This window comes from Adlercreutzia sp. DFI.6.23 (genome assembly GCF_024462535.1).
In the GTDB taxonomy this organism is placed as follows: domain Bacteria; phylum Actinomycetota; class Coriobacteriia; order Coriobacteriales; family Eggerthellaceae; genus Adlercreutzia; species Adlercreutzia rubneri.
Map to the genome: position 1 here is coordinate 1 of NZ_JANGBP010000005.1, position 57068 is coordinate 57068.

Sequence of the window (57068 nt, forward strand, 5' to 3'; positions counted from 1 at the left end):
TGTCTTCTGGCGTATTGGCGTACACCAGTGTAGGGCCAGCAGCGTCGCAATGGCTGTTTTTGCTTGACTGGAATTTGGCTGAACTAGTTTGACTTTAGGTGGCTATTCTCGCCCGACGCTAACACTGGAACCGCGTTTTGACAAATGGTGGCGCCTCCATGGATACAGCGAGTGGAACGTTTCCTAATCTCAGCAAGGAGTATGTAACCGTTGCGTGTCAACATTGCGAGAATCCTGCATGTGTGAAGGTCTGCCCTGTCGGTGCAACGTTTAAAGATCCGGATACCGGTGCGGTAAGGCAAGATTATGATAAATGCATTGGATGTCGTATGTGCATAGCTGCTTGTCCTTATACGGGGGTTCGTTCTTTCAATTGGGATGAGCCGACTCATTCAATAGGATTTGCCGTTGGAGACACAGATGCGCCTGAACACCAGAAGCATACGGTGGAAAAATGCACAATGTGCTGGCATAGGCTTGCCCGTGGAGAAGAGCCGACTTGCGTAGAGGCATGCTTGGCAAAGGCTAGGCATTGGGGCGATTTGGACGATCCGAATTCGGAAATTTCCAAGCTTATAGCTTCGCGCGAGTACAAGCAGCTGCTTCCTGAAGAGGGAACGAAGCCGTCGGTGTATTACCTGGTGTAGGGCGCTTTCCCTCGTCATGCGATATCGCGGGCGGGGCGTGGTTGCGCCGCCCGCCTACTTCTAGGAGATTCTCATGTCTGATTTCTCTACTGGGGCCATCGTCGATGATGACCTCGACCTTAGTGCGGCCAAGGGCCGCTCAAAAAGCCATGAGGCGGTCGCTGCTAAGACGGCCGCATGGGGCGGCAAGGGGCTGAACGCCGCCATCGGCGTCTCGGCCGTCATCATGGTTGCCGGCATCGTGCTGTGGGGTGTGCAGCTCTCGGGCGGCATGGTGCAGACCGGCATGCGCAATCTGAGCTCGTGGGGCCTCTACATCACGTCGTTCATGTTCTTCGTGGGCCTGTCGGCCGGCGGCCTCATCATCTCGTCGGTGCCCAAGGCCTTTGGCATCGCGGGCTTCGGCGGCATCTCCAAGGTGGCCGTCATGAGCTCCATCGCCTGCACCGTGGCCGCCATCGGCATGGTGGTGGTAGACCTCGGCCAGCCGGCGCGCCTGTGGGAGCTGTTCGCCTACTCCAACCTAGGCAGCCCGCTCATGTGGGACATCGTGGTGCTCGGAACCTACCTCATCCTGTCCTGCGTGTACCTGTGGGCCCAGGTGCGGGCCGACGCGGGCAAGGTGTCCCACACCGCCCTGCGCGTGATCTCGATCGTGGCGCTCGTCACCGCCGTGCTCGTGCACTCGGTGACCGCCTGGATCTTCGGGCTTCAGCAAGGCCGCGAGATGTGGCACACGGCCCTGCTCGCCCCCTGGTTCGTGTCCTCGGCGCTTGTGTGCGGCACGGCGCTCGTGATGGTGGTCGCCATCGCGCTGCGCCGCGCGGGATACCTCTCGCTCGACCAGGCCTACCTGGTGAAGCTCGCCAAGCTGCTCGGCGCCTTCGTCGTGGTGGACCTGTACTTCTTCGGCTGCGACCTGCTCACCGAGGCGTTCCCCGGCGGCTCGGGCGCGGAGGTGGTCGCCATGCTGACGGCCGGCCCGCTCGTCCCTTACTTCTGGACGGAGGTCGTCGGCTGCGCCCTCTGCGCCGTCATTTGCTTCACGCCGGCGCTGCGCACCAACGCCCTGCTGGTCGCCGGCTCGCTGCTCGCGATCCTCGGCATCTTCTGCAAGCGCGTGCAGCTGCTCGTCGGCGGCTTCCAGATCGCCAACCTGGACTACGCCGGCCCGCTAACCCCCATGCAGCACACGGCGTGGGATTCCGGCCTCTCCGGCATCTACGGCGGCATGGTCTACTGGCCGACGCCGCTGGAGCTCGGCGTGACCCTCGGCGTCGTGGCCCTGGGCGTGCTGGTGTTCCTGCTGGGCATTAAGCTCCTGCCCCTTCGCCCGAAAGACGACGAGGCGCCTTCCGAGTAACCGTCCCTCTTATGTGCAGGCCCGCGCCGCCCCTTCCCGGCGCGGGTCCCTTTGGTGAGATAGACGTGGCGCATTCGCGAGTGTGGTTTCGGAGGGGATGCTCCACAAAGGAAGTCTCAGAAAATAAAAGTGAAGCGTGGGAGCGAAATTTTCGAGTTGTTAGGTGTCGTTGCGCGCGCCATTGGCCGTATCGGTTGGGAGAAAACTCTACGACCTGGGGTTTTGCTTCCGCGCTTTCCCTGTGGGCTCTCCGAGCGCGCAAGCAAACCCCTAACAACTCGAAAATCTTGGTCCAATAATGGCTTGAAAATTGTCTGGCTCAGCGAAAGGGAGGAGATTCGCAATGCTGAAGAAGTTGGTCGCCACCGCTGTCTTGGCGGCGCTCGTGGGCGCGGTGGCGATGGTCGGCTTTGCGGCTGCGCCCTCGACGGCTATCCAGCCCATCGCCGCTGATTCGCCGTGTCCGGCCGCGGGGTGCGCGTCGGACGCGTGCCATGGGTTCGAGGCGGTGCCCGAGCCCGACGGGGCTCACGAGATGGTGTGCCCCGAGGCCGGTTGCGCGTCGACGGAGTGCCATGGGTGGGGCTCGCTGATCGAGCGCTACCATCAGGCCTCCGACATGTCGTTGAACGTGTGGATACTTATGCCGGTGGCCCTCGTGCTGGGGCTGTGGCTGCTCGTGCGCCGCATGGGCCGCGGCGCTCGTAGGACTGCCGGCGAAGAGGAGGCCTGCTATGAAGCGTAGCCATGCGCTGTTCGACATCGCCGTGCTCGCCGTGTACCTGCTGGCGGCCAACCCGGCCCTCACGGGCATCCCGCTGCACGAGTTCCTTGGGCTCGGCGCCTTCATCATGGTCGCGGCCCATGTGGTCGAGAGCGGGGAAGGTCTGGGCGGCCGCGGGCGCGTGGGCCAGCTCGTTCTGAACGCCGTGCTGCTCCTGGCGCTTGCTGTGTGCGTCGTGTCCGGCGTCATGGTGTCGGGGACGGTGCTGCCCTCCCTGGGGCTGTACGCCTCGGGCTACCACTTTTGGGATCCGCTTCACGCGGTGGCGGCCAAGGTGCTCTTGGCGGCCCTGCTCGTGCATCTGGTCGTGCGCGCTCCCGCCGCGCTGGCGGTTCTACGGCAACGCAGGGGTCTTCGCGCTGCGGAAAGCGATTGCCTGATGGGCCGCTGATCCAAGTTAGTCTTCCACCCCGCTTTTCTTCGCTATACTGTGCCGCAGAGAAATCGACGGCGTGTTTGCGATAGGCGATGCCGGACGGCGGAAAGGAGCGGGACTGTGGCTTTTGGAAAAGAAGAGGTGTGCGCGTATCTGGACAGTCGCGGGGTTGTCTACGATCGAGTCGATCACGAGGCGGTCTTCACCATGGAGGCGATGGACGCGCTCTCATTGCCCTTCGCCAATGTGGTGGTGAAGAACCTCTTTTTGCGCGACGACAAGAAGCGCAACTACTATCTGGTCGTCATGCCCGAGGATAAGCCGGCGAATCTGAAGGCTTTGCGGGCGGCTCTCGGAGCGCGGCCCTTGCGTTTTGCCTCGGAAGAGGACTTGCAGGGAATTCTCGGTCTGCGCGGTGGGGCGGTCTCTCCTTTCGGCGTGCTGAACGATACGGAAGGGAAAGTGCAGGTGGTGTTGGATGCGGCTTTGCGCGATTGGCCGGCCGTGGGCGTGCATCCCAACGACAACACGGCCACGCTGCGCGTTCCTCTGTCCGACTTGCTGGCGCTGTTCGAAGATCGCGCCGTGCCCTATCGGTTCGTCGCCACAAGCGAGGCTTCTGCGCAGTAGGGCGCTCGGCGTCAGCCATGGAGTTGCGACGCTGGTCGCGAAGCTACGCCGACAACGGGGCCGCACAATGCTATGCTTCTCGTTGATAAAACCCATCCGCAAAGGAGGAACTTCCATGACCGTATCCGCAAACATTTGGCAGGCGCGCGCGGCGATGTGCGAGCTGTTGGCGCTGTCGTTCCGCTACCCGGAGGACAAGGTGCTCGCCGAGGCCATCGCCTCGGGGGAGTGGGGCGAGGCCGCCGACGAGATCGCCGGCGCGCTCGGGATCGACTGGACGGCCGCCGCGGCCCCCGGTGCCGCTGAGGCCGCTGCGCTGCCCGATCCGGACGACATCCAGAAGGAGCTGCGCCCCGAGGCTACGCGCCTGTTCGTGGGCGCTCCCGAGGCGGCGTGCAGCCCGTACGAGGGCGTGTGGCGTGCGAAGGCCGAGGGCGTGCAGCCGCTGCTGTTCGTGAACCCGCACTCCATGGCTGTGGAGCGCTTCTGCAAGGCCTGCGGATTGGGCCGTCCCGAGGGCACCAACGAGCCCTTGGACGCCGTGTGGACCGAGCTGGAGCTTCTGGAGTACCTGGCCCTGCGCGCGGCGGCCGACGCCATGGACGCAGCGGCCGAGGCCGATGTGGAAGCTGGCGGCGACGGCGCGCCTACCGAAGAGCAGGCCGCGCAGTACAAGGAGGTCGGCGACGAGATTGACGAATTCGACGCGGAGGACGACGGTCCCGAGCCCGGCGACGTGGTGGCCTCGGCCGATTTGCCCGGCGGCTCTCCGGAGGCGGCCTGGGACGAGTTCATGGCCGAGCACGCGAAGGTGTGGATGCCCCAGTTCGCCGAGGCCTGCGAGAAGGATTCCCGCGTGCCGTTCTACAAGCAGGCCGCCAGCCTGCTTGGCGCCTTCATCAAGTAGCGTCAGCGCGGTTGCGCGCGTCGGTCAGTTTCGAGGGGGTTCGCTCTGCGGGCTCCCTTCATTTTGCGCGAGGGCGTCTTGGGGCGGATAGGCTTTGTTGAACTGGGCCCAGACGCCGGAATACAGAATGGCGTCCATGAGATGCGCGTCTTGCACCAGCGGCAAACGCTCGTAGGGCGCGGCCGCGTCGGCGGCAGCGAGGGACAGCGTGGCGCGCATGGCCTCGGCATCGGAGCCGAGCGTCACGAAGGGATTGTAGCTGCCCGAAGCGGCGTCGTCGTTGAAATCGACAGCGGCATCCATCAGGTAGATGAAGCGCCCGAGGCCGCGCCCCAGCTCTTCCATTGCTTCGGTCCAGAATCCCTGGTTGTGGGCGAACAGCCGCCCGAGCATGCGCCCGAACTCGCGGGCTGCGGCATCGGGGTCGAACGCGAGGGCGGTATCGGTTGCGTCTGCGCTAAGAGGAGAGACGCAAGCGGTTTCAGTGCTGTCCGAAAGTGCCGGTGTGTTGTTGCGTTCAGCGCCTTCGATAGCCCGAATCGCCGCCATGGCTCGCTCAATCTCGGCGCACTGCTCGGGGATGCGCGCCCGGGCCCGCTCGTAGGCGCCGGCGAGCAGGCGCTCGGCCGCCCGTGCCGCAAGATCGCCGTCGTCGGCCACGTCGTCGAGCACCTTGTGGTAGGCGAGTGCCACGGAGAGGTCGGCGGCATAGTCGGTCCACGCCGAGCGCGCCCATGCCCGCGGGGCGGCCGGTGCCGGGTGCATCACGCAATGGCTCGTGCCCTGCGTCTCGGCAGGCTCATGCAGGGAGTTGCACAGCAGCACGAAGAAGGTGAGGTCGTAGGTCAGGCACGCCCGCGACAGCTGCCCGTACCGGTCTCGCAGCGCGAGGCACAGCCCGCAGTACACCGCCCGGTAGCGCTCTTTCTCCTCCTCGGAAAGTGCTCCCGCATCCGCCACCACGAACCCGAACATGGGCTGCCCGTTTACTCCGGCTTCTTCGCGACATGCACGGCCGCGATGCCGCCGGTGTAGTTCTTCCAGGTGACGTCGGTAAAGCCGGCCTCGCGCATCATCTCCGCCAGGCCTTCCTGGTCGGGGAAGGCGCGGATCGATTTCGCCAAGTACACGAAGCCGTCCTTGTCGCCGGTGACCAGGCCGCCCCAAAACGGGATGAGGTGGCGCAGGTAGAAGTGGTACAGCGCCCGCCACGCGCCGTTGGGCGGCGTGGAGAACTCCAGGCACACGAGCGAGCCGCCCGGCTTCAATACGCGGAACATCTCGGAAAGCGCCCGGGGCCGGTCGGGCATGTTGCGGATGCCGTAGGCCATGGTGATGACGTCGTAGGAGGCGTCCGCGTAGGGGATGTCCTGGGCGTCCACCACGTCAAAGTCGATGGGCACGCCGGCGCCGTCCCCCTCATCGATGTGCATGCGCGCCACGTCCAGCATCTCGGGTACCAAATCGGTGCACTGGATATGGCTCGGGTGCTTGGTGCGGGCCACGGTGAAGGTGACGTCTCCGGTGCCCCCCGCGATGTCCAGCACGTCGTGGCTCTCATCGATGGGGGCCTGGCGCATCATGCCCGCGAGCCACAGCTTGTAGGCGCCGAAGCTGGAGAGGGCGTTGAACCGCTCGTATTTCCGGGCGATATGCGAGAAGATGTCGCGCACGCGCTCGCTGGAAAGCTCGGCCGGGGCCTCGAGCCCGGTGGCGGTGTCGATGGTCATAGGCGTAAAACTCCCTCGTGCGGCGCGCCGATCCCGCAAGATCGCGCCCTTCGTATCGTCGTTTGGCCCCAGTATAGGGCACTCGCCCGCAAATCGAGGGCGCATATCCCTAGGCGGCGCGGCGCCGTGCTATCATGGGTGGCTAATTGAACACGCCCCTCATGAATTGGGAGGTACCATGCTTCTGTGTGCCCAGTATATCCTGCCGGTTTCTTCCGAGCCCATCATCGATGGCGCGGTCCTCGTGCGCGACGGCGTCATTCGCGACATCGGGAAGGCCGAGCAATTGCGCCTGCGCTACCCCGAGGAAGAGGTCGTCGACCAGGGTCTGGCCGCCGTCATGCCCGGCCTGGTTGACCTGCATACGCGCCTCGAGCAATCGGTGCTGCGCGGCGTGGTGAACGACGCGCCCTATGTGCAGTGGCTCGCGGAAGTGGCCCAGAAAAGCGGACGCATGGAAGCTTCAGATTGGTTCGACTCCGCTATTCTGGGCGGCCTGGACGCTCTCTCCAGCGGCATCACCACGGTGGCCGACATCACGCTGACCGGCGCCTCCTGCACGGCCGTGAACAAGCTCGGCCTGCGCTCGGTGATCTACCGCCAGGTGGGCGCCATGGACAAGAACCGCATCGACGCGGCCATGCAGTTCGCCCAGAAGGACATCCTGCACTGGCGCGAGGAGGTCGACTCCGACCGCGTCGCCATCGGCATTGCCGCGGCGCCCCTGTTCACCAACCACCCGGCCATGCTTTCCGCTATCTCGAAATTCGCCCAGAAGGAGGATCTGCCCGTGGCCCTGTGGCTCGCTGGCAGCCGCGAGGAGTCCGACTTCGTGCGCTACGGCTCGTCGCCCTTCCAAGTGCACGGCGGCGATGTGAAGCGCGGTTACGTGGAGATTCCGCCCTGGCTGCCCACGGGTGTGAGCCCGGTGCGCTACGCGCTGAACTGGAACGCCTTCGACGCCGACAACGTCATGATCGTCGGCGCGGTCTACGTGGACGACGAGGATTTGAAGAAGCTGCGCTCCCACAACGTGGCCGTTTGCGTGTGCCCGCGCGCCTCGGCCCAGCTGGGCATGGGCGTCGCGCCCCTGGACGAGTACATCCGTGCCGGCCTGCGCGTGGGCCTCGGCACCGACTCGCCGGCGGCGACGGAATCCACCGACATGCTCTCGGAGATGCGTTTGGGCATGCTGCTGCAGCGCGCCGTGAACCCCGGGCGCTTCCTCGACTCCCATACGATGCTCGAGGTGGCCACGCTCGGCGGCGCGCGGGCACTCGGCATTGCTGATAAGGTGGGGTCGCTGGAGATCGGCAAATGTGCCGACATGATCGCCGTGGATCTGTCCAGCTCGCATCAGTCCTTCACGACCGATCCGGTGGCCGCCGTGGTGAACACCTGCACCACGGCCGACGTGCTCATGACCATGGTCGACGGCAACGTTCTGTACGAGAAGAACCGCTGGCACGTGAAGGTGGAAGTGGCGAAGAGCATCGCGCGGGTCATCGAGATCCGCTCCAAGCTGCGCCCCGAGGCCTAGCGGGCGCAATCGCTGAGCGGGGTGCTCGGCGCAGTTGTGAATTCGTGGAGGGCGCGCCGCGGCAGGCATTTTCGCTGGCGCGGCGCGCCCGCTTCTGCGATAATGCCATATTTGCGTATACTTGAAGTTGGGAACCTGAGGAGTACCCGCGATGTCGAGCAAGAAGAACAAGACCGGCGCGAAGAATCCCACGCGCAAGCAGCAGGCCGAGCGCATCAAGCAGGCCGAGGAGCGCGAGCGTCGCGCCAAGGAGGCCGCCGAGGCCAAGGCGCGCACCAAGAAGATCTTCACCGTGGTCGTGTGCGTCATCCTCGTGCTCGCCTTGGGCATTCCCACTATGGCGTTGACCGTGCTCTCGCTGTAGAGCTGTTGAAAGGAAACCAGTCGTGTTTGGAATCGGCGGATTCGAGCTTTTCCTCATTCTGCTGTTCGGGTTCCTCATCTTCGGACCCGACAAGCTGCCTGCCATGGCGAAGACCCTCGGCAAGGCCATCGCGAAGTTCCGCAACGCCCAGGAGGAAATGAGCGGCGTGCTGAAGGGGGAGATGGTGTTCGACAAGGACGCCGAGGATCCCTTCAAGAACCCGCTCGACGCCTTGGACGAGGCGGCGGCCAAGGCCAAGAAGGGCGCCGACAGTGCCAAGAAGGCCGCGAGCGCTGTGTCGAAGAAGGCGAGCGCAACCACCAAGAAGAGCACTTCCACTGCTGCCGCCGGCGCCGCCGCGGCTGCTGCGGCCAAGGCCGAGCAGGACGGCGAGGGCACAGCCGATAAGGCCGATGCCGCCCCGGCGAAGCCCGAGAGCTTCGCCGAGCGCAAGGCTCGCTACGACAAGGAGCGCGCCGAGCGCAAGGCCGCTGAAGCCGAGGAGCTGAAGAAGAAGGAAGAAGAGGAGCGCAAGGCCGCAGCCGAGAAGCGCAAGGCCGAGGCGGCTAAGAAGCGCGAGGAGGCCGCCGCCAAGCGGAAGGCCGAGGCGGAGGCCAAGAAGGCCGCCGAGGAGGCCAAGGCTGTGACCGAGGCCGCCGATGATGTTCCGGTTGCTGGCGTTGCCAAAGCCGCCGACGAGAAGAAGGAGGCATAAAGATGCCAATCGGACCGGCACGCATGCCGCTATTCGACCACCTCGGCGAGCTGCGCATGCGCCTCGTGCGCATCGTCGCCTGCCTCGCCGTGGCCGTGGTCGTGTTCTACATGGCCACCCCCACCATCGGCCAGTTCCTGCTGATGCCCATTGCGGAGTTTCTTCCCACGGATGCCAATGGCTTCGTCCAGACGATCGCCATCGATCCCTTCGAGGCTTTCTCGACGCGATTCAAGATATCTATCTGGGTGTCCATCGTTGCCACTGCCCCCGTTATCCTGTGGCAGATACTTGCGTTCTTCCTGCCGGCGCTTAAACCCAATGAGCGGAAGTGGTTCATGCCCACGTTCGCCGCGGCGGTGGTCTTGTTCATTTTCGGAACGGTGTTCTGCTATCTGATTATCCTGAACCCCGCCTTCCAGTGGCTGACCGATCAGGCCATGGGCCTCGGCGATGCGCTTCCCCGCATGTCCTCCTACATTGACACCATTATCAAGTTCGAATTGGCTTTCGGCTTTGCCTTCGAGCTGCCGTTGGTCATTTTCTACCTCGTTATTTTCGATGTGGTCCCCTATAAGAAATTGCGGGGGAGTTGGCGGGTCGTCTACGTCGTGCTCATGGTGGTTAGCGCCATGGCGACCCCGGATGCCTCGCCGGTCACTATGCTGCTCATGTTCGCCGCCATGATCGCGCTTTACGAGGGCAGCCTGCTTATCGCGCGCGTGGTGCTGGGCCGTCGCATCAAGCGCCAGAACGAGCGCTTGGCGGCGGAAGAGGACGAGTAAGTGCACGAGCTGGGACTGATGACCGGCGTCATGGACGCCGCCGTGGAGGCGGCCCGCGAGGCCGGCGCGACGCGGCTTCTGGGTGTGAGGGTCTCCATCGGCGAGGCCACGGAGGCGGTGGAGGATGCCCTCGTGTTCGCCTTCAAGGCCCTGGCCGAGGCCGACCCGTTCACCCAGGGCGCCACGCTGGATCTGACGATGATCCGCCCGCGCAGCGTCTGCTTGGAATGCGGCCACGAGTTCGAGCACGACCTCTACAACCGCTTTTGCCCCGTCTGCGACTCGTTCGCGACGGAGCTTCTGGCCGGGCGCGAGCTGCAGATCGACTCCATCGAGGTGGATCTTCCCGAGGAGTAACGGCCGCGCACGTCGCCAGAAGGACGCATGCCGGCAATCGGCCCGAAACAAAGCGCTGCCATACTCGTGGCAGCGCTTTTGCTATGCTGTCACCGTTCCAACCTGAGCGCAGCGAAGGGTCGCCCCTTGCGCCAACCCGAGAGGACGCCTATGAACCCCCATCAGATGTACGAGGCCTGCACTGACGCTTTGGGCGCCTTCGTGCGCGGCGCCGGCTTTACCGATGTGGTCATCGGGCTGTCCGGCGGCATGGATTCCACACTCGTGGCCGTCATGGCCGCCGACGCGTTGGGGGCCGACCATGTGCACGGGGTCATGCTGCCCGGCCCCTATTCCAGCGAGTCGTCCATCGACGACGCCGAGGCGCTGGCCTTAGCCCTCGGCATCTCCAACATCACGGTGCCCATCTGCGAGCCCTTCGAGGCCTTCGAGGCGGTGCTCGCCCGCGCTTGCGGCGGGGCGCTCACCGGGCTTGCCGCGGAGAACACCCAGGCTCGCTGTCGCATGGTGTGCCTCATGGCGCTTTCGAACGCCCACGGCTGGCTCATGCTGAACACGGGCAACAAGTCCGAGGCGGCCATGGGCTACTCCACGCTCTACGGCGACACGGCCGGGGCCTTCGCGCCCTTGGGCGGCGTGTACAAGACCGACGTCTTCGCCATGGCGCGCTGGCGCAACCGCCGGGCCGTGGAAGAGGGCGGTACTGGCCCCATTCCCGTGAACGTGTTCGTGAAGCCGCCGAGCGCGGAACTCGCGCCCGATCAGGAGGACGAGAAGTCCCTCGGCGTCGATTACGCCACGCTGGATCGAATTCTCGTCGCCTATGTGGAAGAGGGGAAGGATGCGGCGGCTATCGTCGCCGAGAGCGGCCTGAGCCGCGATTTGGTGGATTACGTCATCGCCCGTACCGACGCCAACGCCTTCAAGCGTGCGTTGGAGCCTCCGTACCCTGACGCGCCGTTCTACGGCGATCCCGCGTCTCGTTAGTGAAGCTGCGTCCCGCTGGCGATCCCGCGTCCTGCTGGCGAACGAGCCCCGTCTGGGGTCGGCGTTGTTCAACAGGCTCGTTTCATACACCCCGCGGTGTATGGCGCGTGGGCGTCCGGTCGTTTACCATAGCGGTCATGGATAAGATCTTTCGAAATACCCCGAAGTTTACGGCCACCGACTGGCTCATCGACGCCGTCATCGCGGCGGGGGCCTTCGGGTTCTGCTGCCTGCAGCTCACCGTGGCCGTTAACCTGCTCATCCCCGACGAGTTCATGCGCCGGCTCATGGGCATCCAGGCTATGGTGCCCTCGGGCCTCTCGCTTCTGGCCATCGCGCTCACCACGCTGCCGCTCGTGCTGCGGCGCAAGTTCCCCTGGGCCGTGTTCGTGTGGTGCCTGGTCAGCTGGGGTCTGCTTCAAGCGGAGCTGAACGGCATCGCCCTGTCCGTGGCGGGCCCCCTCATTGCGCTGTTCACGCTGGCGTCTGCGCGCTCGCGGGCCGAGGCGGCCATCGCGTGCGCGGTCATGTGCCTGGTGCTGCTGTTCGCACCGGCGCCCCCGGAGCAGTCGCGCATCTTGACGCAGCTCACCGTGTTCCAGAACATGGCGCTGGCCCTGGCGGCCGCGTTCGCTGGCTACGCTCTGCACGAGCACCAGGAGCGCACCCGCGCCATCGAGGAGCGGGCGGTTGCCGCCGAGCGCAGCCGCGACGCCGAGGCGCGCCGTCGGGTGGAGGCCGAGCGCGTCTCCATCGCCCGGGAGGTGCACGACATCACGGCCCATTCGCTGTCGGCTGTGAGTATCCAGGCCGCGGCCGCCGAGCGCCTGGTCGATCGCGATCCCGCCGCCGCCAAGGAGGCCATCGCCGAGGTGCGTCGCACCGCCAAGGGCGCTCTGGAGGAAATCCGCGCCATGATCGGCGTGCTGCGCGCGGGGGAGGGGCCGGCCGAGACGACGCCCACCCAGGGCACCGATCGCATGGGCGATTTGGTGTCCTATTTGGAAGGTGCCGATATCGAGGTCACGCTGGACGAGACCGCCTACGACCGCGCCTGCGTGCCGGCGTTCATCGACGTGGCCCTCTTCGGCATCGCGCGTGAGGCGGCCACGAATATCGTGCGCCACGCCGGGGCGCGCCGTGCGACGCTGGCACTGTCCACGAAACGGGAGGGCTTCGCCGAGCTTATCGTCGACGACGACGGGAAGGGGCTCGCTGCCCCGGCCGCCGCGGCCGGTCACCACGGCCTGCTCGGCATGCGCGAGCGCGCGCGGCTTCTACAGGGCACGTTCTCCGCGTCCCCAAGTCCGCTCGGCGGCGTGCGCATTGCCGTGAGCGTTCCCCTCAGCCAGAAGGAGGAGACCCATGAGTGAGGCCGATCCCATCCGCGTGCTCGTCGTGGACGACCAGGATCTCGTGCGCGGCGGCTTCAAGGCCATTCTCGGCACCTACGAGGGCATCGAGATCGTCGGCGAGGCCCGAAACGGGGCCGATGCGGTACAGGAGGCGCAGCGCCTTCGGCCCGACGTGGTGCTCATGGACATCCGCATGCCCGAAATGAACGGCATCGAGGCCACCCGCGCCATCACATCGAACCCGCTGCTCGCAAAAACCCGGGTGCTCGTGCTCACCACCTTCGACGTGGACGAGTACGTTTACGATGCTCTGGGCGCCGGGGCGAGCGGCTTTTTGCTGAAGGATGCCGACCCCGACGAGATCGTGGCGGCCATCCGCGTCGTGGCCCGAGGCGACGCGCTCATCCAGCCCTCGGTGATGCGCCGGCTGGTGGAGACCTTCGTGGCCGCGCGCCCGCGGGGCGGCTGGGGCGCCGCCGATGTGGCCGAGACTCGCCGCGCCGCGCTGACGAGCCTCACCGACCGTGAGCGCGAGATTCTCGTGCTGGTGGCCCGGGGCCTTTCCAACGACGAGATCGCCGAAGAGCTGTTCATCTCGCCGGCCACGGTGAAGACGCATCTGGCCCGCGTCATGGCTAAGACTGATGCTCACGACCGCGCCCAGCTCGTCGTCTTTGCCTACGAGACGGGTTTGGTGACGCCTGCCCCCTAGGGAGACTGTTCACCTGCACAAATTCCAACTTGAAAAGTAATCCCTGATCAAGATTATAATCACAGGAAACTTGAGTGAAAAAAACTCAAGTTTTTCTCCGTCCCCTCTTGCATTCCTTCCCGTAGCTGTTATGATGCGTAACTGTTTAGCACTCGTTGCTACCGAGTGCTAGCACTTAACCTAACCGAGTGGTTAAATTGGAAGTTGCGCGAAGGCGCTACAACAACCATTGAAAGGACGGCAAGCTATGAATTTGAAGCCTCTGGGCGACCGCGTCATCCTGAAGCAGGACGAGGCCGAGGTTACCACCGCGTCCGGCCTGTTCCTGGCCTCCGATGCCAAGGAGAAGCCCCAGACCGGTACCATCATCGCCGTGGGCGAGGGCAAGATGGACAAGGACGGCAAGCTGCTTCCTATGCCTATTAAGGTCGGCGACAAGGTCATCTACGGCAAGTTCGGCGGCACTGAGGTGACGCTGGACGGCGAGAACGTGCTGATTCTGCGCGCCGACGACATTTACGCCGTAGTTGAATAACTGAGAAGATAAACCGAGAAGATAGATCCACTGAAAGGAACGCGAACTTATGGCTAAGGAAATCAAGTTCGATACCGATGCCCGCTCCGGCTTGGCCGCGGGCGTCTCCAAGCTGGCCGATGCCGTCAAGGTGACGCTCGGCCCCAAGGGCCGCTACGTGGCTCTGGAGAAGTCCTACGGCGCCCCGCTCATCACCAACGATGGCGTGACCGTCGCCAAGGAAGTCGAGCTGGAGAACCCGGTCGAGAACATGGGCGCCCAGCTGGTGCGCGAGGTGGCCGTGAAGACCAACGACGTGGCCGGCGACGGCACCACCACCGCCACCCTCCTCGCCGACGTCATCGTCTCCGAGGGCCTGAAGAACGTGACCGCTGGCGCCGACGCGCTGGGCATTCGCCGCGGCATCGAGAAGGCCACCGACGCCATCGTGGCCGCCATCAAGGCCGACGCCACCCCGGTGTCCACCAAGGAGCAGATCGCCAACGTCGGCCGCATCTCCGCCGGCGACGCCGCCATCGGCGACAAGATCGCCGAGGCCATGGACGCCGTGGGCAACGACGGCGCCATCTCCGTGGAGGAGTCCCAGACCATCTTCGGCATCGACATGGACATCGTCGAGGGCATGCAGTACGAGCGCGGCTACATCTCCCCCTATATGGCCACCGATATGGAGAAGATGGAAGCGGTGCTGAAGGACCCCTTCATCCTGCTGACCGACATGAAGATCAACTCCATCCAGGACATGGTTCCGCTGCTGGAGGAAGTCATGCGCGCCCAGCGCCCGCTGTTCATCGTGGCTGAGGACGTCGAGGGCGAGGCCCTGTCCACCATCCTGCTGAACCGTCTGCGCGGCACCCTGAACGTCGTGGCCATCAAGGCTCCCGGCTTCGGCGACCGCCGCAAGCGCATCCTCGAGGACATCGCCGTGGTCACCGGCGCCCAGGTCATCGACAAGGACTTTGGCATGACCATGGCCGACGCCACGATGGAGATGCTCGGTACCGCCAAGACCGTGAAGGTCACCAAGGACACCGCCCTTATCGTGGACGGCGCGGGCAAGAAGGAAGACATTGAGAACCGCATCCAGATCATCCGTGCCGAGCTCGAGCGCGTCGATTCCGACTTCGACCGCGAGAAGGCCCAAGAGCGTCTGGCGAAGCTCTCCGGCGGCGTTGCCGTGCTGAAGGTGGGTGCTGCCACCGAGTCCGAGCTGAAGGAGAAGAAGTCCCGCATCGAGGACGCCCTGCAGGCGACTCGCGCGGCCGTGGAAGAGGGCATCGTCGCCGGCGGCGGCGTGGCGCTCGTGGACGCCATCGGCGCCCTGGACGCCGTCAAGGCCGACGACAAGGACGAGGAAGTCGGCATCGACATCATCCGCAAGGCCATCGAGGCTCCGATGCGCGCCATCGCCCAGAACGCCGGTTTCGAGGGCTCCGTCGTGGTGGAGAAGGTCAAGAGCCTGCCGAAGGGCGAGGGCTTGAACTGCGCCAACGGCGAGTACGGCAACATGATCGAGATGGGTGTGAACGACCCGGTGAAGGTGACTCGCACGGCGCTGCAGTCCGCGGCCTCCGTGGCGGCTCTCATCCTCATCACCGAGGCCACCATCAACGAGATCCCCAAGGAGGGTCCCGATCTGAGCGCTCTGGCTGCCGGCATGCAGGGCGGCGGCGGAATGTACTAGGCCCAAGCAGGAAAAACTTGCGTGCGGCCTAACCGCGTAACCTACTAACTCGCAGAAGGGCGCCCTCCGGGGCGCCCTTCCTGTTGCGCGCGAACATTTTCGCCCATTACTTGGAAATTGTGCTTTTTTGGAACACTTGACTTGGAAAATGTGCTTATTTGTTTTCGGAAAACCCCCATTTTGACCTGATAAAACTCAAGAAATACCAGGTCAAACCCCTATTCAAAAAAGCACATTTTCCAAGTTCTCAACCGCCAATTTCCCGTCCGCTCTATTTCATGGGCGTTTTCGGCAGTCGTTCCCAAGAGGGGCGCGATCTCCTAAGATAGTGCGATACGCGAAAATGGCCCCGAAGCCCAAGGAGGTTTCCGTGGAATTGTTGGAAGAGCGCATTCGCCGCGATGGCGTGGTGAAGGCGGGCGGTGTGCTGAAGGTGGACGCCTTCTTGAACCACCAGATGGACATCGAGCTGTTCTCCCAGATGGCCGAGGAATGGAAGCGCCTGTTTGCGGGCAAGCCCATTAACAAGATCCTCACCATCGAGGCCTCGGGCATCGGCATCGCCGCCGTGGTGGCGCATCATTTCGGCGTGCCCGTGGTGTTCGCGAAGAAGACCCAGTCCATCAACCTGGATGGCACGATGTATTCCACGCGCATCCAGTCCTTCACCCACAACCGCATCTACGACGTCATCGTCTCCACCCGTTTTCTCGGGCCCGACGACCATGTGCTCATCATCGACGACTTCCTCGCCAACGGCTGCGCTCTGCGCGGTCTGCTCGAGATCTGCGAGAGCGCCGGGGCCACCGTGGAGGGCATCGGCATCGCCATCGAGAAGGGCTTCCAGCCCGGAGGCGATGAGCTACGCGAGGCGGGCTACGATTTGCGCTCGCTCGCCATCGTCGAGGCGATGGATCCCGACAGCGGCGCTATCGAGTTCCGCCGATGATCGGGCCGCAGAAACAGGGCGCCCCTCGCGATGCCGCCCCTCGCGACGCCCGCGCGGTCGTCTGCACGTCTGCTGCTTCAGGCGCGTCCGGAAAGGGCGCCGAGGCGATGGAGAGCGCCGGCGGCGTGGTCTTCCGCGACAAGAAGGCCGAGGCCTTGGCCGACCTCGACGGACGCATCGGGCTTCTGGAGGCGTTTCCCTTCGGGCTTCAACACGTGCTCGCCATGTTCGTGGCGAATCTGGCCCCCATCGCCATTATCGTGGCGGCTGCGGGGCTATCCGAGGATATGCGGGCGGTGCTCATTCAAAACGCCATGCTCATCGCCGGCATCGGCACGTTCATCCAGCTGTATCCGCTCTGGCGCGTGGGCAGCGGCCTGTCCATCGTCATGGGCATCAGCTTCACCTTCGTCACGGTTGCTTGCACGGTGGCGGCCACCCAAGGATACGGGGCGCTCATAGGCGCCGTCATCGTAGGCGGCGTGCTGGAGGGGGTTCTCGGCCTGTTCGCGCAGTATTGGCGGCGCATCATCACGCCTATCGTGGCGGCTGTGGTGGTGACGGCCATCGGCTTCTCGCTTTTGGGCGTGGGCGCGGCCTCCTTCGGCGGGGGCACGGACGCACCCGATTTCGGGTCGCCGGTCAACTTGGCGCTGGGAACCATCTCGCTTGTGGCCTGCCTTGTCTTCCAAGGGCTCGCCAAGGGCTCGACCAAGCAGCTGTCGGTGCTGTTTGGCCTTGTCGTGGGCTATGTGGTGGCCATTCCGCTCGGCAAGGTCGATTTCTCCGGGTTCGCGGGCATGCAGCTCGTGTCGCTGCCGGCCCTTATGCCGGTGATGCCGGAGTTCAACCCTTCGGCCATCCTGTCCATCACACTTCTGTTCCTCGTGTCGGCCACCGAGACGGTGGGCGACTGCTCGGCGCTGACGGCGGTGGCCCTGCGCCGGAGTCCTACCGACAAAGAGCTCTCGGGCGCCGTGGCGGCCGACGGGCTCGTGTCCACGTTGTCGGGCTGTTTCGGTTGCTCGCCGGTCACCTCCTTCTCGCAGAACGTGGGGCTTGTGGCCATGACCGGCGTGGTGAATCGTCGCGCCATCGCCACGGGGGCGGCAGTGCTGGTGCTCGCGGGGTTCGTACCCGCGGTGAGCCTCGTGTTCGCCTCGCTGCCCGAGGCGGTGCTCGGCGGTTGCACGGTCATGATGTTCGGCAACATCATCGTGAGCGGCTTCCAGATGATCGCCAATGCGGGCTTCTCGCAGCGCAACATCACGATTGCGGCGCTGTCGCTGGCCGTCGGCATCGGGTTCACGCAAATGGGGGACATCTTCACGGTGCTCCCCGAGCTTTTGCAATCGGTGTTTGCCGACAACTGCGTGGCCGTGACGTTTGTGGTGGCCATTGCCGCGAGCTTGCTGCTTCCCAAAGACGCGCAGGTGGAAGGGCCGCTCGTGACGCACAATGAAGGGGTCGGCTCGCCGGCCGGCGAGACGCTTTACGATGTGCCCGGCGAGATGCCCGGCGAGATGCCCGAGGCGGTCGCGTGCGATTCGGCGGCGGATCTGGCCCGCGAGGCGGCGTTCGGGGGCACGGGCGACGGCGCGGAAGCGGAGCGCGTTGAGAAGACGGAGCGGACGGCCGCAGAGTAACCGCTCGACAAATGTATGCTTGAAACGGCGGCCTTGGGGGCCGCCGTTCCCGTAGAATGAGTCTATGGAAGAATTTGCGCACATAGCCGAGCACGTGATGGAACATTCCGTCGCGGACACGCTCTATCTCATACCATTTCTGTTCGTCACCTACCTGGCCATGGAGTGGCTCGAGCACAAGACCGGCGGCAAGACCCAGGAGGCCATCCGCCACGCCGGTGCGGCCGGGCCCATCGTCGGCGCGTTTCTGGGCGTGGTGCCCCAGTGCGGCTTCTCGGCCGTGGCGGCCACGCTGTACGCGGGGCGCGTGATCACGCTGGGGACGCTCTTTGCCGTGTTTCTCTCCACCTCCGACGAGATGCTGCCCATCTTCCTGGCCGAGGCGGTGCCCGGCAATACCATCTTGTCCATCATGGGGGCGAAGGTAGTCATCGGCATGGTCATGGGCTTCATCGTGGATGCCGTGCTGCGCCTGGCGCGCCGCGACAAGGAGCGCCTGCGCATCCATGAGCTGTGCGAGCAGGACCAGTGCGGCTGCAACCACGACTGCCATACCTGCGAGCAGGCTCCCGAACGCGCCTACGAGCACCACGACGACGTGGAGCACACCCACGAGCACGGGCACGGTTGGAAGGGCATCCTGAAGAGCGCCACGAAGCACACGGTGCAGGTGACGTTGTTCATCTTCCTCATCACCATTGCGCTGAACGTCGTCCTGGAAACGGTGGGGGAGGACGCGCTCGCCCAGTTCCTCGGCGACAACCCGAATTTCTCGGTGTTCGCGACCGCGCTTGTGGGCCTCATTCCGAATTGCGCCGCCAGCGTGGTCATCGCCCAGCTGTACGTGGAGGGCGTGCTGGGGGCCGGCGCCATGCTGGCCGGGCTTCTGGTGAGCGCCGGCGTGGGACTGCTCGTGCTCGCCCGGGCCAACCGCCCCTGGAAGCAGAATGTCGCCATCATTGTCGTGCTGTATGCCACGGGCGTGTTCTGGGGCCTCATTTGCAACGGGCTGGGCGTCGTGTTCTAGCGATCCCGTTGACGTCCGCTCGGCGGGGCCGTGCTGCGCCGGGGATCGCGAAGTGGTTTTCGGCCTCGTTGCCGTTTTGTTAAATCTGACGGCCCGTCAAAATTGTCCTTGCGCCGCCTTCTCGTTAGTACTACGCTCGCAACGTTAACTTTTCTGGTCATCAATGGGAAGAAGGCGATGGGGTTGGCAGGCCGCGGCGAAGTCATCGAGCGACTTCTTGCCGCCCATGAGGCATGGTTCGACATCGATCGCGACCACCGTTTTGCCGGACGCACCTTCCCAGGTTACGCCGAGTTCCATTCCTGCGCCTCCCAGTACGTGCTCGTCAAGCGCGCGAAGCTGTGGGAGGCTGCCAGTCACGAGCACCTGTTCTTCTGGGACACGCCTCGTCTCACGGCTGCCGAGCTGGACGACCTGGTCGGCTGCATCACCGGCGAGGGGCTCTCCCTCGTGCAGCCCGCACCCGATCATATGACGACCTATCTGTCGCTCGCCATCGTCGCCGACGCCGTGGACGATCTCGCGTGGGAGCGCGTGCGCCGCACCCGCTTCCGCAAGAACTTCTCGCTCGGCTGGCGGGGATGGGCCGATTTGCGCCTGGCGGTGGCCGACCTGTCGCGTGGGCGCGTGACGACCAATTCACAGGGAAAACCGCTGGGAAAAACGCTCCAGGCCAATGCGTTCATCGACGACGGCGCTGCTGTTTGCGCTGCTGGTTGCGGCGGCGCGCGCGATGCTGCGCGTAACACCGCGCGCGGCGCTGTCCGCGATGGGCATCGGCTTGACGCGTCCGCCCCAGCGTTTCCGGAAGGAAGGGAGGGCCGAGCCTGCGATGGCGCGCGCCCTCTCTTTGAGGCCCAGGGCGAGAAGAGAGGAAGTAAGCTATGAATGCCCTGATCATCCTTTTGGTAGCCATCGCGGTTCTCGTGTGCGGCTACGTCTTCTACGGCGGCTGGCTCGCCAAGCAGTGGGGCATCGACCCCAACCGCCCCACGCCGGCCCACGAGTTCGAGGACGGCAAGGACTACGTGCCCGCCGCGCCCTACGTGGTGCTCGGCCACCATTTCTCGTCCATCGCCGGCGCCGGCCCCATCAACGGCCCCATCCAGGCGGCCATCTTCGGCTGGGTGCCGGTGCTTCTGTGGGTGCTCATCGGCGGCATCTTCTTCGGCGCCATGCACGATTTCGGCGCGCTGTTCGCCTCCATTCGCCACAAGGGGCAGACGCTCGCGACGGTCATTGCCGAGAACATCGACGACACGGCCAAGAAGCTGTTCTGCATCTTCTCGTACCTGACGCTCATTTTGGTGGTGGCCGCCTTCGCCTCCATCGTGGCGAGCACCTTTGCTGTGGCACCGGTGCCCACTGACGACGCCGCCAAGGCCGTGGCAGTCGAGACGGGGAATTTGGCCAACATGCGCACGGCCATGATCTCGGTGCTGTTCATCGTGGTAGCCGTCATCTACGGCGTTATCACCCGTGGTCGCAAGATCCCCGCGGCCGCGAACATCGTCTCAGCTCTGGCCATCATCGTGGTCGTCGTGGCCCTCGGCTACAATCTGCCGGTGATCGCGCTGGACAACACCACCTGGATGATCCTTGTGGGCCTGTATATCCTCGTGGCCTCCGTGGCCCCGGTGTGGATCCTTCTGCAGCCGCGCGACTACCTGTCGAGCTATCTGCTCTACGGCATGATCGCCCTGGCGCTTGTCGGTATCATCGGCGCCGGCGTCATGGGCAACGCCGCCTCGCTGGACATTCCCGCATTCACCGGCTTTTCCGCTGCGGCTGGCACATCCAAGGTGGCTGCCTCGGGCTTTCTGTTCCCGGCGCTGTTCATCACCATCGCCTGCGGCGCCATCTCCGGCTTCCACAGCCTCGTGGCCTCGGGCACTACCTCCAAGCAGCTCGACCGCGAGGCCGAGGCGCAGCCCATCGCCTACGGCGGCATGCTGCTCGAGTGCTTGGTGGCGGTCATCTCGCTGTGCGCGGTGGCCTTCGTGTTCTCGGGCTACATGGACGGCACCTACGCCTCGCCGACCCAGGTCTTCGCCGCGGGCCTCTCCCAGATGCTCGCCTGCGTGCCCGGGCTCGCCGGCGCGGAGTCGGTCGCCTACGCTCTGCTTGTCTTGGCGGTGTCGGTGTTCTGCCTGACCTCGCTCGACACCGCGACGCGCCTGGGCCGCTACATGTTCCAGGAGCTTTTCACGCCCCACGGCATGGAGGCAAGCGACCTTACCGGTTGGCGCGCGGTGCTCGTGAACCCCTGGGTCGCCACCATCATCACGGTGGTGCTCGGCGTGGGGCTGGGCATGACCGGCTACCAGCTCGTGTGGCCGCTGTTCGGCGCCGCCAACCAGCTGCTGGCCGCGCTCGGGTTGCTCGCTGTGTGCGCGTGGCTGGGTAACGCCGGCCGCAACAACAAGATGTTCTACTTCCCCATGGCGTTCATGATGGTGGTGACGCTGACCTCGCTGGCGCTGACGGTGTGGGCCAAGATCGGCCTTCTGGCGGCCGGCACGATGGATGCCGCCACGGTGCTGCAGCTGGTCATCGGCGTGCTGCTCATGGTGTTCGCCGTCATCTTGGCCGTCAAGGGCTGCAAGACCATCTTCGGAAAGAAGCGGGTCGCGTAGAATCGGGTCGCGTAGAATCGGGTCGCGTAGAATCGGGTCGCGTAGCTGCAAGCATCCTGCTGCTGGTCTCTTCGCATTGCTGCCCCAGAACGGGCACCCGGGAATCCTGGGGGCTCGTTTCGGGGCATAATTTCGAGTTGTTAGACATAAGGGAGCGCGCTAACAGGTCTGTCGATCGCTTTGGCGACTGCGCATCTCGAGGCAACTGGGCAAAAGGCCAGGTCGCAACCTTGTCACTGCTCTGCAGCAGGATCATGCTACGGCGGAACGATCATTTTGCTCGACAGTGAGAGTCTAACAACTCGAAATTCTTGCCCGAAACAAGGACGTGGATTGTTCGAGCACTAAAGTGGGCATAGGGAATTTTGTTTCGCACCCCATAGCGCAAGGGGGTGCATCCCCGTTATAGTGTCAGGAAGCGACAAACAAGACGAGAGGAGACGCCCATGACCGCACTTTCCGCCGGCATGACCCGCGAGCAAGCGGCTGAACTGCTCGCTGCCCACAACAAGGATCCGTTCCATATCGAGCACGGCGAGACCGTCGAGCAGACCATGCGCTACTTCGCCCGCGAGTACGATCCGGAAAACGAGGAGTTCTGGGGCATCGTGGGCCTTCTGCACGACTTGGATTGGGAAGAGCACGACGACGAGCCGGAGAAGCACACGCTGTACGCCGCGCCGCTCATCGAGGAGGCGGGTGGTACGCCGGAGCTCATCCGCGCTATTCAGTCGCACACCTCCGACTACAACACCGATCTGCCCAAGCCGGAGCTTCAGATGGAGAAGATCCTGTTCGCCACCGAGGAGCTGACGGGCCTCATCGGGGCGGCCATCGTCATGCGGCCGAGCAAGTCGGTCATGGACTTCAACGTGAAGTCGCTCAAGAAGAAGTACAAGGACAAGCGCTTCGCCGCCGGCGTGAGCCGCGAGGTCATCGCCTCGGGCGCCGATATGCTCGGTTGGGAGCTGGACGAGCTGTTCGCCCGCACCATCGAGGCCATGCAGTCCTTCGCCCCCGACCGCGACACGTTCGTCGAGCCGGAGTAGGGGCCTTCTGAGGAAGGTCGTTGGCTTTCGCCGGACGCCTTCTATGGTAAAGAACAGGCGAGCCGCCGCGGCTACGGCGGGCCGCCTCGCAATGCTTTCGAATAATTGTGTTGTGGGGCCGCTTCCGCTGTCAGACGGGGGCGGCTTTTTCTATTGCAACAACTTTGCAAAGAATCGGTGGCGGCAGGCTGGCGGGTCTACAATGGAAAGCGGACTTGATTCGGTTACCTGTTGCCCGACGGGGTGCCGGGGCCGATGCGCGAAGCAGAAAGGATGCCCATGTGGTGCAAGAAGATCCTCGTCGCCTATGACGGCAGTGCCCCCTCCCATCGAGCGCTGGAGGTGATGCGCGAGATTGCCGCCCAGAACCCGGCGGTAGAAGTGGTGCTCGTGCACGTCATGCGCCTGTTCTCGTCGGGCTCGGCCGCCGCCGGCATGGACACCGTCATGGTGGACGACGCCATGGCCATTCGCGAGGAGCTGGAGGCCATCGCCGCCGATATGGTGAACCCGACTGAGGTGCGCGTGCTCAAGGGCACGTCCCCGGCCGACCTCATCGTGAACTGCGCGAAGGAGGAGGGCTGCGACCTCATCATCATGGGCAGTCGCGGCCAAGGCGGCGTGAAGGGCTTTTTGGGTTCCGTGAGCTATGCCGTCACCAAGGAGTCGCCCATGACGGTGCTCATCGCGAAAGAAGGCGACTGCCGCTAATGGCCTCATCTGCTGCCAAGGTTGCTATTCCTTCGCGTTGCGAAAGGCCCGCGCCTGCGCCCGCACCGCTCTGGACGCGCAACTTCATCGCTGGCACCTTCCTGAACTTCTTCATCGCCGGCAACTACTTCATGCTCATGGTGGTCATGACCGCCTATGCGCTTACCGTGTACCAGGCGCCGGCCGCCGTGGCTGCCTTCTGCGCCAGCGCCTTCATCGTGGGCACGCTGTTCTCGCGTTTCGCCGCCGCGCCGATGATGGAGCGCTTCGGACGGCTGCCGCTGCTTATCGTCGGGTGCATCGCCGAGGTGGCGCTTTCGGCGTTGTACCTGCTGAACGAGCCGGTGGGCGCGCTCATCGGCGTGCGTCTGGCCCACGGGTTCTCCTACGGCGTGTGCTCCACCACCATCGCTACGGTCATTACCAGCGTGGTGCCGCCCGAGCGCAAGGGCGAGGGCATCGGGTACTTTATGCTGTCCATCACCCTTGGCAGCGCCATCGGGCCCTTTGCGGGCATTTTCCTGGCGAACAACTTCGGCTATCCGGTGGTGTTCGTTGTGGCGAGCGTGCTCGTGGCTCTTTCCATTCCGGCGGCGCTGCTTCTGCGCCCCGCATCTTCCACGAAGGTGAAGGGGAGCGAAGCGGCCGCCGAGGCCGAGGTGGAAGCGGCCGCCGATGCCGTGGCCGGTGCGGTGGCGGAGGCCCCGGACGAGGAGGCGCGCGAAGATGCCGCCGCCAACCGCGACGAGGCGCTGGCGGCCTCTACCCGCGTGCCCTCCACTCATTTGGAAGAGAAGGTCGCCGCCAAGGTGGAGCATTCGCCGCTCGCCCGTTTCGTGGAAGCCGGCGTACTGCCCATCTCGGTGGTGTGCGGCCTTCTGTTCTTCGGCTATTCCAGCCTGCTCACGTTCCTCACGCCCTACGCCACTGAGATCGGCCTGGCCCGGGCCGCCAGCGTGTTCTTCGTCGTGTACGCGCTGGCCATGTTCGTCACGCGCCCCTTCACCGGCCGCGCCTTCGACCGCGTGGGGCCTCATCCCGTCATGGTGCCGGCGTTCGTGTCCTTCGCGCTCGGCATGGTGGTGCTCGCCTTCGCGGCCAACGACTGGATGATCCTGGGGGCTGCGGCCCTGCTCGGCTTCGGCGTGGGCACCGTGCAGTCGTGCGGGTTGGCTATGGCCGTGCGCGTGACGAGCGATGCGCGCCTGTCGGTCGCCAACGCCACCTTCTACATGCTGCTCGACGTGGGCGTGGGTGTGGGCCCTATCTTGCTCGGCATCGTGGCGCCGCTCATAGGGTACGCGAATCTGTACCTCTGCATGGCCGTCGTAGGCGCGCTCGCCCTGGCCCTGTTCCTCGTTGTCGCCAAAACAGAGAAGGGCGCGCGGTAGGGGAGGGTTCTCGCGGTTGCGTCTCCGTCTCTCAGCAGGCAATGAAAAAGCCGCTCCGGAGAGCGGCTTGCTTGTGCGGAAAATGGCTGGGGTACTAGGATTCGAACCTAGGTAGCTGGTACCAAAAACCAGAGTCCTGCCGTTGGACGATACCCCAGTGCCGTATCGAACGAAAAGTGGTGGGCCCTGCGGGGATCGAACCCGCGACCTTGGGATTAAAAGTCCCCTGCTCTACCGACTGAGCTAAAGGCCCACTTCTTTACGCAATCGCATAGTCTAACGCTCCGTGCGATTTCGGTCAATGAGCAATTGGCCCACGGGGCATCCCCGTTTTTGTGCAAAACACGGCAGATCTCGTAATTGGAGGTGTTGGATGAGGGGTTTGTGAAAAGTATGACCTGGGAAAACGTGTCTTCATTCTTGAAGAACGTGCGTTCCGCACTACGAGAACTACTGTGTTTTGCACAATTGGAGGCATCGGAGGCCCAGAGCGTCGACGTGCCGGTGTGCCGCGGTGTCGGCGCGTCGGTGCGACAAAGCGCCGGGATGCAGGGTTGCAGAATAGTAGCGATGCGATGGTGTTTCGCGAGAGAGAAGTCGCAACTGGTAAACTTAACCGTGAACATCAGGGATAGCGGGGCCGCATGGCCGCCGCTTCAGGGCGTCGCGTCGACGCCCGACGCATTTCGGGAGGCAACCATGCTGCACGCCCACGATGAATCAGTTCGCGCCCACTTGCTGGAGGGCGGCTTCGGCCTGGAGAAAGAGTCGCTGCGCATCGACGGCGGCGGCTTTCTCGCCCATACGCCGGCCGACTTCGCCGACGACGTGCACATCGTGCGCGATTTCTCCGAGAACCAGGTGGAAGTGAACACGCCGGTGTGCGCCACGCCGGCCGAGGCGATCCAATCGCTGGAGCACTACAACGGCCTCGTGCAGCGGGCCATCGCGAATTTGCCCGAGCGCGAGCTTTTGTGGCCCTTCTCGAACCCGCCCTATATCCTGAACGAGAAGGACATCCCCATCGCCCAGTACTTCGGCGACGATGCCGGCAAGACGGAATACCGCGAGTACCTCTCCGACCGCTACGGCCGCTACAAGATGGCCTTTTCCGGCATTCACCTGAACTACTCTTTCGGCGAGGCGCTGCTGCGTGCCGACTACGAGCTCGCCCGCGCGGAGAGTCCCGACGCCCCCGCCATTTTCGAGGCCTACCGCGACCAGTTCTACGTGCGCCTGGCCGAGAACTGCGTGGCCTACAGTTGGATTCTCACCGCGGTCATGGCCGCGAGCCCGGTGTGCGACTCCTCCTTCGTGGAGAAGGGCCGCATCGGCGGCGACCTCTTCCAGGGCCTGGCCACCGTACGCTGTTCGGAGCTCGGTTACTGGAACTTCTTCGCGCCCATTCTCGATTATACGAGTGCGGCGGCCTACGCCGATTCCATCCAGTCCTACATCGACAGCGGCATGATTCGCTACCCCTCCGAGCTCTATTACCCCATCCGGCTGAAAAACTTCGGCCCCTACAGCCTGGAGGGCTTAAAAGAGGGCATCAGCCACATCGAGCTGCGCATGGTGGACTTGAACCCGCTCGTCCGTTCCGGTATCGACGAGCGCGACGTGCTGTTCAGCCAGCTGTTTTTGGTATGGGCCGCCGCCCAAGCGCCGGCGAACCTCACGGTGAAGGACCAGGTGCAGGCCGTGCAAAACTTCAAGAACGCCGCCCACTACGATTTGAAGACCGTGAAGATCGTCATGCCCGACGGCACCGCCTGCTCGGTGGTGAAGGCTGCCAAGCGTATCATCGATGCCATGGAAGCGTTCTTCGATGACTTCGGCACCTCGGTCCACGAATGCCTGGCCTTCCAGCGCCTGAAGTTCGAGGACCCTCACACTCGCTACGCCTGGAAGATCCGCGAGGAATACGGCCAGGGCTTCGTAGCCCGCGGCCTGCAACTGGCCCGCAAGCTCCAGAAAGGGTACGTGGAGTAGGGAAGGACCCTATCCGAAGATGGCTTTCAAGGCCATGTCACGGGTGGCTTTCATGTTGATCTTGCAGCCGCGGAGCATGATGTCGCCGATGCCGTAGATGAAGATGCCCAAGTACTGCTTGGCCGCATCGATGTCCATATCGGCCGAAACGGCACCGATTGCCTTTCCATGCTCCAGCGCAGTTGCGAATATGGCGCAGGTCTCGTCGTACTGGGCCTGGGCGCTCTCGGTGATGGCCGGAATCTGCCCCGACGTCGATTCGACGGTGGCAACGAACCGGGCCCGCTGCTCATCGTTGCGCAAATTGCTGGTGATGCTCGCAATGAGGGCCGCGAAGGCCTGCTTGAACTCGGCGGGCTCCGTGCAGCCGAGCGCTTCGTCGGCGCTCACGTTGATGAGCGGGTCGATCATCTCGTAGGTGGCCAGCAGCAGGTCCTCTTTGGAAGAGAAGTGGTAGTAGAGGGCCGGCCTCGTGATGCCGAGCTCTTCGGCGATGGCTCCCATGGAGGTGTGGTTGTAGCCCTTCTCCGCGAAGGCCCGATAGGCGATTTCCAGTATTTGATCTCGTGTTGACATGGGGTTTTCCTCGCTCTGCAACCAATAGACTCGTTCGCTCGAAGCTTTTTCGATCGCCTATATATTACCTGAAATCTTTACAGCGTGTAAAAAAACTTACACATTGTAAAAAAATCCATTGACTTTGAGCGGGAAGGTCACTATAGTTTGCCTTACTTACAGTAAGTAAGGCACAAGAGGGGCGTTCGCAAGAGCGCGGGCAGGACGAAAGGAGCAGCAAGTGGAAATTGAGAAGTTCCGATTCCCGGGAGAGTTCGAACCGCAGACCGACGTGTTCATCAACTGGCTTCCCGACTATTGCGCCGGTGAGGACGGCGACAAGGGTCGTGAGGTGCTCGTCGAGGTGGTGAAGAATCTGCTGGGTCACGTGAACGTTCATGTGAACTGCGGCTGCGAGACCTCCCTTGAGGCCTGCAAGCAGATGCTGGCCGATGCGGGTGTGGATGTGTCCGACCCCGATACCGAGGGTCAGCGCAACACCGCCGCTGACAACGGGGATGAGAAGTTCAGCCCCTTCATCCGCTTCACCCAGTTCGACGACTGGAGCGTGTCCATCCGCGACAACGGCCCCGATGTCATGATCGACGACGAGGGCAACACGCTGGCTGTGAACATGCGCTGGAGCAACTACTCCAACAACGACAAGATGGAGCCTGCCCAGCAGCTGGCCCGTCGCTGCGGGGCACAGATGGCCATCGACCTGGATGTGTTCGATGCCATTAACTCCGATATGGTGTCCGAAGGCGGCAATCGCGAGTTCAATGGCGCCGGAGTGATGATCGCCGTGGAGGACACCGAGGTCAACAAGCGCAATCCCGAGTACACCAAACAAGAGATCGAGCAGGAGTACAAGCGCGTGTGGAACCTGGACAAGATCATCTGGATCCCGCAGCCGCTGCTCGAAGACGACGACATACGCAAGGGGCCCATCGACGAGCTGGCCGACGGCACGCTCGTATGGCCCGGCTCCTTCGCCGCCCATGCCGACGAGTACTGCCGCTTCGTGGGCGAGGACACGGTGCTTCTGGCCGAGGTGACCGACGAGGAGGCCGCCGAGAGTCCTGTCAGCGCCGAGAACAAGCGCCGCATCGACGCCGCCTACGAGATCCTCAAGAACGAGACGCTGCCCGACGGCCGCCCGCTGAAGATCGTGCGCATGCCCTTCCCGGAGCATCTCATCTTTCGCGGCAGCCAGGACAACCCCACGGTCATGGGCTGGAAGCAGTTCTTCGACGAGAACGGCGGCGTGGCCTTCGACGGCACCCCGTGGCCCGAGGGCGACTACTGCTTCGTCAACTCCTGCAGCTACTGCAACTTCCTCGTGTGCAACGACGTGGTGTTGGGCCAGCGCTACTGGCACGAGGGCATGGATCCGAAGATCAAGGAGAAGGACGAGCGCGCCAAGGCGGTGCTCGAGAGCGTGTTCCCCGGCCGCGAGGTCGTCATGCTGGACACGTACTGCCTGAACCTGTTCGGCGGCGGCGTGCACTGCTGGACCAAGAACGTGGCAATGCCCCAATAACGTGAGTTCGCAAGGGAAGAAAACAAGAGGAAAGGAATCTCACCCATGCTTAACAACTTCGTAGGAAAGGACATCATCAACATCGGCGACATGACCCCCGACCAGTTCCAGTACCTGCTGGATCTGTCCAAGATGCTGAAGGCCGAGAAGATGACCGGCGTCGATCACGCCCGCTTCCACAACAAGAACGTGGTGGCCCACTTCGAGTGGGAGTCGACCCGCACCCGCTGCGCCTTCGAGACCTCCTGCCATGACCTGGGCCTGGGCTTCACCTACCTGTCCAACTCGCACTTCGGCAACAAGGAGACGGTGAAGGACTCCATCCGCGTGTTCAGCGAGATGTACGACGCCATCGTGCTGCGCGCCCAGCGCGAGGAGGCCTACGTGCGCGAGGTGGCCGACATCGCCACCATTCCAGTCATCAACGCCTGCTGCGAGGGCGACCATCCCACCCAGATGCTGGCCGACGCCCTCACCATGCAGGAGCTTTTGGGCAACCTGAAGGGCCGCAAGCTGGCCTTCGTGGGCAACTGCGCCACCACCGCCATGTGGTACGGCCGCCTGTGCGCGCTTCTGGGCATGGACTTCTACGCCGTGGGCCCCGACGACGAGCGCTACCAGCTGTGCGACTCCTTCAAGGAGAACATCGAGGACCTGTTCGACAAGTGGGCACCGAACAACGAGATCGTGCTCACCTCCGACAAGGAGAAGCTGAAGGGCATGGACGTGGTGACCACCGAGTGCTGGATCTACCAGAACCCCGACGTGCACGACGAGGACCTGGCCGCCACCGGCGACTGGACGAGCTTGGAGTACTCTTACGACGCGTGGCTGCGCCACTCCGACATCATGGAGCCCTACCGCGTGACGAGCGACCTGATGGAAGATTACGTGAAGAACCCCGACTGCCTGGTCATGCATATGCTGCCGGCCTACCACAACGCCGACATGAAGCTGATGCAGAAGTTCCTGGCCGAGGCCAAGAACGAGCGCGACCGCCGCATCCTCACCGAGGGCATCTGCATCTCCGACGAGTGCTTCGAGAAGCACGCCAGCGAGATCTTCCGCGAGGCCGGCAACCGCCAGCCCACCATCAAGGCCTGCCTGGCCGCTGTTCTGGGCATCTAGTCGTCGACTCACCACGGGCGGGCGGCCCGCGCGGCTGCCCGCCGTTCCCGTAAGGAGAAAGCATGTCTACTGAAGTAGCAAAGAAAAGCGGAAGCGGCTACGCCTGGCTCGTCATGGTCGGCTTTGGCATGGTCATGTGCGCCACTATCGGCGCCATCACCGTCATGGGCGGCCTGTTCTACTATCCGGTGTGCGAGGAGCTGGGCTTCGATCTGTCATCGTTCACCCTGTACGTGACGCTATCCATGGTGTTCATGGCGCTGGGCATGCCCATCTGCGGCAAGATCATGGCATCGGGCAAAATCAAGCTGTCGGTGCTCATGACCGTGGCCGTGCTGCTGGAGCTCGTTCCCTTCGCCTGCATGTCCATGTTCACCGAGATGTGGATGTGGTTTGTGGCGGCTGTGCCCATCGGCTTCGGCCTGTCGGCCACCAGCACCGTGACCGCTGCGCCCACCCTGGGCAACTGGTTCCACAAGAAGACCGGTTTCGCCATTGGCATGATCTTCACCATCCAGAGTATCTTTGTGGCGGTGGCGAGCCCCATTTTCAGCAACATGATCGAGATGCTCGGTTGGCGCATGAGCTACGTGGTGCTGGCCATCATCGCCGCGGTCATGGCCCTGCCCTTCACCATCTTCGTCATTCGCTATCGTCCCGAGGACAAGGGCATGCTGCCCTACGGCTACGACCCGAACGCCGTTGAGGAAGAGGGTGGCGCGGTCGCCGAGACCGGCGTGCCCTACAAACTGGCCCTGCGCTCGGTGCCCTTCGTGATGGCCGTCCTCGTGGTCATGATGTCCATGACCATCTCGAACATGAACGTGGTGTTCCCCACCTATGCCGAGGTAGTTGGCCTTGGCGCCATTGTGGGCGGCTTCATGGTGACGGCGGCAAGCCTTGCCGATATCGCTCTCAATCCCATCCTGGGCACCACGGCCGACAAGTTCGGCCCCACCAAGTCGTTCATCGGCTGGACCGTGGTCACCATGGTGTCGTTCGTCATCCTGTACTTCAGCGTGAACAGCCCCATTCTGGCCATCGTGGGCGCGGGCATCAACGATGTCATGTACGCGCTCTGCGGCGTGGGCCTAGCCACCTTCACCATGGCCTGGTTCGGCAAGAAGGACTATGAGCGCATCTTCTCCACGGTCATGATGTTCGGCTATCTTGTCGCCAGCCTGGGCGTGCCCATCATGATGAAGATCTACGAGGTTACCGGTGCCTTCGAGAACGTGTTCGTCTTCGGGTTCATCGTCTGCGCCATCATCATCGTATGCCTGCTGGTGGGCGAGAAGCAGTCCGCGAAGCTGCCCCAGGAAACCGTCGAGGTTGCCGCCGAGGCCGCCCCGCAGGAGTAAGCCCCAAAGCCACCTGCCCTTGTGCCGGGCAGGTGGCTTTTCGCGTTTTCCGATTCTCGAGAAAAGGAGAGGATGAGGGGAATGACCTATCGCTACCATCCCGAGCTCCAGGAGCTCGTAGACGACCCCGCGGGCTTCCCGCCTGCGGAGAAGTTCGTGGGAACCCTTGAGGAAATGCGCGCGTTCGCCGACCCCCTCTACGCCGAGATGCGGGACTTGCCGCTGGCGGAGGGGGTCGTGGCGCGTGATGTGGAGATTGAGACGGCCGACGGCTATCCCATGCGGGCCCGCTGGTACCGGAAGGAGGGGTCGGACGCGCGCTCGGCGGTGATGTACGTCCACGGGGGCGGCATGATCCTCATGGGCATCGACGAGATGGACGCGGATATCTCGCGCTATGTGGCCCTAAGCGGCGTGCCGTTTCTGTCCATCGGCTACCGCCTGGCGCCCGAGCATCCGCGCCCCCAGGCCGAGGATGCCCTCGACGGGTACCTGTGGCTCATCGGCCATGCGGACGAGCTGGGCATCGATGCGCACCGCGTTGCCATCATGGGCGACAGCGGCGGCGCGGGCATTGCGGCGGGGGCCGCTATCCTCGCGCGCGACAGAGGCGTGCCGCTGGCCAAGCAGATTCTCATCTACCCCATGCTGGACGACCGAACCGTGGCCTGCGACGATGAGCTTGACGGCCTTGCACACGTGTGGTTCGCGGAGAACAACAAGATGGCCTGGGAGGCCGTGCTGGGCGAGCGCCGGGGAACCGATGAAGTGCTGCCCTGCGAGGCCCCGGCGCGCAACGAGAGCTTCGAGGGCCTGGCGCCGGCTTTCCTGGAGGTGGGCGAGCTCGACCTGTTCCGCGACGAAACCATCGAGTACGCGAAGCGCCTGATGGCGGCTCACGTTCCCGTCGAGCTCCATGTGCTCACGGGCCTCACGCACACCTTCGACACGTTCCCGCTGCCCATTGCCGACAAGGCCTTCGAGTACCGGTCCTATGTAATCTCGCAGCTGTGAGAGATCGACTTTGGAAACGAATCTTCGAGCTTAGAAACGGAGTTGGATGCAATGACATCTGCGAAAACCGTTGAACAGGGGAATAAGCCCCACTATGCATGGCTTGTGATGATTGCCTATGGTCTGATGATGAGCGGCACCATCGGCTCGTTCTCGGTGGTGGGCGCGCAGTGGTTCTATCCTGTCAGCACGGACATCGGCTGCGAACTCTCTACCCTGACGCTCTATACCACCATAGAAATGGTGTGCATGGGCCTGGCCATGCCCCTGGTGGGCAATTTGCTCACGCGCGTGAAACTGCCGGTCATCCTGATCGCGGCCGTGGCCATGGAGGTGCTGGCCACTGTGGCCATGGCCTTCTACGATGAGCCCTGGATGTGGTATGTCTCCGGTGTGTTCGTCGGTCTCGGGCTGGCGGCCACCAGCACCGTTACCGTCACGCCCACCATGGGTAATTGGTTCGCGAAGAAGACCGGCTTCGCCATCGGCGTGGTGTGGGCCATCCAGGCGCTGTACTGCGCCGTGGCAAGCCCTTTGTTCGCCACCATTATCGAGGCCATTGGCTGGCGCTCCTCATATTTCGTGCTCGCCGCGGCATCCGCATGCCTGGCGCTGCCTGCCATCGTCTTCGTTATCCGCTATCGCCCTGAAGATAAGGGGCTTCTGCCTTACGGGTACGAGGAAGCGGCTGGGCGCGCTAAAACCCTGGCTCCCAGCACCGCGCCCGGCGTGCCGGCAGCCGCAGCGTTCCGCAGCGTGCCGTTCCTCCTCTGCGTGGGCGTGGTGATGCTGTGCCAAGGGACGGCCTGTATGAACGCCATTTTTCCAACCTACGCCGAAGTGGTGGGACTTGGCGCGGTGGTGGGCGGACTGATGGTGTCCTCGGCGAGCCTCTGCGACATTGTCTTTAACCCCCTGGCGGGTGCCACCAGCGATAAATTCGGCTCGACGCGCGCCATGGTGCTGTGGACGGGCATCACCATGGTGTCATTCGTGGTGCTGTACTTCAGCAGCGAGTCGGTGGTAGGCTCGTGCGTAGGCGCTGGTTTGAACGACGCCATGTACGCCATCACCGGCGTGGGCTATTCCACCTTCGCGCTCTCCATCTTCGGCATGAGGGACTTCGAGAAGATCTTCTCGCGCATCACCAGCTGCGGCTACCTGGTTGCTAGCCTGGGCATTCCGCTGATGATGTCCATCTACGAGGCCACCGGCGTGTTCCAGAATGTGTTCGTGTTCGGCTTCATCGTCGATATCGTCATCATCGCCCTGGTCATCCTCGCGAAGAAAAGCAGCCGCACCCTGCGCTGGTTGAGCGAGTAGCCGTCGACCATCTTTTCGTGTAGGGGTGCGCGCCTGGGTTCCCTGTTGTCTCATCTGGGCGCGCCGCCCCCTTGTTTTATCTGCCAAGGTGCGCCTCCCGCTTGCATCGAGGGGCGCACCTGTGCTAGCATACCCAATTGCCGACAAGGCGGCCGCGCGAGGCAGCGCGAACAATACCTGGCGGCTCCGGTTGATCTCCGAGAGCTGCGCGGCTCGACCGCAGGCCTGACAAGCAGGTCATTTTCAAAGCCAAATCCGCTTTTTGGTTTTTTACGCCCTTGTGCGATTTTTTCTTCAAAACATCTTGCCTTTTTGGTACTATCTTGCGTTGCTGCTTTATCAGTCCGTTTTGGAGGAGCAACTTTTGGCTAAGGAAGATGTAATCGAACTCGAGGGCACGGTACTCGAAGCCCTGCCCAACGCGATGTTCAAGGTGGAGCTCGAGAATGGCCACACCATCCTCGCCCACATTTCCGGCAAGATGCGCATGCACTACATCAAGATCCTGCCCGGCGACCGCGTGACCGTGGAGCTGTCGGTGTACGACTTGAACCGCGGCCGCATCACCTACCGCTTCAAGTAATCCCCTTAGGGCCTGCATAGGGCGCCCCCGCGCGAAGACCCGGATCCTTCGCGCGCGGTCACAGCTGAGAAAACACTCGCCAGCGGCTGGGCGTGCACGTATAGAACGATCCGCATACCGAAAGGAAACGACATGAAGGTACGTCCCTCGGTCAAGAAGATGTGCGACAAGTGCAAGATCATCCGACGCCATGGCAAGATCCTCGTCATCTGCGAGAATCCGCGCCATAAGCAGCGTCAGGGCTAGGAAGAAAGGACTTTAGAACAACATGGCACGTCTCGTTGGTGTCGATCTTCCCCGCAATAAGCGCATTGAGATCGCCTTGACCTACATTTACGGCATTGGCCTCACTACGGCCAAAGAGATCATCGCCGCTACCGGCGTCGATCCCGACATTCGCGTGAAGGACCTTTCCGAGGAAGACCTCGCGAAGCTGCGCGATTACATCCAGCAGAACCTCAAGGTCGAAGGTGACCTGCATCGCGAGGTTTCTCAGAACGTGAAGCGCCTGATGGAGATCGGCTGCTATCGCGGTCTGCGTCATCGTCGCGGCCTGCCCGTTCGCGGCCAGCGCACGCACACGAATGCCCGTACCCGCAAGGGTCCGCGCAAGCAAATCGGCGGCAAGAAGAAGTAGTGAGGTAAGCAAACCGTGGCTAAGAAGCAAGTACGTACTACGCGCATCAAGCGCTCTGAGCGTAAGAACATTGCCGTGGGCGCCGCTCACATCAAGTCTACGTTCAACAACACCATTGTCTCCATCACCGATCCCCAGGGCAACGTGATCTCCTGGCAGTCCGCGGGCACCGTGGGCTTCAAGGGCTCCCGCAAGTCCACGCCGTTCGCCGCGCAGATGGCCGCCGAGGCCGCCGCGAAGACGGCCATGGAGCACGGGCTGAAGAAGGTTGCCGTCTACGTGAAGGGCCCGGGTTCCGGTCGCGAGACCGCCATCCGCTCCCTGCAGGCTGCCGGCCTCGAAGTGGCCAGCATCCAGGACTGCACCCCCATCCCGCACAACGGCTGCCGCCCCAAGAAGCGTCGCCGCGTGTAACTGAAAGGATCGTACATTATGGCAATCAACAGAACTCCGGTTCTCAAGCGCTGCCGTCAGCTGGGCATCGATCCTGTGGTGCTCGGTTACTCCAGCAAGAAGGAATCCATCCGCCAGCCCAAGCGTCGCCGCAAGGAGAGCGAGTACGCTATGCAGCTGCGCGAGAAGCAGAAGGCCAAGTTCATCTACGGTGTGCTCGAGAAGCAGTTCCGTGGGTACTTCAAGCGCGCCAAGTCCATGGAGGGTCAGACCGGTGAGAACCTGATGACCATCCTGGAGACCCGTCTCGACAACGTGGTCTTCCGTCTGGGCTTCGCCCGCACCCGCAAGGAAGCCCGCCAGATGGTGACCCACGGCCACATCTGCGTGAACGGCCGCCGCGTAGACATCCCGTCCTTCCGCGTGCGTCCCGGCGAGCTCGTCTCGGTGGCCCCCAAGGCCAAGGAGCTTCTCGTGGTGAAGAGCGCTCTGGTCTCCAACGAGCGCGTTCAGGTCCCGGCATGGCTGGAGATCGACATCGAGAAGCTGCAGGGCAGCGTGCTGTCCCTCCCGACGCGCGACCAGATTGATCTGGACATCAACGAGCAGCTCATCGTCGAACTGTACTCGAAATAATCGCGACTTTTTTAGGAGGCTACCCATACATGACAGAGTTCATGAGGCCTACCGTTACCACGGAGGAAGTCAACGACACCGTTGCCCGCTACATCGTCGAGCCGCTCGAGCGCGGCTATGGCAACACGCTGGGCAACTCCATGCGTCGCGTGCTGCTCTCCTCGCTGGACGGGGCTAAGGCCACCGCCATCCAGATCGAGGGCGTCCAGCACGAGTTCACTACCGCGGAAGGCGTCATCGAGGACATCGCCGACATCGTGCTGAACGTGAAGGGCCTGGTGTTCTCCCAGGTGTCCGACGAGGCCGACGAGGCGACCGCCCACGTGTTCGCCGAGGGCCCCTGCACGGTGACCGGCGCCGATCTGGAGGTGCCTGGCCAGTTCAACCTGGTGAACCCCGATCACGTCATCGCCACGGTGGCCGATGGCGGCCAGCTGGACATGACCATCCGCATCGGTGTCGGCCGCGGCTACGTGTCCGCCGAGCGCAACAAGCGCACGGAGGACCCCATCGGCATCATCCATGTGGACTCGCTGTTCTCGCCGGTGCGCCGTTGCACGATGAACGTGACGGACACCCGCGTGGGCCAGCGCACCGACTACGACAAGCTGGTTCTCGAGGTGGAGACCGACGGCTCGCTTGCTCCCACTGAGGCAGTGTGCCGCGCGGCCAACATCATCAACCAGTACATGGGCGCGTTTTTGGCTTTGGCTTCCACCGGCGAAGAGGAAGAGGGCGAGGCTCCCTCCATCTTCGCGCCGGAGGGTCAGGAGTCCAACGCCGAGCTTGACAAGCAGATCGAGGATCTGGACCTTTCCGTCCGCTCCTACAACTGCCTGAAGCGCGCGGGCATCCATTCCGTGCGCCAGCTCGTCGAGTTCTCCGAGAACGACCTGCTCAACATTCGGAACTTTGGTGCGAAGTCCATCGAGGAAGTGAAGGACAAGCTCATTTCCATGGACCTCAATTTGAAGCTTTAGGAGACAAAGAGTTATGAGACACAACAAGAAGGGTCGCAAGCTCGGCACCGACTATAGCCACACTAAGGCTATGAAGCGCAGCTTGGTGTCCGCCCTGTTCCTGAACGACCGCATCAAGACGGTGGAGTCCCGTGCCAAGGAGATCCGCCCGCAGGTCGACAAGGTGATCACCTGGGCCAAGCGCGGCGACCTGCATTCCCGCCGTCTGGCCATCGCCTACCTGAACGACAAGGAGCTCGTCCGCGAGATCTTCGAGAAGGTCGCCCAGGGCATGTTCCAGGATCGTCCCGGCGGCTACACCCGCATCATGAAGCTCGGGCCTCGCAAGGGCGACAACGCCCCTATGGTCATCATGGAGCTCGTGACCGAGCCCTGCGTGCCCAAGGCCGAGCGCAAGGCCGCTGCCGAGAAGAAGGCCGCTGCCAAGAAGGCTGCCCCGAAGAAGGTCGCCAAGAAGGCCGACAAGTCCGAGGAGCTCGCCGAGGATCTGGGCTTCGAGGCCGACGGCACCGTCGAGCAGATCGAGGCTGTAGACGCCGCCGAGGCCGTTGCCGAGAACGGCGCCGAGATGACCGATGCCGAGAAGGTCGAGGCCGTCGAGGAGAAGAAGGCCGAAGAGGCCGAGGCGTTCCGCGAGACCGAGGAGACCGCCGGTGATCCCGCCGAGGCCGCCAAGGAGGAAGCCGAGAAGGCCGAGGCCGAGGCTGCCAAGGAGGTCGAGACCTCCGAGGTGGAGAAGGCTGAGGAAGAGAAGGCCGACGTCAAGAGCGAGTAATCGTTCGACTGGGAACTTCGGGTGCGCCGCGCGCCCGCCAGCCGCAAAAGCGGAGCGTGGAAGCATCGTTCTATACCGGAGAAGCCGCCCTCGGGCGGCTTCTCTGCGTTTCCTCCCGTAGGGGGCGACCTCGGTCGCCCCTTGCCGCAAGCGCGGTATGACTTGCGGCGCGGGTCTCATGACGGCAAGGCAACGCGCGTCCAACCTCTGAATTACTATCGGCTCGCTCAAGTTTACCTTGCTGCTGAGGCCCATAGAATACTCCTTGCAAGGGCAACCGATCTTGCTCCTGCAGTGTAAGTACATGGGTATCGCACCGATTGAAAGGAGCCGGATCATGGCTGACAAGGATACGCTGATGGAGGAGTTCGTTGCGACCGAGGCCGCCAAGGCCGAAGATGCCGCCAAGGATCTCGAGCGCGTCGAGCAGCAGGTTGTGGCCGAGGCCACCATGTCCACCGAGTACGATGACGCGCTGGGCAACGAGCAGGCTGCCGCCGAGGATGCGGAGACTGCCTTTGAGTTCGAGCAGGCTGAGATTGCGGCTGAGCAATCGCTCTAACATCTGCATGCGGGCCGTGCGGCTCGCCGATTCGAGGCCGGTTCGCTAACTCGCCGGCTTCATGATGACTCCACCAAGCCTGGGCTCTTCCTTAACAGGAGCCCGCGGGATGGCTTGACGGAATTGAAAGAAGGCGCCCCCTTGAGCATGGGGGCGCCTTCTTTTGCGCCTCTGCACAAAACACGAGCGCTCACCGGTGTCTGGCCGATGGGGGAGGGATGGCATCCGTGACGATGGGGGTTCTGTGGGATACTGGCGACATGGAAAAAGCCTCGATATATTCTGTCGCATCCGAGAAGGGGGACGCCGGTGCTGCTCGCGCAGACGCTGCGAAACGCGCAGGCGGTGCGAGATGCGGCGCCGGCGAAGCTCGCCGTGCCACGCGCATCGGTGCGAAAGGGACACTGCGCACCGTGGACGCCCGTGTGAAGATCGGGCTGCTCGTGGCCTATTCCGTGGCGCTTTTCTGCACGGAAAACCTTCTGGGTCTGGGTGTGGCGGCTGCGCTGCTGGCGGCCGTGGCCTCCGTCGGGGACGTCCCCGTTGCCCGTCTGCTGCGCGAAGGGGCCTTCGCCTACCTCCTTGTCGGCTTCCTGCTCGTCTACAATGTTGCAGCCTCTGGGTGGCTTGCGGGAATCGCGGTGGCCCTCCGGTTGCTTCTGCTGGTATGGGCGAGTCTTTTGCTCACGGCGCTTTCCACGCCTGCAGAGCTTTCCGAGGCGCTGCGCCGGCTGCTCTCCCCCCTGGGCTGTCTGGGGCTGCCCGTACGCGACTTCACGATGTCGCTTTCCATCGCCCTGCGGTTCATGCCGCTGCTTTCCGAGGAGCTGAGGGCCGTGAGGGCTGCCCAGGCCTCGCGGGGAGCTGCCTTCGAGGGCGCAGGGCTCGTGCGGCGCCTGCGAGCCTATGGGGGCCTCATGGTGCCGCTGTTCGTGGGGCTTTTCCGTCGGGCCGATCGCCTGGCATCCGCTATGGAGGCGCGCTGCTACGGAGCTTCCGGCGTGCCGACGTCGCTTGACGGGCGCCGTTTCGCCTTTGGCGACGGGGCGGCCCTCCTCGTCGGCGTTGTCGCCTGCGCTGCCTTCGCGCTTATTCCCTAGGAGCTTGCGACAAGGTCGCTGTCGTCCTCGTCGACTATCGGAATGCTGCGCGACTTAGGGGCATCGGACGATTCGCTCGTCTTCGGGTGCTTCTCGCGCTTTGCCCGTGTCGGTGCCAGCTCGCTTATCAGGATGGCGGCGAAAATGAGGACGAAACCGACCGCCATGCGCCCGGTGACCACCTCGCCGTAGAACAGCACGCTGGCCAGCACGCCGAAAACCGATTCCAGGGACAGCAGAAGCGACCCCTGGGCCGGCGACACGTGGACGAGCCCCACGTTCTGGAAGAGGTAGCACAGCCCCGAGGCGAACACCACGAGGTAGAACAGGTTGAAGGCGAATTCCGGCGTGAGGGCCGCCAGGTTCGGCGCCGGCTCGGTGAGAGCGCCGACGACAAGTCCCGCAATGCCGCCGAAGAGGAACTGGTACACGGTGAGCGCGAGCACGTCGAAGCGCTTCGAATAGCGCGCGATGGCGATGATCTGCGCCGCGAAGAAGACGGCGCACAGAAGCGTCATGGCATCGCCGAACTCGAAGGCGAGCGAGCCGGCGGTGAGCGACACGAGCCCGATGCCCGTGATGCAGAGAGCGGCGGCGCCCACGTTGGCGAAGGTGGGGCGCTTGCCGGCGACGGCCCACAGCATGAAGGGAACAATGACGCAGTAAGTGGCCGTAAGGAAGGCGTTCTTGCCCGGCGTGGTGTCGGCGAGCCCCACCGTCTGCACCCAGAACGCGAGGAAGGTCACGACGGCCAGCACGAGCCCCGCCTTAAGGCACGGCCCGTTCAGCGCGCCCTTAAGCGACCGATGGAACACAGCGGCCATGAGCAGTCCCGTCAGGAAGAAGCGCACGCCGATGAGCTGGGCCGGGGGCAGCACGTCGACGGCGTCCTTCATCACCACGAAGGCGAACCCCCAAATAATGGTGGCCGCCAGCAGCATGAGCTTGTACACGAAGCCCGGGATATGTCTCTTCTCAGTCACAGCGAGCCATTATAGTACGGCCTTTCGCGTTTCGCCAGGTTACTGCCAGCTAACGGGGGCGCAACGGAATCTTGTTGACGGATGCGGGCGCGCGGAGCGGCCGCATGATGGAAGGTAAGCATTGAACCCGACCAGAGAGGACGTGCGCTATGTACTATTCCAGCGGCAACTACGAGGCCTTCGCCCATCCGCTTCCGCCCGAGGGCGTGGAAAACAAGCAGGCCTACATTATCGGCAGCGGCCTGGCAGGCCTGGCGGCGGCGTGCTTTCTCGTGCGCGACGGACGGATGCGCGGCGAGAAGATCCACATCCTGGAGCGCGACCCGCGTGCCGGCGGCGGCTGCGACGGCTGGGATTACCCGGGGCTGGGCTACACCATGCGCGGCGGCCGCGAGATGGACAACCACTTCGAGGTGATGTGGGATCTGTTCCGCGACATTCCCTCCATCGAGGATCCGTCGGTATCGGTGCTCGACTACTACTATTGGTTGAACAAGCGCGATCCGAACTACTCGCTGTGCCGCGCCACGCAGGATCGCGGCCAGGACGCCCATACTGACAACAAGTTCAACCTGTCCGACAAAGCCTGCATGGAAATCATGAACCTGTTCTTCACCCCGGAAGAGGAGCTGCAGGACAAGGTCATCACCGAGTACTTCTCCGATGAGGTGCTGAACTCGAACTTCTGGCTGTACTGGCGCACCATGTTCGCCTTTGAGAATTGGCACTCGGCCCTTGAGATGAAGCGCTACGTCACCCGCTTCGTGCACCATTTGGGCGGCCTGCCCGACTTCTCGGCTCTGCGCTTCACCCGGTACAACCAGTACGAGTCCATGATCCTGCCCATGGTGAACTATCTTGAGTCCCACGGCGTCGACTTCCAGTTCAACACCCACGTGACTGATGTGCGCTTCAGCTGCGATGACGCTAAGGACGATGACCGGAAGCTGGCTACGGAGATTCGGCTGGTGCGCGAGGACGGCCCGGCGGCGGTGGACGCGGCCGAGGGCGTGCAGCCCGACGGCAAGACGGCCCCGGCGGTCGACCTCGCGCGCGAGGAGACCATTCCGCTCACGGAAAACGACCTCGTCTTCATCACGCCCGGCAGCCTGGTGGCCCACTCCTCCTTCGGCAGCCAGGACGCCCCCGCCCGTTTCGCCCCCGAGCTCACTCCCGGCGATGGCTGGGATCTGTGGAAGAGGATCGCGGCCCAGTCGCCGGAGTTCGGCCGTCCCGAGAAGTTCTGCGGCGACCCGGAGAAGAGCAACTGGGAAAGCGCCACGGTGACCACGCTGGACGAGAAGATCCTGCCTTATATCGAGGCCATCTGCAAGCGCGACCCGCTTTCCGGCGGCGTTGTCACGGGCGGCATCGTGTCGGTGAAGGACTCCAGCTGGCTGCTCTCCTGGACCATCAACCGCCAGCCGCAGTTCCGCGCCCAGCCCGAGGGGCAGGTGTGCGTGTGGCTCTACGGCCTGTTCACCGACGTGCCCGGCGACTACGTGAAGAAGCCCATGCGCGATTGCACCGGCAAGGAAATCTGCGAGGAGTGGCTGTACCACCTGGGCGTGCCCGAGGAGCAAATCGAGGAGCTGGCCGAGCATTCCGCGAACACGGTGCCCTGCATGATGCCCTACATCACGGCCTTCTTCATGCCCCGCGCCGATGGCGACCGTCCGCTCGTCGTGCCTGAGGGCGCCGTGAACTTCGCCTTCATTGGCCAGTTCGCCGAGACGCCGCGCGACACCATCTTCACCACTGAGTACTCCATGCGCACTGGCATGGAGGCGGTATATACGCTGCTCGACATCGACCGCGGCGTGCCTGAGGTGTGGGGCAGCGTGTTCGACCTGCGCGTGCTGCTGAACGCGACGGTGCTTCTGCGCGACGGCAAGCCGGCAACAGACATGAACATGAACGTGCTGGAGAAGCTTCTGCTGTCGCGCGGCCTGAAGGAGATCGAGCATACCGACATCTACGGCCTTCTGAAGGAGTTCGGCGTCATTCCGACCACCGATGAGAACCGCGATGTGCCCGTGCCCGCCACGGGTGCCGTGTGGCCGGGCATCCATTAACCCGCCTCTGCGCCGTTGTTGGGGCTCTGTCTGAGGGCGAGAGCCGTCGTCCTTGTTGGTTGCGGTGCCCGATTGGGCCCGGCAGCGACCCCTGTTTTATGCGCCCCGTGCGGAATGAACCCGCGCGGGGCGCTTGCGCTTGCGTCGTTCGTGCTATGATGGTGAACGCTGATTAGAAGCATCAACCAACCTTCAAGGAGGCACTACATGAGCGTCATCATCGATGTGTACGGGCGCGAGGTTCTCGATTCTCGCGGCAACCCCACCGTCGAAGTGGAAGTCGTGCTGGAAGACGGCGCCTTCGGCCGCGCGGCGGTTCCCTCGGGCGCTTCCACGGGCGCTTTCGAGGCCGTGGAGCTGCGCGACTGCGACAAGAGCCGCTATCTGGGTAAGGGCACGCTGGATGCCGTGGCCCATGTGAACAACGAGATCGCCGACGTGCTCATCGGCCTCGAGGCCGAGGATCAGCGCATGGTGGACGCCGCCATGATCGAGGCCGACGGCACGGAGAACAAGGGCGTGTTCGGTGCCAACGCCATCCTGGGCGCTTCTTTGGCCGTGGCCAAGGCTGCCGCGGAGGCCGCCGAGCTGCCGCTGTACAAGTACGTGGGCGGTGCGAACGCGCATCTTCTGCCGACGCCCATGATGAACATCCTGAACGGCGGCGTGCATGCCGACAACAACGTGGACTTCCAGGAGTTCATGATCATGCCCGTGGGCGCCCCCACCTTCGCCGAGGCTCTGCGCTGGTGCGCCGAGATCTACCACACCCTGAAGAAGGTGCTGCATGATGCGGGCCTTGGCGGCGGCGTGGGCGACGAGGGCGGCTTCGCTCCCAACCTGAAGACCAACGAGGAGCCGCTGGCTTATATCGTGGAAGCTTGCGAGAAGGCCGGTTACAAGCCGGGCACCGACATCCTGTTCGCCATGGATCCCGCCTCCACCGAGTTCTACAACGCCGAGACCGGCAAGTACGTGCTGGCCGGCGAGGGTCGCGAGCTGACGAGCGACGAGATGGTGGACTACTGGGAGGCGCTCGTGAACAAGTACCCCATCGTCTCCATCGAGGACGGCATGGCCGAGGAGGACTGGGACGGCTGGAAGAAGCTGACCGACCGCATCGGCGATCGCGTGCAGCTGGTGGGCGACGACCTGTTCGTCACCAACTCCAAGCGCCTCGCCAAGGGCATCGAGCTGGGCTGCGCCAACGCCATTCTCATCAAGGTGAACCAGATCGGCTCCCTCACCGAGACGCTCGAGGCCATCGAGATGGCCAAGCAGGCCGGCTACGCCTGCGTCATGAGCCACCGCTCCGGCGAGACCGAGGACGTGACCATCGCCGATCTGTCCGTGGCCTGCAACACCGGCCAGATCAAGACCGGCGCCCCCTGCCGGTCCGACCGCGTGGCCAAGTACAACCAGCTCATCCGCATCGAGGAGCAGCTTGAGGGCCAGGCCCAGTACGCCGGTATGAAAGCTTTCTACAACATCAAGCGCTAGAGGGCCGAGCAGGGGCTCGCAGTCCACAAGGTTCGCCTTGGAAGGCGAGCGCACAAACGACTAAAGAAGGGCCGCTTCATAACGAGGCGGCCCTTCTTCTGTTTCGCGGCAGCCAGCTGGGATCGCTTTTGCCTGTTCTCGGTCGACGAACCCCTCTGTTTCTGCACGAAATCTCGAGTTATAAGCGTCCGGAATCCGCAGAAGGGCTCGCGGCTGAGAACGGCTTTTACAAAACGCCTGGTCAAAGCGTTGCGCTTGGTAAGGGAGTTCCCGGCATCGGGTTGCGGGCGTGCCCCCAGAGACGCTGATAACTCAAGATCTCATGCAGAAAACGGGTAGTTCGTTGACCGAGATTTCTTCAGAACGGCCTTGGGGAGCCCAAAAGCACGCCGGCGGCGTCTTCGCGTTGCTATGCTATGCGGAGCGGGTGCCCGGTTGCGGGTCGCGGGGGAGGAAGGAGATATGCAGATACATGTTCATTCCCTCCGCGATTTTCTGAAGGACGCGTATCGAAGGGTTGCGGATTCCGCGTTCTATGCGGCTGATTTCGGTCTGAGCTATGCCACATCGTTCGGCCAATTCCTTTTGCGTGAGATTTTGGCTTTGCCGGGCCTCGATCATAGCGCGCATGAGAGCAGCTTCGGGCTGAAGCTCGTGGCTAGCCTCAGCGAATTCAGGGTCGAGGAGCCCTGAAACCCCGAAGGAGCGGTAGCAGAAAAGCCGTATTTGCGCAACATCGGTTGAGTTTGGCCCCAGCGGCTGCTGACCTGCTGCGAGGAGCTGATGGGGTATACTGGTTGCAGGTTGCGTTCCGCGATTCGGGGGTGGGGAAGGAGCTGTCCGTGGACACCGCATATCTGCGCGAGTACATCGAATTCTCGCGCTCTCTCAATTTCGCCCAGGCGGCTGCTGATCTGTTCGTGTCGCCACCGACGCTGCGGGCCCATATTCACGCACTCGAGGAGGAGGTAGGGGCGCCTCTTACGGTCAAGCGCGTCGGTCAGTTGGAGCTATCGCCAGCCGGCCGTCTTTTTCTGAAGCGTGCTCGTGCCATAGTGAAGCTGGTAGAGGAAAGCGCGGAAGAGTGCCGGGCGCTGGCGGAAGCCTCGTCGTCCATAGTGGTGGGCACCCTCGATTACGCTCCCTTCGAGGAGTTGCTGACGCGTGCGCTGCACGCTTTCCGACGGGATCATCCTGACCGATGCCTCGAAATGCTCATGGCGTCGGGCGCTTACGCGAACATGGAAGCGGTGGAGAGCGGCAAGGCGGATCTTTCCATTTTCGTTCAAGTGAGGCGACGAGATGGCGGGGAAGAGGCGCTGCCCGATGAGCTGCCTGCCGGAGTGGGGGCTTTTCGCTTTAGCGAGGGCGAATGTCGTTTTTGGATGAACCGCTCCTGTCCTCTGTTTGAGTGCGATCGCGTGACGGCGGCCGACTTGGACGGCTTCACGATGCTCTTGGGGAATTCCGCGAATATGGAACGCGCGGGCCGCGTGCTCATCGAATGGTTTGCAGGGGTCGGGGTAGCCGTGGAGCCCGACAATCAGCCTTGCTCGAACTATCTTGACCTGTATCTGTCGGGAACGGGCGAGACGTTCGGCATTGCGCTGGGGGGAGTGCGCTCGGGTCTGCGGGCGAGCTCCGACATCAAGATATTCGCGGTCGACGATTTTACGGTGCCCTGCGATCTCTATGTGATCTACAACGAGGAGCGCATCGGGGAGAACGGGAAGCTGTTCGTCGACTGCCTGAAGGAGAGCATTTCTTCGTTGGAATAATGTCTTCTGGGGGTGATGATGCCTCGGCTGGTGGCAGGGTGCGCTGGCGCCTCTGTCGGCGGTGCAACATGACGGCGCCCCGTCGGTTGGACGGGGCGCCAGGGGAGGGCTAATGATAGGTTGTGGCGAAAGATGGCTGACTAGATCTCGCCGATGATAGAGCCTGCGGCCATGTACCCACCGAGGAACGATAGTCCCACATCACCGTACAGGCCGTTGAAGGGCTTGCCGGCGAGGTTGTTCTCGCCGTTCGAGCCTCCGGCGGTGTGCCAGCCAGCGTAAAGCCCGGGAATAACGGCGCCTTCGGTATCGATGACCTGCATCTTGGGGTTGATGCGCAGTCCGCACTTGGTGGCGAACAGGTTGCCGCCGAGCTTCGCTCCGTAATAGGGAGGCTCGCTGATGGGGATGAGCCACGAGGGATCGTACTTGTAGGTGGGAACAGTGTCCTCTCCGGCCTCGCAGGCGGCGTTCCAGTCCTTAACAGCCTGCACGAGCACGTCTTCGCGCAATCCGAGGGCCTCTTCCAACTCCTCGATGGTATCGCATTCCTTGACGGCGCCGGCATCGACCATCATCTGGAAGGCATTGCGCCAATCGCGCTGCCATTCGGGAACGCGGTCGATAAGAGGGTCGTCGTCGGGGATGACCTTTCCGATGTTGCGCAACCTTCTAACCCAAAAGCCCCAATCCTTTGGCGATGTTGGCGATGAAGTCCTGAACGTTGGTGACGATGCCGCGGCTGGCGAGGCTGCCACGATCCACCAGCTTGTTCACGGCGAATTCGGCGATGTCCACGCAGTAGAAGTACACGGGACGTATGGTGCCGTCGGCCAGCACGCGGTAGGAGGGGGTCATGTTCCCCGTGGCGATGGTGTGCAGCATGGTGGCCATGCAGATGACGGTGGTGGCGCTGCGAATGTGGTCGCGCATAGCGTCCTGCGCCTCGTAGGCGTTGCCGTACACGCCGGGCAGAGGGCCGTCGTCGCGGATGGATCCGGCCAGCACGTAGGGCACGCCATTGCGCACCAGCGCGTTCATGATGCCGTCGCGCACGCCCTCTTCTTCGATGAACCGCTCGATGGATCCCCAATAGCGCACGCGGTTGATGGTGTCCAGGTGGTGGTAGTGGCCGTTGGGGCGGTTCTCCTGGGTGTCGATGTCCTGACCGAGGGACGTGTGGAAGTAGGCCCCTTCCAAATCGTGGGTGGCGAGAGCATTGCCGGCGAACACCGCGTCCGCATAGCCGGCGTCGATGATTTTCGCGAAGGCCTCGCGGGAGTACCCGTTGAAGGTGAAGGCCGGCCCCATGACCCATACAATGGAGCCGTGGTCGCGGTCGTGGCGCAGAAGCTCGTAGAGCTCGTCATAGTCGCGCGAGAACGCGGTCTCGCGAGAGCGGCCCAGGCGGAAGGCGAAGTTGTCGTGGCCGCCCGGGTGCGGAGCGCCGTCCTCCGATGTGGCCAGACCGCGGAAGCCGTCGGTGTAGACGAGAATGCCCTCCTCGCCGTTTTCCGTGCGTCCGCAGGCGATGAGATCGCCGGCGCGGATGTGGCGGAACTCGCGCACGAACACGTTGCCGCCTTCCACGACGGCCACGCAATCCATGCGGGAATCGCGGGCGAGCGTCCATTGCCCTGCGATCTTCAGATACTCCGGATAAATGGACATGGCGTGGTAGCCCTCCGGGGCCACGAAATCCTTCGGCGCGGGCACGAGCGTCACATCGGGCGCGGCGGCGAGGTGGGGGAGCGTGAAGTCGGGCGGCGTGTAGGGCGTGGGTGTAAACGGCGCGGGCGAAAACGGCATAGTCGCCTTCTTTCTCTGGGTGGCTGAGGCCATTGTAGCGCTTCGGCCTCCGGTTCCCAAGGAATGTGAAACTCTGCAGGCAAGAGATCTCATGCAGAAAAGCGGTAGTTCGTCGACCGAAGTTATGCCAGCGAAGGTTCGGGTTCCAAAGTGGATGTTTGGGCGGTTGCGGGGCCGGTTGCGGAGATGAAGGAGGACGGGGAGCGACGATTCGTCGAAGGGTTGTGAAAGCGTGATGACTTCGGCATCGAAATTAATCCCAGAGGGCTAGAATGGGCCTATGGCCACTGCTGTCGACACATCCAAGGAAACACACGCCGACGTCGCCGCCGCCGAGGTGCTGCGGCGGTTCGCCGGCTACTACAAGCCCTACAAGGCGCTCTTCTTTGCCGATCTCGTGGCCGCCTGCATCTTGGCCGGGGTCGATCTGGCCTTTCCGCAGCTGCTGAACTTCTTCACCCGCGAGTTCTTCACGGAGGCGCCCTCGGTCATCTTGGGCAGCCTCGGGCTCATCGCGCTGCTCTTCATCGCGCTGTACGCCGCGCGCACGGGCTGCCAGTGGTTCATCACTTATTGGGGTCACGTCATGGGCGCGCGCATGGAGGCCGACATGCGCCGCGATTTGTTCGAGCAGTACCAGCGCCTCTCCTTCGGCTACTACGACCGCCACAACACCGGTGTCATGATGTCGAAGATCACCACCGATCTGTTCGACATATCGGAGCTCGCGCACCACGGGCCGGAGAACCTGTTCATCTGCACGCTCAAGATCGTCGGCTCCTTCGTGCTGCTGTTCATGATCAACGGGCCGCTCACCGCCATCATGCTTGTCGTCACCATCGTCATGGCGGCGCTGTCCTTCGCGCTGAATTACTGGCGCCGCCGCATATTCCGCGAGAACCGCGAGCGCATGGCCGGCATCAACGCGGCGGTGCAGGATTCCCTCGGCGGCATCCGCGTCGTGAAGTCCTTCGGCGGCGAGGACGCCGAGCGCGAGAAGTTCCGCGCGGCCAACGAGGCATTTCTCGACACGAAGAACCGATCCTACAAGTTCATGGGCGCCTTCCATGGTCTGAACTCGCTGTTCACGGGGCTTTTGTACACCATCGTCGTGGTGGGCGGCGGCTACTTCGTGGCCGCAGGAACGCTCGCCGTGACCGATTTGGCCATCTACGCCCTGTATGTGGGCATCTTCATGGCACCGGTAGAGCAGCTCATCAACTTCACCGAGACCCTGCAGAAGGGCTACGCAGGTTTCCGCCGCTTCATCGAGGTGCTGGCCGAGCGGCCCGACGTGGCCACCAAGCCCGGCGCGCCCACTTTGGCCGAGGCCTGCGGCGGCGAGGTGCGCGGCGCTGTGGATTATCGCGACGCGACGTTCTCCTACGACGGCACCCATCCGGTGCTCGACGGGCTCACGCTTTCCATCCCCGCCGGCACCTCGGTGGCGCTCGTGGGGCCCTCGGGCGGCGGCAAGACCACCACCTGCTCGCTTCTGCCGCGCTTCTACGACGTGGCCGGCGGCGCGGTGACCATCGACGGCGTGGACGTGCGCGACGTGTCATTGGCAAGCCTGCGCGACGCCATCGGCATCGTGCAGCAGGACGTGTATTTGTTCGGCGGCACGGTGGGGGAGAACATCGCCTACGGCCGCCCCGGCGCCACCCAGGCCGAAATCGAGGAGGCGGCGCGCAAGGCCAACATCCACGAGTTCATCTGCTCGCTGCCCGACGGCTACGACACGCTCGTGGGCGAGCGCGGCGCGCGGCTGTCCGGCGGCCAGAAGCAGCGCATCTCCATCGCGCGCGTGTTCCTGCGCGATCCGCGCATCCTCATTCTGGACGAGGCCACGAGCGCCCTTGACAACGAGAGCGAGCACGCCATCCAGGCGTCGCTGGCGGAGCTCTCCCGCGGGCGCACCACCATCACCATCGCGCACCGCCTGTCCACCATCCGCAACGCGAGCCTCATCGCCGTGGTGGAGGACGGCCGTGTGCTCGAGCAGGGAACCCACGAGGAGCTGCTGGCCCGCGATGGCGTCTACGCCCGCTACTACCGCATGCAGTTCGGCGACTAGGAATTGCGCGAATCTTTTCGGAGAAGGCATCTGCGGCGACGGTGAAAACGTCGCTCTTTTCGACCGTAGTTATCCTGCAATAGTTATAATGATCCCCAGTGAAACGACGACGGTTGGATTCCGTGCTCGCGGTGCTGCTGTGGCGCGATGGTGCCGAGCATGGCGCGGCGGGGCGGAAGGGAAGGACCGATCCTGTGAGAGAAATGATTCCGTTGGAAGAGGCCCGCGCGCTCGTGTGCGGGGCCGTGGAGAAACTGCCCGTGGAAACGGTGGAGCTGCTCGATGCCGTCGGGCGTGTGGTGGCGGCCGATCAGACAAGCGACATCGATGTTGCGCCCTTCGCGCATTCGGCCATGGACGGCTTCGCCCTGCGCGCTGCCGAGATCGCCGAGGCTACCGAGGAGGCTCCTGCGACCCTGCGGGTCATTGCCGAGATCGGTGCCGGAGATGTGTTCGAGGGAACCATAGACGACGGCGAATGCGTGCGCATCATGACCGGCGCCTGCCTGCCCGCCGATGCCGACGCTGTAGTGAAGTACGAGATCGTGGGCGTCGTGGAAGGCGACGGCAAGCCGGGCTCGGTGGTGTCGTTTGCCGCCCCGACGAAGGTGGGCTCCAACATCCGCGCCGCCGGCGAGGAGGCCCATGCGGGAGACGTGGTCGTGGAAGCGGGCGATGTGCTCACCGCCGCCGGCGTCGGCTTTTTGGCCGGTTGCGGCGTGCTGGAGGTGCCCGTCTACCGCCGTCCGCGCGTGGCCGTCATCGCCACGGGCAGCGAGCTCGTGCCGCCTTCCGAGGTGCCCGGCCCCGGCAAGATCCGCAACTCCAACAGTTACGCCATGGCCGCCTGCGCCCGCGAGGCCGGCGCCGAGGCCGTGATGCTGCCCATCGTCCAGGACACCTTCGAGGCCCTGCGCGACGCCGTGGCCGCTGCGGCCCGCGAGTACGACTTCGTCGTCACCACGGGCGGCGCCGCCAACGGCGACTTCGACTTCATCAAGCCAGTGGTGGCCGAGCTCGGCGAGCTTCTGATGACCACGGTGAACATGCGTCCCGGCAAGGCCCAGACCTTCGGCATCGTGGAGGGTACGCCCGTCTTCGGCCTGCCCGGCAACCCGGCGGCCGCCTACGTGGGCTTCCAAATGCTCATCCGCCCGGCGCTGCGCACCATGCAGGGCTACCGTTTCATGGATCATCCCGTCGTGAAGGCGCGCCTCACTGCCGACGAGAAGAACCGCGACCCGCGCCGCATCTACCTGCGGGCGAACCTGACGCGCACCGCCGAGGGCTATGAGGTGACGCCGGCCAAGAACCAGAGCTCGGGGCTGTTCGGCCCCATCCAGAAGACCAACTGCCTGGCCGTCATGCCCGAGGGCACCGAGCCTCAACCTGCGGGCTCCATCGTCGATTGCCTGCTGCTCGATATTCCGGAAGAAGTCGTTCTCTAGGAGAAGCCATGACCATCAAATTCGCCATCATCACGTGCTCCGATACCCGCACTTTGGAAACTGACGAGGCGGGGCAGAAGCTGGAGCAGCTCATTGCCGAGCAGGGTTGGGAGTGCGTCCGCCGCGTTGTGGAAATGGACGAGCGCCCGTTCATCGCCGGCGCGCTCATCGACGCCTGCGACAACACCGACGCCGACATCGTGCTCACCTGCGGCGGCTCGGGTCTCTCGCTGCGCGACGTGACCCCCGAGGCCACCCGCGACGTGGCCGACCGCGAGGTGCCCGGCATCGCTGAGGCCATGCGCGCCCACAGTGTCGCCATCACCCCCTTCGCCATGCTCTCGCGCGCCATCTGCGCCCAGCGCGGGCACACGCTCATCATCAACCTGCCCGGCTCCACTAAGGCGGCCACCGAGAACTGGGAAGGTATCGTGGAGGCGCTTCCCCATGCCGTGAAGATGATGGCCGGCGAGGGGCACAACACGCAGAAGGATCTCTCGGAGAAACTCGCCGCCGCCGCGGCCCGGGGCGAACTCGGGTAAGGCAGCGGGCGCGCAAGGGCCTTTGGCTTCGAAGTCGCGATGGAGGGTTGGCTGCGGATGCGCTTGCCGTATGGCTTTCCGGGACTGGGTTCTCGTGGTCGGAAGTCTTTGCCCCATGCCAAAAGAGCGCGTTCCCGTGCGTCGGGTCTGCGCTATACTTCATGAGGAACGTGTTCTAGATGCGGCCGCGCTCGATAAGGGCGCGGCTGTTTGAGGTGGTAGCACTATGACTGATCTTCCCAACGGGTTCACGGGGTTTTCGCACCGAGATCCGAACTTCGTGTCCGCGGGCGACGCCCTGCGCGGCTCGCGGTACGACGACACGCCGTTCGCGGCGCGCAAACAGGCCCAGGCCCGCAATCTGGCCGAGGCTTGGTCGCCGGCCGGCGCCGAGCGCGTCGGCGCGGGCGTTGCTGCAGAGGGCGGCTCCGATGCAGTCGCTCGCGGGGCCGGAGCACGCCCCCTGTCCCAGCTGTCCTCGGCGGCCAGCGATGTGCTGCGCTTCGCTGAGCAGGGCACGGCGGCTGCCGGCGCTCCGCGCTTCGATCCGGACAAGCTCGCCCGCATTCCCGAGGTGGATCGGCGCTGGGCCTGGGTGGAGATCGACCTGAACGCCATCCGCCACAACGCCTCGGCCGTGAAGCAGCGCCTGAATCCGGGTACCCGGCTCATGGCCGTGGTGAAGGCCGACGGCTACGGCCACGGCGCCGTGCAGTGCGCCAAAACGGCGCTGAACTCCGGGGCCGAGTACTTGGGCGTGGCCACGGTGGACGAGGCCATCGCCCTGCGCGAGGCCTACGTGAACGCCCCTATCCTCATTCTGGGCGAGCCCCCGGCTACGGCCATCCCGCTGCTTCTGGCCTACAAGATCATGCCGGCGGTCTACACCGCCGAGTTCGCCATCCGCTACGCCGAGGCCGCCGACGCCTTCGGGGTGTCCGCGCCCTTCCATATGAAGGTGAACACGGGCATGAACCGCATCGGCGTGCGTTGGGACGAGGTCGTGGAATTCGCGCGACAGATATCGTTCCATCGGGCGCTCGATCTGGTGGGCACCTTCACCCACTTCGCCACGGCCGACTGCCCCGGCACCATCGACTTCGAGCGGCAGGTCAAGCGCTTCTCGGAAGCCGTGAACGCCCTGCGCGCGGCCGGCATCAACCCGGGCATCGTGCACGCGGCGAACTCCGCGGCCGCCATCCGCTACCCGGAGGTGCAGCTGGACATGGTGCGCCTCGGCATTTCGCTGTACGGATTCTACCCGTGCCCCGAGGCCTATCCGATGATCGACCTGAAGCCGGCCATGAGCGTGAAGGCCCGCATCACCGATGTGAAGACGCTGCCGGTGGGCGAGGGCGTCAGCTACGGCCTGAACTACCGCAGCCCCGGCGCCGTGAAGATCTGCACCATGCCCATCGGCTACGCCGACGGCTTCCGCCGGGGCCTTTCCGGTCGCACCGACGTGCTGCTGGCCGGCCGCCGCTTCCACCAGGTGGGCAACATCTGCATGGACCAGTCCATGTTCGAAGTGAACCTGCGCCAGCGCAACGACCTCGACCCGCAGATCGGCGATACGGTGACCATCGTGGGGGAGCAGGGCGAGGCCTCGGTCACCATCGACCAGATGGCCGAGACTTTGGGCACCATCCAGCACGAGGTGGCCATCGGCTTCGGCTGCTCTCGCTTGCCGAGGCTGTACGTATAGAAGGCAATGCGCAGCGAGTACCAAGTCTGAGCAGCAGGTTGAAAAACAGCAATGCGCAGCGAGCGCCGGGAGGGGGTGCCGCGCGCAGTTCATTCTATGGCATACGAAAATGCCGCGACTCTCGGCGGGAAATGCCATAGAATGCTGTTTGAGCACGGCACCCCCTCCCGGCGCTCGCCCGAGGCGAGTCCCAAAAAGGAACTCAAGAAAGAAGGACGCCCGATGGAGCACCCCCGCATTCCGCTAGAAGACCTGCAAGCCCAAGTGGCCGCCTGCCGCCGCTGCCCCTTGTGCGATGGCCGCACGCAGACGGTGTTCGGCGTGGGCAATCCCGAGGCCCGGGTGCTCATCGTCGGCGAGGCCCCGGGCAAGAACGAGGATTTGCAGGGTGAGCCTTTCGTGGGCGCCGCCGGCAAGTACCTCAACGAGCTTCTGGCCATCGCCGGGCTGTCCCGCGAGGACGTCTACATCGCCAATGTGCTGAAGTGCCGTCCCCCTTCCAACCGCGATCCGCGTCCCGAGGAAATTCAGGCCTGCACGCCGTTTCTGCGCGAGCAGACGCGCACCATCAACCCGGAGTACATCGTCACGCTGGGCAACTTCTCCACGAAGTTCATCCTGAAAACCGATGTGGGCATCACGCGCCTGCACGGCACGCTGCAGCGGGCGGGGCGCTTCAAGGTGTTCCCCATCTTCCATCCGGCGGCCGCGCTCTACGACAGCAAGAAGCGCGAGGCCTTGGAAAACGACTTCGCCACCTTAGGCGAGCTGCTGCGCGGCGAGGTTTAAAGCCATCTCTTCCGCTTGAAGAACAACACCATCACCACGATCATGACCAGGGCCAGGGTGATGATCGTGGCCGCCATATAGGGCCAATCGAGTCCCGGTAGAACGGTGAGGTTCATGCCGAACCAGCCGGTGACGAGCGTGAGCGGCGCGAACATCACCGTGACGATGGTGAGAATCTGCATGGTGGAGTTCTGCTTCAAGTCGATCTGCGTCTGATGCAGCTCGTAAAGCTGCAGGCTGTACTCGCGCAGCATATCGGCGCGGTCGGACAGATGGTTCGCGTGGGTGGTGATGTGCCCGAAGGTGCGGGCCTCCTCGCGGCTCATGACCTTGTTCTCATTGTCGGCGATGAGGTCGGCCATGACGCCGATTTGCTGGTAGTAGGAGCCCATGCGCATGGCGGCGCGCCGGTAGCTCATGATGGTCTGCGACGAGATGTCGGCATGGTGGCCGATCATGGCGTCCTCGAGGCTTTCCATGGCGTCTTCCATGGAGGAGAACCAGCTGAAATCGTCGGCGATGAGCGTCTTCATGAAGGCGTACAGGGTATGCGAGGTGGTGGGCTTCGTGAGAATGCCCGTGGCGGCCACTTTGTCCAGGGTCTTCTGAGCGATGTCGCCGTCGTCGATGAGGATGAGGTGGTCGGCTTCCAGGTAGAACGACATGGTGTCCGGATCGCCCGTGGGGTCGGATTTGTCCGGCACCGAGAACGAGCCGATGATGTAGGAGGGGTACAGCTCGACGAAGTTGGCCGCCGCCAGCTCGAGCGCCGCCAGCTCTGCCCGCGCCTCCGGAGCGATATGCGTGAGCTGGCTGAACTCGTGGGAGGTGAGGATCTTGACCAGGGGCGGCTTGCAGTTTTCCTCGTCGCAGGGCGCTGCCAGCGGGTTCGGCCGGTTCAGGTCGTAAATGGCTGCCATGGCTCCTCCTCTCGTCGCGCGGCCTCTCGTGCCCGGAACCTAGTATAGAATGGAGCCGTGATATGCCCCATCGGTTACCGGGTTTGTAAGAAAACGGTAGCCGCGTTATTGAAGGAGAACGTGCCGTGGAAGATGCGCGCCACTTCGATCCCGTAGCCTGGATAAACACCCCGCGCTGGCAGGCCTCGCGCCTGGGGCTCTCGCGCATGGTGGATCTGCTGGAGCGCTTGGGGCGCCCCCAGGACGAGTTGCGCTTCGTGCACGTGGCGGGTACCAACGGGAAGGGGTCGGTGTGCGCGTATGTGGCCTCGGTGCTGCAGGCGGCCGGCTACAAGGTGGGCCTGTTCACGAGTCCGTTCATCCTCTGCTTCGAGGAGCGCATCCGCGTGAACGGTGAGAACATCACGGGCGAGGAGTTGGCCCGGGCCGTGGCGGCGGTGCGCCCGGCGGCTGCGGCCGTGGAGGCGGCGTGCGGGGATCATCCTACGGAGTTCGAGCTCATGGCGGCGGTGGCCTTCGAGCATTTCCGCGCCGTGGGCTGCGATATCGTGGTACTGGAAGTGGGGCTCGGGGGGCGGTTGGACGCCACCAACGTCATCGAGGCTCCCGAGGCGAGCGTGGTCTGCCGCATCGGGCTCGACCATACCGATTTGCTCGGGGACACCTTGGCCGCCATCGCCGGCGAGAAGGCCGGTATCGTGAAGGCGGGAGCGCCCGTTGTGAGCTGGCCCCAGGAGAGCGAGGCCATGGCGGTCATCGAGGCCGTGGCCGCCGAGCGCGGTTGCGAACTTTTCGTGCCCGACTTCGGCGACTTGTCCGTGGAGCCGCTCGCGGGAGCGGCCCTGCGCCGGTTCTCGTGGAAGGGGAGGGGGTTCGAGACGCGTCTCCTCGGCAGCTACCAGCCCTTCAACGCGGCGCTGGCCCTGACGGCGGTCGACGTGCTGCGCGGGCGCGGGTGGGCCATCTCCGACGAGGCCGCTTTCGCGGGCATCGCCTCCGCCCGTTGGCCCGGCCGTTTCGAAGTGGTGGATACCGCGCCGCTTACCATTGTGGACGGTGGTCACAACCCCCAGGGGGCCGAGGCCCTGGCCGCCTCGCTCGCCGATCTTCTGGGGGAGGAGGGACGCGCTTCGGTCGACTTTGCTTTGGGCGTGCTGGCCGACAAGGACTACCCGGCCATGGTGCGCGCCGTGGCGCCGTGGGCCCGCAGCTTCTCGGTGTACGCCCCGAAAAGCCCTCGCGCCCTGGCGGTCGACGAGCTGGCGGCTTGCGTGCGCGAGATTATGGTGGAAGAGGGCCGGGCCGATGACGTGCCCGTGCGCGTCAGCGCTACTCCCGCCGATGCCCTGCGCGCAGCCCGCGACGCCGCCGGATCCGAGGGCTGCGCCGTCGCCTTCGGCACCCTCTACGCCATCGCCGACCTCATGGGCGCGTTGTAGCGAGCTTGCTGTTTGCGAAAACGACTTGATGCATGAAAAAGGGCGCCCCCGAAAGAGCGCCCTCCGAAAGTACGAAAAGCCCGCGGACCGACGCGTCCCCTAGGGCCGCGTGCCGGTGACGTCTTCGGCTTCCTCGGCCTCGGCCTCGTCGCGGATCTCGTGCACGACGAACTCCGCCACGCCGCCCTCGGCTTCCAGCACCTCGCGCACATCGTCGACCAGATCCTCGTCGCCGCAGCCGAGAACCACGTCGTCGGCCATATCGGCGGCTTCCTCGCCGGCGGTCTGGCGCACCACCTCATCCAGCGAGGCGGACACGTACGAGATGCCCTGGCGCTCGGCCGCCTTCGCCTGCATGAACAGGAACAAAAAGCCGATCACGCCGGCCAGAAGCGAGGCCGACAGAATGCCGATCTTCGCATCGGCGATGAGCACGGCCTCGGGGAAGGCGAGGTTCGCCACGAAGATGGCCATGGTGAAGCCCACGCCGCCCAGGATGCCGGCACCCAGCATATGGATCCAGTTAACATGATCGGGCAGG

The 57068-nt window shown here is 63.9% G+C and carries 56 protein-coding genes, 2 tRNA genes and 1 pseudogene (1 of these 59 running past the window's edge); 48 read left to right on the plus strand and 11 right to left on the minus strand.

Translation table 11 applies throughout. The features are described from left to right. Positions 1–158: 158 nt before the first annotated feature. The 6 genes from NE591_RS05860 to NE591_RS05885 all read left to right on the plus strand — a co-directional run bounded on the left by NE591_RS05860 (position 159) and on the right by NE591_RS05885 (position 4707). Positions 159–647, plus strand: a complete 489-nt coding sequence (locus tag NE591_RS05860; RefSeq protein ID WP_256156460.1) for a 4Fe-4S dicluster domain-containing protein — start codon at positions 159–161, stop codon at positions 645–647. Between the two features lie 73 nt (positions 648–720). Next, positions 721–2010, plus strand: a complete 1290-nt coding sequence (gene nrfD / locus NE591_RS05865) for an NrfD/PsrC family molybdoenzyme membrane anchor subunit (protein ID WP_173112204.1) — start codon at positions 721–723, stop codon at positions 2008–2010. Positions 2011–2353: 343 nt separating this feature from the next. Next, positions 2354–2755 carry a hypothetical protein gene (locus NE591_RS05870; protein WP_114539623.1) on the plus strand — a complete coding sequence of 134 codons (402 nt, stop codon included), beginning with the start codon at positions 2354–2356 and terminating at the stop codon, positions 2753–2755. After that, entirely contained in the window at positions 2745–3185 is a 441-nt protein-coding gene (locus tag NE591_RS05875; protein WP_114539624.1) for a DUF4405 domain-containing protein, read from the plus strand. The genes NE591_RS05870 and NE591_RS05875 overlap by 11 nt, the downstream gene beginning before the upstream one ends. A gap of 105 nt (positions 3186–3290) precedes the next feature. Then, positions 3291–3800 (plus strand): prolyl-tRNA synthetase associated domain-containing protein, encoded by a 510-nt coding sequence (locus NE591_RS05880; RefSeq protein WP_227070356.1) that lies wholly within the window; start codon positions 3291–3293, stop codon positions 3798–3800. Between the two features lie 115 nt (positions 3801–3915). Continuing rightward, a complete protein-coding gene (locus tag NE591_RS05885; RefSeq protein WP_197745990.1) occupies positions 3916–4707 on the plus strand; it encodes a molecular chaperone in 792 nt (263 codons plus the stop codon). A 24-nt stretch (positions 4708–4731) separates the two neighbouring features. Here NE591_RS05885 and NE591_RS05890 read toward each other — a convergent pair whose 3' ends face one another. Next, complete coding sequence (locus NE591_RS05890) at positions 4732–5682, minus strand: DUF5685 family protein (RefSeq protein WP_173112207.1); 951 nt, start codon at positions 5680–5682, stop codon at positions 4732–4734. A gap of 11 nt (positions 5683–5693) precedes the next feature. Next, the gene (locus tag NE591_RS05895; RefSeq protein ID WP_114539626.1) at positions 5694–6437 is read right to left on the minus strand and encodes a class I SAM-dependent methyltransferase; all 744 of its coding nucleotides are present in this window, start codon (positions 6435–6437) and stop codon (positions 5694–5696) included. A 178-nt stretch (positions 6438–6615) separates the two neighbouring features. On the opposite strand from NE591_RS05895, the gene NE591_RS05900 reads away from it, so the two are divergent. The 18 genes from NE591_RS05900 (at position 6616) to NE591_RS05985 (ending at position 24880) form a co-directional block, all read left to right on the plus strand. Then, on the plus strand, positions 6616–7977 hold the full coding sequence (locus NE591_RS05900; RefSeq protein ID WP_114539627.1) for an amidohydrolase family protein: 1362 nt from the start codon (positions 6616–6618) through the stop codon (positions 7975–7977). A gap of 151 nt (positions 7978–8128) precedes the next feature. Continuing rightward, positions 8129–8341, plus strand: a complete 213-nt coding sequence (locus tag NE591_RS05905) for a CASC3 protein CASC3 (protein WP_114539628.1) — start codon at positions 8129–8131, stop codon at positions 8339–8341. Between the two features lie 22 nt (positions 8342–8363). Beyond that, complete coding sequence (locus tag NE591_RS05910) at positions 8364–9056, plus strand: twin-arginine translocase TatA/TatE family subunit (RefSeq protein ID WP_227070357.1); 693 nt, start codon at positions 8364–8366, stop codon at positions 9054–9056. A 2-nt stretch (positions 9057–9058) separates the two neighbouring features. Further along, positions 9059–9841 carry a twin-arginine translocase subunit TatC gene (tatC, locus tag NE591_RS05915; RefSeq protein ID WP_227070358.1) on the plus strand — a complete coding sequence of 261 codons (783 nt, stop codon included), beginning with the start codon at positions 9059–9061 and terminating at the stop codon, positions 9839–9841. Continuing rightward, positions 9842–10198, plus strand: a complete 357-nt coding sequence (locus NE591_RS05920; protein ID WP_227070359.1) for a hydrogenase maturation nickel metallochaperone HypA — start codon at positions 9842–9844, stop codon at positions 10196–10198. A 150-nt stretch (positions 10199–10348) separates the two neighbouring features. Beyond that, entirely contained in the window at positions 10349–11185 is an 837-nt protein-coding gene (gene nadE, locus NE591_RS05925; RefSeq protein WP_227070360.1) for an NAD(+) synthase, read from the plus strand. A gap of 137 nt (positions 11186–11322) precedes the next feature. Further along, a complete protein-coding gene (locus tag NE591_RS05930) occupies positions 11323–12558 on the plus strand; it encodes a sensor histidine kinase (RefSeq protein ID WP_227070361.1) in 1236 nt (411 codons plus the stop codon). Continuing rightward, complete coding sequence (locus tag NE591_RS05935; RefSeq protein WP_114539633.1) at positions 12551–13252, plus strand: response regulator transcription factor; 702 nt, start codon at positions 12551–12553, stop codon at positions 13250–13252. Before NE591_RS05930 ends, NE591_RS05935 begins: the two co-directional genes overlap by 8 nt. 247 nt (positions 13253–13499) lie before the next feature. Beyond that, positions 13500–13787: a co-chaperone GroES gene (groES, locus tag NE591_RS05940; RefSeq protein ID WP_114539634.1), complete on the plus strand. Its 288-nt coding sequence runs from the start codon at positions 13500–13502 to the stop codon at positions 13785–13787. Positions 13788–13836: 49 nt separating this feature from the next. Beyond that, on the plus strand, positions 13837–15471 hold the full coding sequence (gene groL / locus NE591_RS05945) for a chaperonin GroEL (RefSeq protein WP_022740430.1): 1635 nt from the start codon (positions 13837–13839) through the stop codon (positions 15469–15471). Between the two features lie 370 nt (positions 15472–15841). Further along, a complete protein-coding gene (locus tag NE591_RS05950; protein WP_114539635.1) occupies positions 15842–16420 on the plus strand; it encodes a xanthine phosphoribosyltransferase in 579 nt (192 codons plus the stop codon). Continuing rightward, entirely contained in the window at positions 16417–18066 is a 1650-nt protein-coding gene (locus NE591_RS05955) for a uracil-xanthine permease family protein (protein ID WP_227070362.1), read from the plus strand. The genes NE591_RS05950 and NE591_RS05955 overlap by 4 nt, the downstream gene beginning before the upstream one ends. Before the next feature lie 64 nt (positions 18067–18130). Next, a complete protein-coding gene (locus NE591_RS05960) occupies positions 18131–19093 on the plus strand; it encodes a putative manganese transporter (protein ID WP_114539637.1) in 963 nt (320 codons plus the stop codon). A gap of 183 nt (positions 19094–19276) precedes the next feature. Further along, entirely contained in the window at positions 19277–19981 is a 705-nt protein-coding gene (locus NE591_RS05965; protein WP_147272691.1) for a hypothetical protein, read from the plus strand. Next, positions 19978–21729, plus strand: a complete 1752-nt coding sequence (locus tag NE591_RS05970; RefSeq protein WP_173112234.1) for a carbon starvation protein A — start codon at positions 19978–19980, stop codon at positions 21727–21729. The genes NE591_RS05965 and NE591_RS05970 overlap by 4 nt, the downstream gene beginning before the upstream one ends. Positions 21730–22175: 446 nt before the next feature. Next, complete coding sequence (locus tag NE591_RS05975; protein ID WP_114539640.1) at positions 22176–22778, plus strand: HD domain-containing protein; 603 nt, start codon at positions 22176–22178, stop codon at positions 22776–22778. Positions 22779–23057: 279 nt separating this feature from the next. Beyond that, a complete protein-coding gene (locus NE591_RS05980) occupies positions 23058–23489 on the plus strand; it encodes a universal stress protein (RefSeq protein ID WP_114539641.1) in 432 nt (143 codons plus the stop codon). Beyond that, on the plus strand, positions 23489–24880 hold the full coding sequence (locus tag NE591_RS05985) for an MFS transporter (protein ID WP_114539642.1): 1392 nt from the start codon (positions 23489–23491) through the stop codon (positions 24878–24880). The genes NE591_RS05980 and NE591_RS05985 overlap by 1 nt, the downstream gene beginning before the upstream one ends. 83 nt (positions 24881–24963) lie before the next feature. Here the strand turns inward: NE591_RS05985 and NE591_RS05990 are convergent. Then, positions 24964–25037 (minus strand) — tRNA-Gln (locus NE591_RS05990). A gap of 20 nt (positions 25038–25057) precedes the next feature. Next, a tRNA-Lys gene (locus tag NE591_RS05995) sits at positions 25058–25133 on the minus strand. A gap of 446 nt (positions 25134–25579) precedes the next feature. Here NE591_RS05995 and NE591_RS06000 point away from each other — a divergent pair. Next, positions 25580–26872 (plus strand): hypothetical protein, encoded by a 1293-nt coding sequence (locus NE591_RS06000; protein WP_114539643.1) that lies wholly within the window; start codon positions 25580–25582, stop codon positions 26870–26872. A 9-nt stretch (positions 26873–26881) separates the two neighbouring features. Here NE591_RS06000 and NE591_RS06005 read toward each other — a convergent pair whose 3' ends face one another. Beyond that, positions 26882–27448, minus strand: a complete 567-nt coding sequence (locus NE591_RS06005; protein WP_114539644.1) for a TetR/AcrR family transcriptional regulator — start codon at positions 27446–27448, stop codon at positions 26882–26884. 220 nt (positions 27449–27668) lie between these two features. Here NE591_RS06005 and NE591_RS06010 point away from each other — a divergent pair, with 220 nt between their 5' ends. The 14 genes and pseudogenes from NE591_RS06010 (at position 27669) to NE591_RS06075 (ending at position 39462) form a co-directional block, all read left to right on the plus strand. Then, on the plus strand, positions 27669–28970 hold the full coding sequence (locus NE591_RS06010) for an agmatine/peptidylarginine deiminase (protein WP_114539645.1): 1302 nt from the start codon (positions 27669–27671) through the stop codon (positions 28968–28970). Between the two features lie 45 nt (positions 28971–29015). Continuing rightward, positions 29016–30098, plus strand: a complete 1083-nt coding sequence (locus tag NE591_RS06015) for an ornithine carbamoyltransferase (protein WP_114539646.1) — start codon at positions 29016–29018, stop codon at positions 30096–30098. 62 nt (positions 30099–30160) lie between these two features. After that, a complete protein-coding gene (locus NE591_RS06020; RefSeq protein ID WP_114539647.1) occupies positions 30161–31459 on the plus strand; it encodes an MFS transporter in 1299 nt (432 codons plus the stop codon). Between the two features lie 81 nt (positions 31460–31540). Next, entirely contained in the window at positions 31541–32473 is a 933-nt protein-coding gene (locus NE591_RS06025; RefSeq protein WP_161127356.1) for an alpha/beta hydrolase, read from the plus strand. Positions 32474–32524: 51 nt separating this feature from the next. Continuing rightward, on the plus strand, positions 32525–33796 hold the full coding sequence (locus tag NE591_RS06030) for an MFS transporter (protein WP_114539649.1): 1272 nt from the start codon (positions 32525–32527) through the stop codon (positions 33794–33796). Between the two features lie 364 nt (positions 33797–34160). Then, a complete protein-coding gene (gene infA, locus NE591_RS06035) occupies positions 34161–34379 on the plus strand; it encodes a translation initiation factor IF-1 (RefSeq protein ID WP_016309306.1) in 219 nt (72 codons plus the stop codon). 132 nt (positions 34380–34511) lie between these two features. Next, the gene (rpmJ, locus tag NE591_RS06040) at positions 34512–34625 is read left to right on the plus strand and encodes a 50S ribosomal protein L36 (RefSeq protein ID WP_016309305.1); all 114 of its coding nucleotides are present in this window, start codon (positions 34512–34514) and stop codon (positions 34623–34625) included. A gap of 22 nt (positions 34626–34647) precedes the next feature. Then, entirely contained in the window at positions 34648–35016 is a 369-nt protein-coding gene (gene rpsM, locus NE591_RS06045) for a 30S ribosomal protein S13 (RefSeq protein ID WP_022740416.1), read from the plus strand. 15 nt (positions 35017–35031) lie between these two features. Next, on the plus strand, positions 35032–35430 hold the full coding sequence (gene rpsK, locus NE591_RS06050) for a 30S ribosomal protein S11 (RefSeq protein WP_022740415.1): 399 nt from the start codon (positions 35032–35034) through the stop codon (positions 35428–35430). Between the two features lie 18 nt (positions 35431–35448). Further along, positions 35449–36045: a 30S ribosomal protein S4 gene (rpsD, locus tag NE591_RS06055; protein ID WP_022740414.1), complete on the plus strand. Its 597-nt coding sequence runs from the start codon at positions 35449–35451 to the stop codon at positions 36043–36045. 29 nt (positions 36046–36074) lie between these two features. Further along, positions 36075–37025: a DNA-directed RNA polymerase subunit alpha gene (locus NE591_RS06060; protein WP_022740413.1), complete on the plus strand. Its 951-nt coding sequence runs from the start codon at positions 36075–36077 to the stop codon at positions 37023–37025. A 13-nt stretch (positions 37026–37038) separates the two neighbouring features. Continuing rightward, positions 37039–37389: pseudogene (gene rplQ / locus NE591_RS16230) on the plus strand (50S ribosomal protein L17); the annotation flags it as partial. A 748-nt stretch (positions 37390–38137) separates the two neighbouring features. Next, a complete protein-coding gene (locus NE591_RS06070; RefSeq protein ID WP_114539651.1) occupies positions 38138–38362 on the plus strand; it encodes a hypothetical protein in 225 nt (74 codons plus the stop codon). Positions 38363–38775: 413 nt separating this feature from the next. Continuing rightward, positions 38776–39462 carry an energy-coupling factor transporter transmembrane protein EcfT gene (locus tag NE591_RS06075; protein WP_181869691.1) on the plus strand — a complete coding sequence of 229 codons (687 nt, stop codon included), beginning with the start codon at positions 38776–38778 and terminating at the stop codon, positions 39460–39462. On the opposite strand, the gene NE591_RS06080 is transcribed toward NE591_RS06075, so the two are convergent. After that, positions 39459–40445 carry a DMT family transporter gene (locus tag NE591_RS06080; protein ID WP_147272692.1) on the minus strand — a complete coding sequence of 329 codons (987 nt, stop codon included), beginning with the start codon at positions 40443–40445 and terminating at the stop codon, positions 39459–39461. The genes NE591_RS06075 and NE591_RS06080 overlap by 4 nt on opposite strands. A 149-nt stretch (positions 40446–40594) precedes the next feature. On the opposite strand from NE591_RS06080, the gene NE591_RS06085 reads away from it, so the two are divergent. Continuing rightward, a complete protein-coding gene (locus NE591_RS06085; RefSeq protein ID WP_227070363.1) occupies positions 40595–42520 on the plus strand; it encodes an oleate hydratase in 1926 nt (641 codons plus the stop codon). A gap of 207 nt (positions 42521–42727) precedes the next feature. After that, positions 42728–44020, plus strand: coding sequence for a phosphopyruvate hydratase (gene eno, locus NE591_RS06090; protein ID WP_114539655.1), 1293 nt, complete (start codon positions 42728–42730; stop codon positions 44018–44020). Between the two features lie 414 nt (positions 44021–44434). On the opposite strand, the gene NE591_RS16235 is transcribed toward eno, so the two are convergent. After that, positions 44435–44875: a helix-turn-helix transcriptional regulator gene (locus NE591_RS16235; protein WP_114539674.1), complete on the minus strand. Its 441-nt coding sequence runs from the start codon at positions 44873–44875 to the stop codon at positions 44435–44437. Here NE591_RS16235 and NE591_RS06100 point away from each other — a divergent pair. Then, on the plus strand, positions 44863–45798 hold the full coding sequence (locus NE591_RS06100; protein WP_157011957.1) for a LysR family transcriptional regulator: 936 nt from the start codon (positions 44863–44865) through the stop codon (positions 45796–45798). The genes NE591_RS16235 and NE591_RS06100 overlap by 13 nt on opposite strands. A gap of 140 nt (positions 45799–45938) precedes the next feature. On the opposite strand, the gene NE591_RS06105 is transcribed toward NE591_RS06100, so the two are convergent. Further along, on the minus strand, positions 45939–46466 hold the full coding sequence (locus NE591_RS06105) for an FAD-binding protein (protein ID WP_227070364.1): 528 nt from the start codon (positions 46464–46466) through the stop codon (positions 45939–45941). Positions 46467–46470: 4 nt separating this feature from the next. Next, positions 46471–47607, minus strand: coding sequence for a hypothetical protein (locus NE591_RS06110; protein ID WP_157011955.1), 1137 nt, complete (start codon positions 47605–47607; stop codon positions 46471–46473). A 280-nt stretch (positions 47608–47887) separates the two neighbouring features. Between NE591_RS06110 and NE591_RS06115 the strand changes: the two genes are divergently transcribed. The 5 genes from NE591_RS06115 to NE591_RS06135 all read left to right on the plus strand — a co-directional run bounded on the left by NE591_RS06115 (position 47888) and on the right by NE591_RS06135 (position 54168). Continuing rightward, positions 47888–49684 (plus strand): ABC transporter ATP-binding protein, encoded by a 1797-nt coding sequence (locus tag NE591_RS06115; RefSeq protein ID WP_157011953.1) that lies wholly within the window; start codon positions 47888–47890, stop codon positions 49682–49684. Between the two features lie 194 nt (positions 49685–49878). After that, on the plus strand, positions 49879–51132 hold the full coding sequence (glp, locus tag NE591_RS06120; protein ID WP_227070365.1) for a gephyrin-like molybdotransferase Glp: 1254 nt from the start codon (positions 49879–49881) through the stop codon (positions 51130–51132). An 8-nt stretch (positions 51133–51140) separates the two neighbouring features. Beyond that, positions 51141–51674, plus strand: a complete 534-nt coding sequence (locus NE591_RS06125) for a molybdenum cofactor biosynthesis protein B (protein ID WP_117283910.1) — start codon at positions 51141–51143, stop codon at positions 51672–51674. Between the two features lie 226 nt (positions 51675–51900). Further along, entirely contained in the window at positions 51901–53379 is a 1479-nt protein-coding gene (gene alr, locus NE591_RS06130; RefSeq protein WP_227070366.1) for an alanine racemase, read from the plus strand. A gap of 222 nt (positions 53380–53601) precedes the next feature. Continuing rightward, on the plus strand, positions 53602–54168 hold the full coding sequence (locus NE591_RS06135) for a uracil-DNA glycosylase family protein (protein ID WP_227070367.1): 567 nt from the start codon (positions 53602–53604) through the stop codon (positions 54166–54168). On the opposite strand, the gene NE591_RS06140 is transcribed toward NE591_RS06135, so the two are convergent. Beyond that, on the minus strand, positions 54165–55088 hold the full coding sequence (locus NE591_RS06140; RefSeq protein WP_117283908.1) for a CorA family divalent cation transporter: 924 nt from the start codon (positions 55086–55088) through the stop codon (positions 54165–54167). The genes NE591_RS06135 and NE591_RS06140 overlap by 4 nt on opposite strands. Before the next feature lie 125 nt (positions 55089–55213). Here NE591_RS06140 and NE591_RS06145 point away from each other — a divergent pair, with 125 nt between their 5' ends. Next, positions 55214–56527, plus strand: coding sequence for a folylpolyglutamate synthase/dihydrofolate synthase family protein (locus NE591_RS06145; protein ID WP_227070368.1), 1314 nt, complete (start codon positions 55214–55216; stop codon positions 56525–56527). A gap of 99 nt (positions 56528–56626) precedes the next feature. Here NE591_RS06145 and nhaA read toward each other — a convergent pair whose 3' ends face one another. After that, positions 56627–57068 carry the 3' portion of a Na+/H+ antiporter NhaA gene (gene nhaA / locus NE591_RS06150; RefSeq protein WP_227070369.1) on the minus strand. It continues 1160 nt past the right edge of the window, so the window shows 442 of its 1602 coding nt (coding positions 1161–1602); its start codon lies beyond the right edge, outside the window; its stop codon occupies positions 56627–56629.

Coding starts and splice junctions, on each gene's coding strand:
- NE591_RS05860 (WP_256156460.1), top strand. CDS start 159: ATGGATACAGCGAGTGGAACGTTTCCTAATCTCAGCAAGGAGTATGTA.
- NE591_RS05960 (WP_114539637.1), top strand. CDS start 18,131: ATGGAAGAATTTGCGCACATAGCCGAGCACGTGATGGAACATTCCGTC.
- NE591_RS05895 (WP_114539626.1), bottom strand. CDS start 6,437: ATGACCATCGACACCGCCACCGGGCTCGAGGCCCCGGCCGAGCTTTCC.
- NE591_RS16235 (WP_114539674.1), bottom strand. CDS start 44,875: ATGCGGTGTCCACGGACAGCTCCTTCCCCACCCCCGAATCGCGGAACG.
- alr (WP_227070366.1), top strand. CDS start 51,901: ATGACTGATCTTCCCAACGGGTTCACGGGGTTTTCGCACCGAGATCCG.
- NE591_RS06140 (WP_117283908.1), bottom strand. CDS start 55,088: ATGGCAGCCATTTACGACCTGAACCGGCCGAACCCGCTGGCAGCGCCC.
- NE591_RS06005 (WP_114539644.1), bottom strand. CDS start 27,448: ATGTCAACACGAGATCAAATACTGGAAATCGCCTATCGGGCCTTCGCG.
- NE591_RS05875 (WP_114539624.1), top strand. CDS start 2,745: ATGAAGCGTAGCCATGCGCTGTTCGACATCGCCGTGCTCGCCGTGTAC.
- NE591_RS06030 (WP_114539649.1), top strand. CDS start 32,525: ATGACATCTGCGAAAACCGTTGAACAGGGGAATAAGCCCCACTATGCA.
- rpsD (WP_022740414.1), top strand. CDS start 35,449: ATGGCAATCAACAGAACTCCGGTTCTCAAGCGCTGCCGTCAGCTGGGC.
- eno (WP_114539655.1), top strand. CDS start 42,728: ATGAGCGTCATCATCGATGTGTACGGGCGCGAGGTTCTCGATTCTCGC.
- NE591_RS06070 (WP_114539651.1), top strand. CDS start 38,138: ATGGCTGACAAGGATACGCTGATGGAGGAGTTCGTTGCGACCGAGGCC.
- NE591_RS05890 (WP_173112207.1), bottom strand. CDS start 5,682: ATGTTCGGGTTCGTGGTGGCGGATGCGGGAGCACTTTCCGAGGAGGAG.
- NE591_RS05905 (WP_114539628.1), top strand. CDS start 8,129: ATGTCGAGCAAGAAGAACAAGACCGGCGCGAAGAATCCCACGCGCAAG.
- NE591_RS05975 (WP_114539640.1), top strand. CDS start 22,176: ATGACCGCACTTTCCGCCGGCATGACCCGCGAGCAAGCGGCTGAACTG.
- rpmJ (WP_016309305.1), top strand. CDS start 34,512: ATGAAGGTACGTCCCTCGGTCAAGAAGATGTGCGACAAGTGCAAGATC.
- NE591_RS06015 (WP_114539646.1), top strand. CDS start 29,016: ATGCTTAACAACTTCGTAGGAAAGGACATCATCAACATCGGCGACATG.
- NE591_RS06125 (WP_117283910.1), top strand. CDS start 51,141: ATGACCATCAAATTCGCCATCATCACGTGCTCCGATACCCGCACTTTG.
- NE591_RS05985 (WP_114539642.1), top strand. CDS start 23,489: ATGGCCTCATCTGCTGCCAAGGTTGCTATTCCTTCGCGTTGCGAAAGG.
- NE591_RS05885 (WP_197745990.1), top strand. CDS start 3,916: ATGACCGTATCCGCAAACATTTGGCAGGCGCGCGCGGCGATGTGCGAG.
- groES (WP_114539634.1), top strand. CDS start 13,500: ATGAATTTGAAGCCTCTGGGCGACCGCGTCATCCTGAAGCAGGACGAG.
- NE591_RS06025 (WP_161127356.1), top strand. CDS start 31,541: ATGACCTATCGCTACCATCCCGAGCTCCAGGAGCTCGTAGACGACCCC.
- NE591_RS05970 (WP_173112234.1), top strand. CDS start 19,978: ATGAATGCCCTGATCATCCTTTTGGTAGCCATCGCGGTTCTCGTGTGC.
- tatC (WP_227070358.1), top strand. CDS start 9,059: ATGCCAATCGGACCGGCACGCATGCCGCTATTCGACCACCTCGGCGAG.
- NE591_RS06060 (WP_022740413.1), top strand. CDS start 36,075: ATGACAGAGTTCATGAGGCCTACCGTTACCACGGAGGAAGTCAACGAC.
- NE591_RS06115 (WP_157011953.1), top strand. CDS start 47,888: ATGGCCACTGCTGTCGACACATCCAAGGAAACACACGCCGACGTCGCC.
- NE591_RS06020 (WP_114539647.1), top strand. CDS start 30,161: ATGTCTACTGAAGTAGCAAAGAAAAGCGGAAGCGGCTACGCCTGGCTC.
- NE591_RS06135 (WP_227070367.1), top strand. CDS start 53,602: ATGGAGCACCCCCGCATTCCGCTAGAAGACCTGCAAGCCCAAGTGGCC.
- NE591_RS05955 (WP_227070362.1), top strand. CDS start 16,417: ATGATCGGGCCGCAGAAACAGGGCGCCCCTCGCGATGCCGCCCCTCGC.
- nadE (WP_227070360.1), top strand. CDS start 10,349: ATGAACCCCCATCAGATGTACGAGGCCTGCACTGACGCTTTGGGCGCC.
- NE591_RS05900 (WP_114539627.1), top strand. CDS start 6,616: ATGCTTCTGTGTGCCCAGTATATCCTGCCGGTTTCTTCCGAGCCCATC.
- NE591_RS06085 (WP_227070363.1), top strand. CDS start 40,595: ATGTACTATTCCAGCGGCAACTACGAGGCCTTCGCCCATCCGCTTCCG.
- NE591_RS05935 (WP_114539633.1), top strand. CDS start 12,551: ATGAGTGAGGCCGATCCCATCCGCGTGCTCGTCGTGGACGACCAGGAT.
- NE591_RS05930 (WP_227070361.1), top strand. CDS start 11,323: ATGGATAAGATCTTTCGAAATACCCCGAAGTTTACGGCCACCGACTGG.
- nrfD (WP_173112204.1), top strand. CDS start 721: ATGTCTGATTTCTCTACTGGGGCCATCGTCGATGATGACCTCGACCTT.
- NE591_RS06110 (WP_157011955.1), bottom strand. CDS start 47,607: ATGCCGTTTTCGCCCGCGCCGTTTACACCCACGCCCTACACGCCGCCC.
- NE591_RS05870 (WP_114539623.1), top strand. CDS start 2,354: ATGCTGAAGAAGTTGGTCGCCACCGCTGTCTTGGCGGCGCTCGTGGGC.
- rpsM (WP_022740416.1), top strand. CDS start 34,648: ATGGCACGTCTCGTTGGTGTCGATCTTCCCCGCAATAAGCGCATTGAG.
- groL (WP_022740430.1), top strand. CDS start 13,837: ATGGCTAAGGAAATCAAGTTCGATACCGATGCCCGCTCCGGCTTGGCC.
- NE591_RS06000 (WP_114539643.1), top strand. CDS start 25,580: ATGCTGCACGCCCACGATGAATCAGTTCGCGCCCACTTGCTGGAGGGC.
- NE591_RS05980 (WP_114539641.1), top strand. CDS start 23,058: ATGTGGTGCAAGAAGATCCTCGTCGCCTATGACGGCAGTGCCCCCTCC.